54 protein-coding genes and 3 pseudogenes (1 of these 57 cut by a window edge) are annotated in these 56118 nt (G+C 63.3%); 26 read left to right on the top strand and 31 right to left on the bottom strand.

Annotated elements, in window-relative coordinates; genetic code table 11:
- Positions 1-283: the beginning of an IS200/IS605 family accessory protein TnpB-related protein gene (locus CD04_RS0118265; protein WP_051849407.1), read on the bottom strand. 1181 nt of this gene lie to the left of the window's left edge; 283 of the gene's 1464 nt are visible here — the first part of the coding sequence; the start codon lies at positions 281-283; its stop codon lies beyond the left edge, outside the window.
- Between the two features lie 41 nt (positions 284-324).
- On the opposite strand from CD04_RS0118265, the gene tnpA reads away from it, so the two are divergent.
- Positions 325-771 carry an IS200/IS605 family transposase gene (tnpA, locus tag CD04_RS0118270; protein ID WP_197033161.1) on the top strand — a complete coding sequence of 149 codons (447 nt, stop codon included), beginning with the start codon at positions 325-327 and terminating at the stop codon, positions 769-771.
- Positions 772-1578: 807 nt separating this feature from the next.
- Here the strand turns inward: tnpA and CD04_RS0118275 are convergent.
- Positions 1579-3612 (bottom strand): EAL domain-containing protein, encoded by a 2034-nt coding sequence (locus CD04_RS0118275; protein WP_051849408.1) that lies wholly within the window; start codon positions 3610-3612, stop codon positions 1579-1581.
- A 676-nt stretch (positions 3613-4288) separates the two neighbouring features.
- Between CD04_RS0118275 and CD04_RS25365 the strand changes: the two genes are divergently transcribed.
- Positions 4289-4678, top strand: a complete 390-nt coding sequence (locus tag CD04_RS25365) for a BON domain-containing protein (RefSeq protein ID WP_369792868.1) — start codon at positions 4289-4291, stop codon at positions 4676-4678.
- A 169-nt stretch (positions 4679-4847) separates the two neighbouring features.
- Here the strand turns inward: CD04_RS25365 and CD04_RS0118285 are convergent, their stop codons facing one another.
- The 3 genes and pseudogenes from CD04_RS0118285 to CD04_RS22220 form a co-directional block, all read right to left on the bottom strand.
- The gene (locus tag CD04_RS0118285; RefSeq protein ID WP_031409410.1) at positions 4848-6080 is read right to left on the bottom strand and encodes a GGDEF domain-containing protein; all 1233 of its coding nucleotides are present in this window, start codon (positions 6078-6080) and stop codon (positions 4848-4850) included.
- A 357-nt stretch (positions 6081-6437) separates the two neighbouring features.
- Positions 6438-6836 (bottom strand): alternative ribosome rescue aminoacyl-tRNA hydrolase ArfB, encoded by a 399-nt coding sequence (gene arfB, locus CD04_RS0118290; RefSeq protein ID WP_031409412.1) that lies wholly within the window; start codon positions 6834-6836, stop codon positions 6438-6440.
- A 261-nt stretch (positions 6837-7097) separates the two neighbouring features.
- Positions 7098-8002, bottom strand: a pseudogene (locus tag CD04_RS22220) (LysR family transcriptional regulator).
- On the opposite strand from CD04_RS22220, the gene CD04_RS25075 reads away from it, so the two are divergent.
- From CD04_RS25075 to CD04_RS0118310, 4 genes are all read left to right on the top strand, one after another.
- Positions 7940-8071 carry a hypothetical protein gene (locus tag CD04_RS25075; RefSeq protein WP_255333854.1) on the top strand — a complete coding sequence of 44 codons (132 nt, stop codon included), beginning with the start codon at positions 7940-7942 and terminating at the stop codon, positions 8069-8071. The pseudogene CD04_RS22220 and the gene CD04_RS25075 sit on opposite strands and share 63 nt — an antisense overlap.
- Positions 8072-8128: 57 nt before the next feature.
- Positions 8129-9724: an NADH-quinone oxidoreductase subunit L gene (locus CD04_RS0118300; protein WP_038168863.1), complete on the top strand. Its 1596-nt coding sequence runs from the start codon at positions 8129-8131 to the stop codon at positions 9722-9724.
- 109 nt (positions 9725-9833) lie between these two features.
- On the top strand, positions 9834-12326 hold the full coding sequence (locus CD04_RS0118305; RefSeq protein WP_156030368.1) for a YbcC family protein: 2493 nt from the start codon (positions 9834-9836) through the stop codon (positions 12324-12326).
- 121 nt (positions 12327-12447) lie between these two features.
- The gene (locus CD04_RS0118310) at positions 12448-13131 is read left to right on the top strand and encodes a histidine phosphatase family protein (RefSeq protein WP_031409418.1); all 684 of its coding nucleotides are present in this window, start codon (positions 12448-12450) and stop codon (positions 13129-13131) included.
- Between the two features lie 325 nt (positions 13132-13456).
- Here CD04_RS0118310 and CD04_RS24900 read toward each other — a convergent pair.
- The 10 genes and pseudogenes from CD04_RS24900 to CD04_RS0118360 all read right to left on the bottom strand — a co-directional run bounded on the left by CD04_RS24900 (position 13457) and on the right by CD04_RS0118360 (position 21555).
- Positions 13457-13873, bottom strand: a pseudogene (locus tag CD04_RS24900) (class I SAM-dependent methyltransferase).
- Positions 13874-13885: 12 nt separating this feature from the next.
- Positions 13886-14326 (bottom strand): TlpA disulfide reductase family protein, encoded by a 441-nt coding sequence (locus CD04_RS0118320; RefSeq protein WP_081858140.1) that lies wholly within the window; start codon positions 14324-14326, stop codon positions 13886-13888.
- Between the two features lie 79 nt (positions 14327-14405).
- Complete coding sequence (locus CD04_RS0118325) at positions 14406-14975, bottom strand: hypothetical protein (protein ID WP_031409422.1); 570 nt, start codon at positions 14973-14975, stop codon at positions 14406-14408.
- Positions 14976-14979: 4 nt separating this feature from the next.
- Positions 14980-16107, bottom strand: coding sequence for a YeeE/YedE family protein (locus tag CD04_RS0118330; RefSeq protein ID WP_031409424.1), 1128 nt, complete (start codon positions 16105-16107; stop codon positions 14980-14982).
- Positions 16104-17429 (bottom strand): MFS transporter, encoded by a 1326-nt coding sequence (locus CD04_RS0118335; protein ID WP_038168552.1) that lies wholly within the window; start codon positions 17427-17429, stop codon positions 16104-16106. Before CD04_RS0118335 ends, CD04_RS0118330 begins: the two co-directional genes overlap by 4 nt.
- On the bottom strand, positions 17429-18160 hold the full coding sequence (locus CD04_RS0118340; RefSeq protein WP_031409428.1) for an MBL fold metallo-hydrolase: 732 nt from the start codon (positions 18158-18160) through the stop codon (positions 17429-17431). Before CD04_RS0118340 ends, CD04_RS0118335 begins: the two co-directional genes overlap by 1 nt.
- 34 nt (positions 18161-18194) lie before the next feature.
- A complete protein-coding gene (locus CD04_RS0118345; protein WP_031409430.1) occupies positions 18195-18545 on the bottom strand; it encodes a DsrE/DsrF/TusD sulfur relay family protein in 351 nt (116 codons plus the stop codon).
- A gap of 15 nt (positions 18546-18560) precedes the next feature.
- Entirely contained in the window at positions 18561-19229 is a 669-nt protein-coding gene (locus tag CD04_RS0118350; protein ID WP_031409432.1) for a metalloregulator ArsR/SmtB family transcription factor, read from the bottom strand.
- A gap of 216 nt (positions 19230-19445) precedes the next feature.
- On the bottom strand, positions 19446-20660 hold the full coding sequence (locus CD04_RS0118355; protein ID WP_051849411.1) for a PLP-dependent aminotransferase family protein: 1215 nt from the start codon (positions 20658-20660) through the stop codon (positions 19446-19448).
- Between the two features lie 4 nt (positions 20661-20664).
- On the bottom strand, positions 20665-21555 hold the full coding sequence (locus CD04_RS0118360; protein ID WP_051849412.1) for a DMT family transporter: 891 nt from the start codon (positions 21553-21555) through the stop codon (positions 20665-20667).
- Positions 21556-21621: 66 nt separating this feature from the next.
- Between CD04_RS0118360 and CD04_RS0118365 the strand changes: the two genes are divergently transcribed.
- The gene (locus CD04_RS0118365; protein ID WP_038168553.1) at positions 21622-23091 is read left to right on the top strand and encodes a PLP-dependent aminotransferase family protein; all 1470 of its coding nucleotides are present in this window, start codon (positions 21622-21624) and stop codon (positions 23089-23091) included.
- A gap of 98 nt (positions 23092-23189) precedes the next feature.
- Here CD04_RS0118365 and CD04_RS0118370 read toward each other — a convergent pair whose 3' ends face one another.
- The 4 genes from CD04_RS0118370 to CD04_RS0118385 form a co-directional block, all read right to left on the bottom strand.
- On the bottom strand, positions 23190-24410 hold the full coding sequence (locus tag CD04_RS0118370; protein WP_031409440.1) for an MFS transporter: 1221 nt from the start codon (positions 24408-24410) through the stop codon (positions 23190-23192).
- Positions 24411-24705: 295 nt separating this feature from the next.
- Positions 24706-26100: a DHA2 family efflux MFS transporter permease subunit gene (locus CD04_RS0118375; RefSeq protein ID WP_031409442.1), complete on the bottom strand. Its 1395-nt coding sequence runs from the start codon at positions 26098-26100 to the stop codon at positions 24706-24708.
- Between the two features lie 15 nt (positions 26101-26115).
- On the bottom strand, positions 26116-26679 hold the full coding sequence (locus CD04_RS0118380) for an isochorismatase family protein (RefSeq protein ID WP_031409444.1): 564 nt from the start codon (positions 26677-26679) through the stop codon (positions 26116-26118).
- Between the two features lie 467 nt (positions 26680-27146).
- Positions 27147-28205, bottom strand: coding sequence for an AraC family transcriptional regulator (locus CD04_RS0118385; protein WP_051849413.1), 1059 nt, complete (start codon positions 28203-28205; stop codon positions 27147-27149).
- A gap of 262 nt (positions 28206-28467) precedes the next feature.
- Between CD04_RS0118385 and CD04_RS0118390 the strand changes: the two genes are divergently transcribed.
- The gene (locus CD04_RS0118390) at positions 28468-29328 is read left to right on the top strand and encodes a class I SAM-dependent methyltransferase (protein WP_051849414.1); all 861 of its coding nucleotides are present in this window, start codon (positions 28468-28470) and stop codon (positions 29326-29328) included.
- A 407-nt stretch (positions 29329-29735) separates the two neighbouring features.
- Here the strand turns inward: CD04_RS0118390 and CD04_RS23920 are convergent, their stop codons facing one another.
- Entirely contained in the window at positions 29736-29939 is a 204-nt protein-coding gene (locus tag CD04_RS23920; protein WP_156030333.1) for a hypothetical protein, read from the bottom strand.
- Entirely contained in the window at positions 29932-31155 is a 1224-nt protein-coding gene (locus CD04_RS0118400; protein ID WP_031409450.1) for an RNA-guided endonuclease TnpB family protein, read from the bottom strand. Before CD04_RS0118400 ends, CD04_RS23920 begins: the two co-directional genes overlap by 8 nt.
- Positions 31156-31210: 55 nt before the next feature.
- Between CD04_RS0118400 and CD04_RS0118405 the strand changes: the two genes are divergently transcribed.
- The 3 genes from CD04_RS0118405 to CD04_RS0118415 all read left to right on the top strand — a co-directional run bounded on the left by CD04_RS0118405 (position 31211) and on the right by CD04_RS0118415 (position 34009).
- Complete coding sequence (locus CD04_RS0118405) at positions 31211-31882, top strand: hypothetical protein (protein WP_156030334.1); 672 nt, start codon at positions 31211-31213, stop codon at positions 31880-31882.
- Position 31883: 1 nt separating this feature from the next.
- Complete coding sequence (locus CD04_RS0118410) at positions 31884-32300, top strand: hypothetical protein (RefSeq protein WP_031409454.1); 417 nt, start codon at positions 31884-31886, stop codon at positions 32298-32300.
- Positions 32301-32701: 401 nt separating this feature from the next.
- Positions 32702-34009, top strand: coding sequence for a hypothetical protein (locus tag CD04_RS0118415; RefSeq protein ID WP_031409456.1), 1308 nt, complete (start codon positions 32702-32704; stop codon positions 34007-34009).
- Between the two features lie 296 nt (positions 34010-34305).
- On the opposite strand, the gene CD04_RS0118420 is transcribed toward CD04_RS0118415, so the two are convergent.
- The gene (locus CD04_RS0118420) at positions 34306-34620 is read right to left on the bottom strand and encodes a type II toxin-antitoxin system RelE/ParE family toxin (protein WP_031409458.1); all 315 of its coding nucleotides are present in this window, start codon (positions 34618-34620) and stop codon (positions 34306-34308) included.
- Positions 34617-34889, bottom strand: a complete 273-nt coding sequence (locus CD04_RS0118425) for a YlcI/YnfO family protein (protein ID WP_031409460.1) — start codon at positions 34887-34889, stop codon at positions 34617-34619. Before CD04_RS0118425 ends, CD04_RS0118420 begins: the two co-directional genes overlap by 4 nt.
- A 1268-nt stretch (positions 34890-36157) precedes the next feature.
- Between CD04_RS0118425 and CD04_RS0118430 the strand changes: the two genes are divergently transcribed.
- Both CD04_RS0118430 and CD04_RS0118435 read left to right on the top strand, forming a co-directional pair.
- On the top strand, positions 36158-36439 hold the full coding sequence (locus tag CD04_RS0118430; RefSeq protein ID WP_031409462.1) for a UPF0149 family protein: 282 nt from the start codon (positions 36158-36160) through the stop codon (positions 36437-36439).
- Positions 36440-36448: 9 nt separating this feature from the next.
- The gene (locus tag CD04_RS0118435) at positions 36449-39277 is read left to right on the top strand and encodes a beta-propeller fold lactonase family protein (protein WP_081858080.1); all 2829 of its coding nucleotides are present in this window, start codon (positions 36449-36451) and stop codon (positions 39275-39277) included.
- Positions 39278-39526: 249 nt separating this feature from the next.
- Here the strand turns inward: CD04_RS0118435 and CD04_RS22230 are convergent.
- Positions 39527-39791 (bottom strand): annotated as a pseudogene (locus CD04_RS22230) (transposase); the annotation flags it as partial.
- 381 nt (positions 39792-40172) lie between these two features.
- Here CD04_RS22230 and CD04_RS0118445 point away from each other — a divergent pair.
- Complete coding sequence (locus CD04_RS0118445) at positions 40173-40811, top strand: MBL fold metallo-hydrolase (RefSeq protein WP_031409466.1); 639 nt, start codon at positions 40173-40175, stop codon at positions 40809-40811.
- A gap of 45 nt (positions 40812-40856) precedes the next feature.
- On the opposite strand, the gene CD04_RS22785 is transcribed toward CD04_RS0118445, so the two are convergent.
- Positions 40857-41270: a BON domain-containing protein gene (locus CD04_RS22785; RefSeq protein ID WP_081858081.1), complete on the bottom strand. Its 414-nt coding sequence runs from the start codon at positions 41268-41270 to the stop codon at positions 40857-40859.
- Between the two features lie 302 nt (positions 41271-41572).
- Positions 41573-42250, bottom strand: a complete 678-nt coding sequence (gene pyrE / locus CD04_RS0118455; protein WP_031409470.1) for an orotate phosphoribosyltransferase — start codon at positions 42248-42250, stop codon at positions 41573-41575.
- An 89-nt stretch (positions 42251-42339) separates the two neighbouring features.
- Between pyrE and CD04_RS0118460 the strand changes: the two genes are divergently transcribed.
- The 6 genes from CD04_RS0118460 (at position 42340) to CD04_RS0118490 (ending at position 47926) form a co-directional block, all read left to right on the top strand.
- On the top strand, positions 42340-43725 hold the full coding sequence (locus CD04_RS0118460) for an MFS transporter (RefSeq protein WP_051849416.1): 1386 nt from the start codon (positions 42340-42342) through the stop codon (positions 43723-43725).
- A gap of 54 nt (positions 43726-43779) precedes the next feature.
- Complete coding sequence (locus CD04_RS0118465) at positions 43780-44778, top strand: SIS domain-containing protein (protein WP_031409474.1); 999 nt, start codon at positions 43780-43782, stop codon at positions 44776-44778.
- 3 nt (positions 44779-44781) lie between these two features.
- On the top strand, positions 44782-45360 hold the full coding sequence (locus CD04_RS0118470) for an HAD family hydrolase (RefSeq protein ID WP_031409476.1): 579 nt from the start codon (positions 44782-44784) through the stop codon (positions 45358-45360).
- Between the two features lie 5 nt (positions 45361-45365).
- A complete protein-coding gene (gene lptC, locus CD04_RS0118475; protein WP_031409478.1) occupies positions 45366-45962 on the top strand; it encodes an LPS export ABC transporter periplasmic protein LptC in 597 nt (198 codons plus the stop codon).
- A 100-nt stretch (positions 45963-46062) separates the two neighbouring features.
- On the top strand, positions 46063-46848 hold the full coding sequence (locus tag CD04_RS0118480) for an SDR family oxidoreductase (RefSeq protein WP_031409480.1): 786 nt from the start codon (positions 46063-46065) through the stop codon (positions 46846-46848).
- Positions 46849-47044: 196 nt separating this feature from the next.
- The gene (locus CD04_RS0118490) at positions 47045-47926 is read left to right on the top strand and encodes a helical backbone metal receptor (protein WP_051849521.1); all 882 of its coding nucleotides are present in this window, start codon (positions 47045-47047) and stop codon (positions 47924-47926) included.
- Between the two features lie 11 nt (positions 47927-47937).
- Here the strand turns inward: CD04_RS0118490 and CD04_RS22240 are convergent, their stop codons facing one another.
- On the bottom strand, positions 47938-48465 hold the full coding sequence (locus CD04_RS22240) for a DUF6790 family protein (protein ID WP_051849417.1): 528 nt from the start codon (positions 48463-48465) through the stop codon (positions 47938-47940).
- Positions 48466-48643: 178 nt separating this feature from the next.
- Positions 48644-49255 (bottom strand): carboxymuconolactone decarboxylase family protein, encoded by a 612-nt coding sequence (locus tag CD04_RS0118500; RefSeq protein WP_051849418.1) that lies wholly within the window; start codon positions 49253-49255, stop codon positions 48644-48646.
- A 166-nt stretch (positions 49256-49421) separates the two neighbouring features.
- On the opposite strand from CD04_RS0118500, the gene trxC reads away from it, so the two are divergent.
- The 3 genes from trxC (at position 49422) to CD04_RS0118515 (ending at position 52051) form a co-directional block, all read left to right on the top strand.
- Positions 49422-49838 (top strand): thioredoxin TrxC, encoded by a 417-nt coding sequence (gene trxC, locus CD04_RS0118505; RefSeq protein WP_031409487.1) that lies wholly within the window; start codon positions 49422-49424, stop codon positions 49836-49838.
- A gap of 370 nt (positions 49839-50208) precedes the next feature.
- The gene (locus CD04_RS0118510; RefSeq protein WP_231480689.1) at positions 50209-51537 is read left to right on the top strand and encodes a cytochrome c1 protein; all 1329 of its coding nucleotides are present in this window, start codon (positions 50209-50211) and stop codon (positions 51535-51537) included.
- A 238-nt stretch (positions 51538-51775) separates the two neighbouring features.
- Positions 51776-52051 (top strand): hypothetical protein, encoded by a 276-nt coding sequence (locus CD04_RS0118515; RefSeq protein WP_031409491.1) that lies wholly within the window; start codon positions 51776-51778, stop codon positions 52049-52051.
- A 391-nt stretch (positions 52052-52442) separates the two neighbouring features.
- On the opposite strand, the gene CD04_RS23385 is transcribed toward CD04_RS0118515, so the two are convergent.
- A complete protein-coding gene (locus CD04_RS23385; RefSeq protein ID WP_081858082.1) occupies positions 52443-52616 on the bottom strand; it encodes a DUF3149 domain-containing protein in 174 nt (57 codons plus the stop codon).
- 127 nt (positions 52617-52743) lie between these two features.
- Between CD04_RS23385 and CD04_RS0118525 the strand changes: the two genes are divergently transcribed.
- From CD04_RS0118525 to CD04_RS0118535, 3 genes are all read left to right on the top strand, one after another.
- Positions 52744-53088, top strand: a complete 345-nt coding sequence (locus CD04_RS0118525) for a hypothetical protein (protein ID WP_031409493.1) — start codon at positions 52744-52746, stop codon at positions 53086-53088.
- A gap of 53 nt (positions 53089-53141) precedes the next feature.
- The gene (locus CD04_RS0118530; protein WP_031409495.1) at positions 53142-53999 is read left to right on the top strand and encodes a PhzF family phenazine biosynthesis protein; all 858 of its coding nucleotides are present in this window, start codon (positions 53142-53144) and stop codon (positions 53997-53999) included.
- Between the two features lie 448 nt (positions 54000-54447).
- On the top strand, positions 54448-54747 hold the full coding sequence (locus CD04_RS0118535) for an SWIB/MDM2 domain-containing protein (protein ID WP_031409497.1): 300 nt from the start codon (positions 54448-54450) through the stop codon (positions 54745-54747).
- A gap of 331 nt (positions 54748-55078) precedes the next feature.
- Here CD04_RS0118535 and CD04_RS0118545 read toward each other — a convergent pair whose 3' ends face one another.
- Entirely contained in the window at positions 55079-55660 is a 582-nt protein-coding gene (locus tag CD04_RS0118545; RefSeq protein ID WP_031409499.1) for a hypothetical protein, read from the bottom strand.
- Positions 55657-56004 carry a ribbon-helix-helix domain-containing protein gene (locus tag CD04_RS0118550; RefSeq protein ID WP_031409501.1) on the bottom strand — a complete coding sequence of 116 codons (348 nt, stop codon included), beginning with the start codon at positions 56002-56004 and terminating at the stop codon, positions 55657-55659. Before CD04_RS0118550 ends, CD04_RS0118545 begins: the two co-directional genes overlap by 4 nt.
- Positions 56005-56118 lie beyond the last annotated feature (114 nt).

Raw genomic sequence — 56118 nt, forward strand, 5'->3', positions numbered from 1 at the left:
CTTGTTCGATCGCTGCGCGGCGCAGGTAGCTTGGCATCTTGCCGAACATGCGACCCAGCTCCGGGTATTGGACTTGCGGGCGCTGCGCGGTCTTGTGGAACAAGTCTTCGATGCTGGCGCATTTGACCTTGCCGTGCGAGATGTCTGCCCAATGCACCAGCATGACGCCGCACAGTCCACGCACGACACGACGAAACGCGGCGACCGTGCGCTCGACATCCTCGCGCACTGCTGGTGAAACGCCAAGCGCATGACCTTCGGAGCGAAAAATGACTGGAGCCATGCGCTTGATGGTACGATCATCAACTTAACTATTCAAGTGACATGACCATGTCTGACGGATTCAAGACAAGCAATCATGCGGCTTACAGCCTGTACTATCACATCATCCTCACAATTAAATACAGGAACAGGTGCCTGACCGTGGAGATGCTCGACCGACTGCGCGAAATCTTCACCAACGTCAGTGCGTCCTGGCGCTGCCGGCTGATCGAATTCGGCGGCGAGGCGGATCATGTACATCTACTGATCGAGGGGCAGCCCTCGATGGACCTTGCGCGATTCGTCGGAAATTTGAAAACCGTGAGTTCCCGCTACATCCGCAAGGAATTTGCGCAGCACTTGCGCAAGTTTTTCTGGAAGGTTCAGTTCTGGAACAACGCCTACGCAGTGGTCAGCGCGGGCGGACACGCGAGCATCGAACAGTTGCTCGCCTACATCCAGGATCAAGAACAGCCGCCATCGGCGGCTCACCGCTTGACCCGCGACTAAGCGCTTGCGCGCTGTAGTCGGGGGATGCGCGGTGAGTTGCTCAATCGCATGATGTCATCAACCGACCGTTGGATGCGAGCCTCCGGGGGCACCGCTTTTCCAATCCAGCCGGCCAGCGGTTTGGGGTGTTCCCAGACCCCGACGGGCCTTAATCTTTTCGGGAATGAATTAATCAAGGTGAATGTTGTACGGTGGCAAGTCGTTCGCCTCATGGCGAGATTTTAGAGGTGTCAGGCATTTGGGGAAGTCGTCGGCGTTCCCGACTCGCCCGCGCCAGATAGCTGTCGCGTCGAGGGTGCGTCGCCTAACTCAAAGCCGGCGCAATGGCGCCCCCTCTCCACGACACGCGCCGGCTCCTCAATCGCATATCATGAATCAGGACATCCACGGCGTGCGGACGCCTTCGATACGTTGATTGGCATCGCCAGACAGGCGTGTCGCCAATTCGATCCAGGCGGCGAAACTTCATCCGAATTGACCTGGGAGGCATCCTCAGCGTGAGAAAACGGCATTCCACCGTCCACCAAATCCCTGATGGCCAGTGGAGCGCAAGCGCCGCATTTACAGAAACCTTGCCCACGCGAACGTGCACGTGTTGCCTGCAAATGGGCCGCACGCGCCTTCATGAGCTGCCGGGTTTGATGCGGGCAAGCCAACTTGCTGGGCATCTTGCAGACTCAACAGACTGGCCATTCGCTCACAGTTGTGGAGTCGTGGCGCTTCCGCCGCTCCACGGCCAGTGCCAGCCCCGCTCGGATACCCGGGCGAGGCGGCCCGCGCCGGCGCCAAGTCGGCATGACTGGACACCTAGGCCAAGCGGACCCTGTCCACAAGCCACTGTGTCAACAACCGGCTCGCTTCCCGAGGGTCATTGCCGGAATGAATTTGTGCATGCCACTGGTTGACGTCGCGGTCGTCAGGGGCGTGGAGACGAAAGAACTGCGTCAATGGGCACGTGTCCAGGGCCGTCGCGGGCTTGGGTGGATCCCCAGAGTGCATGAACGCCCAGTGATACGCCAAGGCCCCGAGTGGGGTGCGGATCTGACCGGACCGCATGCGCAGCTTGAATTGCCGCACCCACCCCGCAATGGCGTCTAGCGGCATGGGCTTCGCAAGTGCATAGCCTTGGCCAAAGGTCGCCCCTAGAACGGTTACGGCTTCGATCAGTCCATCGTCCTCCAACCCCTCCACAACCAATTCGCGCTCCAGGTCGCGCGCAATTTGGATGAGTGCGCCCACAAGGCTCAGCACCCGCATGGGACTCGTGCGCATCGTCGCGAGGAGGCCCTGGTCGATCTTGATGACATCAAACGGCAAGATGGACAGGCGCTCCAGGCTGCTATAGCCCGACCCCAGGTCATCCATGGACAGCCGCACCCCCAGCCGGGTGAGCTGTTGAATGGCTTCACTCTGGGCCGCGGAGTCGATCTCTTGCGTCTCCAACAGCTCGACACTCAGGCGATGGGGCGCAACGCCATGGCGACGCAAGGCATGGCTGATCCAAATTGGGCTGTCGGGATTGAGCAAGGCTGATGGGGGAAGATTGATCGCAACCGTCAATTGCAACGACTCCGCGTCCCACGTTATCAAGCCATGCAGCGCCTGGTCCAGACCGTTCTTGAAAAGTTGCTCCAACTCCGCATTACCCAGCAGAGGCAGGAATTTAGCGGGGGCGACGATCGTTCCGTCCTGGAGCCGCAGACGGGCAAGGGCTTCCACTGAATGCACGGCTCCCGTGCGCAGGTTGACCACGGGTTGGCCATACATCACCAAGCCGCCCGAAAAGACCTGCTGCCTGTAGCTTTTGGCGATGGATTCCGGCAATGCAAAGACATTTTTTGCGCGGCAGCGTTGCCACGCCTGCTCCCATCGGCGTTGCAGCCCGCGCCCGAATTCCCGGATCCAGTCCGACTCAAACTGGTTCGGGAACGCGCCATACAGGTACACGCACGCGACGGCATGGCCGGCCTCATCGAGAATGGGAAGCGCCAGGGTCGACTGAATGTTCAGGCGCCGTGCGGGCTCCGCCCAGAACTGCAGGCGCGGATCGCTCGCATAGGCCGGCGTGCTCTGCGCCTGCAGTGTTCGCCATGCGACCGCGATCAGCCCCTGGCCCCTCGGCGAGTCCGGGTCAATCAGTACACTCGTCTGGGGATTTTGCAGAACGTCCATGATGCCTTGGGCCTTCGGGCCCGCGCTGCGCTCGACCGTCAACACGCCCTCTTGATTCAGGCGCATCAGCAAGGCCCCATGGATCCCAGGCAAAGCGCCCAATGCATTGAGCTCGAATGCCGATACATCGGGCCATGGCATGCCAAGAGCGGGGAACGGACGCGAAAGCGTCCCGAAATACGCGGCGACCGTACGCTCCGCCGCTTCGAGTTGACCCTGAATGTCGTCCTGCAGTCGGGCCTCGATGATCAGAGCCAACGAATAGCGGCGCTTCGTGGCCATCGGGACGCCATTCAAATGCAAGCCAAGCAAGCGTCGATAAATCGACAGCGATTGCACCAGCAACGAATTGGTCACACCCACCAAGGCATGGATTGCCCCCAGTGCCTGAGCCCGTTGGATGATTTGCTCGCGCATCGTGTCCGGCGAAAGCAGAAATTGCAGATGGCCCGTCTGATGGGATTTCAGCGTTTGCATGGCCTCGCCGCCCAGCGTTGCAAGGATCGCACGTGCTGCGGGACGCTCCGCGAGTCTGCCGTAGAACTCATCGGCGAATCGGGTCGCCAGCAGCTGAACGTGCCGCTGCGCTGCGCGCAGCAATACGGCGGCTTGCGGCCCGTAAGGCTCAATCGTTTGATCGGCCTCTTCAACTTTCGTGGGTTGCAGCATCGCGATCGACCCTCATCAGCCAGCCCTCTGGATTGGCAACAGAGCAGGCGCCCAATTCCAGGCGCATGCCAACCGCCCCCCGAAACCGCCGAGGAAAGTACGCGGCATGTCAATCAATGGCGGATGCCGCCGCGCGCCGTGCTGCCAAACTCTTTTTCCGGACCATTGCTTGTTGAGGAAATATCGCATAAGTGCGATATGTTTGTCCATCGCTTCTTTTATCACAGGGCCTTTCGCACTGTGCAGCCCGCGCACGCCCAAGGGTTTGCAAGACCCATTGCGACATCGCCTTGTGGTTAACCCTGTTGCTGCCCAGGTCATGCCGCGCCGATCCAAACGGATGGCTCATACTTCAAAAGGCGCTGGCGTCGTTTCCTGAAGGCCTCACGATAATCTGGCCTTCTGGCCAAGCGGCGTCCAATGGAGGCTGAAGTAGCCAGACCTCCGAGTCTGGCCATCCGTGGGGGGGGGCCTTGCGATGGCAATTGCAACGGTTGCGTTTTTGCGCTTTGCGCTTGCGGTCTTGCTCGCAGGTGCGGGCTGCCTGGGATCTGGGCCATTGAACGCCGCGGAGCCCGAAGTGCGGGTCAATCCTTTCCACGATCCATTCAAGCAGGTCACGCATGGGTTACCAGGCTGCCCCGTGCCGAGTCCGCCCACCTATAGCCAACACGACATGCATTTGGCGGAGCATCATCGCGTCGAACAGGGCAACAGCTGTTTCCTCGCCGGACGGTGTCGGCTTTCAAACAGCTTTCTTTACGACAAGGGCATTGCCAGCGCTCTGTTTCCACGGTTGGCTGCTGACCGGGCATTGGAGGGATCTTCCGTATGGGTTTTGGTGCAGGGCCGATTCGTGCAGTTTTTCGGGTGCGTTAGTCATAAAGGCCAAATAGACCACCTGGAAGCCATTGCGAGGCAAACGCCAGATGTGCAGGCGGTCCTTGCCAATGTGATGGTGGGCATTGACTCCAAACCGCCCTATTTGACGGCCTCCCCATCCCTGACCTGTGGCCAAAGCTTGCGTGGAAAGGGCGAAAAGCCCTGCCGCACGTCGCACGAATGACACTTGCGTGCGGCGCTTTCAGTCGACTCCTGCGTTGCGGGTCACCCCACCGCGCCGATTCGCCACGATTGGCCCGCCGCGCGAGCCGCGATGCACGAGTTGGGCGCGTCATGGCAGGGATCAAACAACGCGGATGCCTCTCCGGCAGAATCGCTGCAGCCTCGTCGCGCTATGGATCACGCGGCAACTCCTGCCGTGGTGCTTGGGTCTCCTTGACGCCAAGCTGCCACCAACGGGTGCGGGTCGCTTTCTGACGCTTCAACTGATACATGGCCTCATCGGCTTGCCGCAGGAGCATGTCGGCGTCGGTCCCATCAATCGGATAGCGCGCCACCCCCATCGTCATGCCAATTTCCACGAATTGATTCAGTGCAACGGAGATCGGTGTGCCCACGGCTTGGTGGACACGATCGAAAACGGCAGTGAGCTGCCCCAGCGCGCTGTCTGGATCAATGTTCTCGATGACGATGGCAAATTCATCTCCGCCGAGCCGGGCGATCAATTCCGTTTCGCGCAACGCGTCGCGCCAACGCCGTGCGACCTCGCGCAGCAATGCATCCCCCGCGTCGTGTCCATGCGTGTCGTTCACACGCTTGAAGTCGTCCAGGTCAACGTAGCCAACAGCAATCTCGGTGCCTTCACGCTTTGCGCGCGCGAGTGCATCATTCAGCCGCAAGCTCAATGCACTGCGGTTGGGCAGCCTCGTCAACGGGTCGTAGAGCGATTGCCGTTCTGCGTTGGCGCGCAGCCGCGACAGCTCCAGGAAGGACGCGTAGATGCGCCGGGTTGCCAGGGCAAGATAGGCAAAATACAGGACCGCGAGATAGCCTGCCGCCTGGAGCACGGGCTCGGGCGATAGCAACAGGCGAGGCCCCATCGTGATGGCCGAGGGCAACATGTAGAGCAGCGCCGAGGGCGCGTCGGACGACTGCTGCGCCACCCCTGCGCCACAGACCGCAGCGATCACGGTCGCCATGAATAGCTCGTCGAGCGGGCTCGTCGGAAACATGAACAGGGGCAGCACAGCCCACGAGGCGCCAAGGATCAATACGCTCACCCGAGCTCGGAGGAGCCAGAGGCCGGCATGCTCCTGGAGCTTGGCTTCGGGCCGCGAAGCGAACCAAATTGCGAGGCGCGCGGAGTGCGCCAGGACCATCCACGCGAACCACAGCAAAAGCGCGGGCGCAGGCACCTGCCCGCGCAACACCCATGCCAAGACTGCCGCCGGGATCACACCGCCGGCGAAGCCGACGGGGATCGAATTCAGCGACACCCTGGCCAGATCGGCGGCAACGTCCTCATTGAGGAGCATCCGCCGTTTCGCGGCGGCAATTCGCGACTCTGCTTTCGCGGTCGCGTGCGTGACCGTGAACGATCCGCTGGCTTGAATTTGATCAGTCATGGGGATGTTGGCAACCTAATCTTCGAGGACCACCGCTTGCTCATTCGACATCTTTGGACCGCTCCAGTGCGGTGACAGCGCCGCAAATCACCCGACTTTGACCTCTGCGTATCAGCCGTGGTGGCGTTGCAATCCATGGCGGCAACTGAGGCGCGCTCGCTGACTGCCGTGCAGCGTCCCGCCATGATTGCTCCCTGCACTGGCTGAGAACCCCGTGGACAAGGCAAGGAGTCGGAATCACCTTGGGCGTGAAGCCATACCTGAACGATAGAGGGTGAGACCCCCCCGTGCCAGCCCCGATGGACCAACGTTTCTGCTGGAACGTGAACAAAATCACGTTTCCTGCAGAATCAACATTTAATCCCGAACCTTTCCACGCGAAGCCTTGACGCCCGATCGAAGGGCCTTCGAAACCAAGCGACGCTGCCTTGAGCCAAAGGTTGGCTTGGTGGGCCGGCGAATGCGTGGCTTGTGCGAAGCCTCGGCAACCAGGGCCTGAAGGCGCTCCAGGGCCGCTGCCTTGTTTTTCTCGTGGCTTCGGGAGGCTTGCGCCTTGATGACGATGACGCCGTCCTTGTTGATGCGCTGGTCGGACAGGGCGAGGAACCTGTCCTTGACGTCCGGCGGAAGAGACGACGCCCGGATATCGAAGCGCAAGTGCACGGCGCTCGAGACCTTGTGAACGTTCTGCCCGCCCGGCCCCTGCGCTCGCACCGCGCTGAATTCGACTTCGGCTTCCGATACCACGTGCGGCATGGTGACCTCGCGCTCGCTAACCTGCGACCGATGATGCCATGGTGTCGCCACCCATGCGAAGTGTCGGCGCATCAGCCACGCCTGCAGCGTCTCCACGTTGCTGACCCAGTTCTGCTTTCGCCGTCTCGGGCGCATGCCCATCCGGTGCCCAGTTTGCCGCGAAGGGCAGCAATCGGGGTCCCTGCTCCAGCCTGCATCCGGTTTTGCCAAGGGAAGACGCCGCACATGGTGGTGCCGGATCGTCGATGCACGCTGCCGCCTCTAAGCGCATGGCGTTGTGGCGGGGGAATGCCCCGTGCTCTTGCGCGAACGATCCTGTGAGCCCGTCAGGAGATGCTCCAGCCTCTCGACGCGGTGGCGGTGGGGGGTGGTGATGGCGTAGAAATTTTCTCGCAACTGTTCGGATTGGCCCACCCGCACGAGGCTTCCCGAGCGCAGTTCATCCTGCACCACCACCTCAGGCAGCACCGTCAACCATCCGCTGTCTCGTGCGATAAGGCGAAGCATGGCCATGTCGTCCACTTCAGCACGCAGGCGCGGTTTGACGCCGGCGGAAATGCACAGGGCATCGAACTGCGCTCGCAGCGTGTGTCGGGGGCCGGGCAAAGCAAGCTCCTCACCATCCAAATCCTCCGGAACGCGCAAGGTGCGCCCTTTCCACACGCTGGCTGGGCCGACCAGTGAGATCGCCTGGCTGCCCAGGAATCGGCAATGCAAGGGGCGATCTGTTTCCGACGGGACGGTCTCGTTGGCCAAGACGATGTCGAGCCGATGCTGCACGAGGCGCTCCAGAAGGTCTTCCAGCATGCCGGACTCCAGGGTCAGCATCACCGAGGGGTCAGCCAGCAAAGGACGAATCCAGTTTTCCTGGTAGTTGCGCGACAGGGTGGCCACGCTGCCCACGCGCAACCGGATCATCCCTTCGCTGCGACCTTGCAGTCGACCCAGCATCTCCTGGCCTAGACCGAAGATGTTCTCCGCATAAGACAGCACCAACTGCCCCGCGCCGGTGAGCACAAGTCGCCGCCCTCGCGTTCAAACAGGGCCTCGCCCAGACGGTCTTCGAGTTGCCGGATCTGCGTCGACAGCGCGGATTGCGAGGTATGCAACTCCTGCGCGGCGCGCGTGAGATGGCCAACCTTGGCGACGCGCCAGAAGTAGTGCAGATGGTGAAAGTTGAGCTGCCCGATATCCATTGTTCTCTTTTAACTATCGATTCATTCCAAACAATGTAATTTACAGAATCTTTCGAGGCAAGCACCATGTCGGCAGTTCATTCAAAGAAGCTCACCATGGATCGATCCGTTCTTTTGCATTTGGCCACGGCCTTGGCGCCTGCCACCTTGATGGCGACGGTCACGCTGTCGTCCCGGTTGCGCTGGTTGCACGAAGCGTCGCTCTGGAGACGATTCAACGTCCTGTCGGGAGCGGCACTGCTGTGTGCGCTGACGTCCCTCGCCCTGCAATGGGTCCAGCCGGCGCCGCCCTGGGGCGCAACGGCGCTGCCGCAACTCCCTTGGCTGGCCCTGAGCCGGCTGAGCGCCTTGCTCGCCGTGCTGGTCCAACTGCTTGGAACCGTCATCGGCGTCTTTTCGTCCCGTTATCTGCAAGGCGAGCCGGGCCGAGCACGCTATGTCGCCGCGCTCGGCGGCGTATTGGCCGCGGTGCACCTGCTCTTGCTGGCGAATCACTGGCTGGTATTGACTGCCGCGTGGGCCGCAGTCGGCGTGGCTCTGCAGCATCTGCTGTGCTTTTATTCCGACCGCGCGTTCGCGTTGCTCGCAGCACATAAAAAGCGCATTGCAGACCGGCTGGCGGACATCTTTCTTCTCGGTGCGGCCACCTTGGCATGGTGGAACGTGGGCAGCGGATCGTTTACCGATCTTCGGCAACACCTGGCCCATGGCGACGCCTCGATCTGGCTGCAGATGAGTGCCGTGTGCATGGTTGTGGCCGTGATGCTGCGTACGGCGTTGATGCCTGTGCATGGCTGGCTGATCCAGGTCATGGAGGCGCCGACGCCGGTTTCCGCTTTGCTACACGCCGGCGTCGTCAATCTCGGCGGCTTTGTGCTCATCCGCTTCGCCCCCCTGATCGGGGCCTCGCCGGCGGCACGCTGGCTACTGGTCGCATTCGGGCTTGGAACCGCGTTACTGGCAGGACTGGTCATGCTGACCCGCATCAGCATCAAGGTCCGATTGGCATGGTCCACCGTGGCGCAGATGGGCTTCATGGTGCTCGAGTGCGGCTTGGGTCTGTACTCACTGGCAGCGCTGCACCTCATTGGCCATTCGCTCTACAAAGCGCACGCCTTCCTGTCCGCATCCTCGGTCGTGCAGCGCACCAAGCTGCAGATGATGCGCGGCGCGGCTACGCCTTCAGTGTTCAGCCTGGTCGCGGCGCCGGCACTGACCATCCTGATCATCGGGCTGATTCAGTTCCTCGTCACGGAAGCGGCGTGGCCGTGGTGGTGGAGTGGTGTGCTGGCCTTCGCATGGGCCCCCCTGCTGTGGCTGCCCGACCCGCGTGGCGACAACGCGCAGTCGGCCTTGTGGCGCGGGCTGGCGGGCTTGTGCATGGTGTCGGGCCTCACCACGGTTCTCCTGCTGACGCATGCGGCCCCGCTTGGCGTCACGGACCGGCCACAAGGTCAGGCCGGCCTCGTCGCACTGTTTGCAATGGCCGTGATGTACGTGTGCCTCATCCTCCTGCAGCTGCGCCCCCAGACCCTGGCGGGCTGGCGGCGCTGGAGTTACGCAGGCTTCTATTTGGACGAGATCTACACACGCCTGGCACTGCGCCTTTGGGCAACACGGTGGGCCCTGCCGCCTGCGCATCCCCATGGCCACCCGATGAGCGACACCACTGCTGCTCTTGTCTCCCCGTAAACACGCCCCAAACGATCTCATGAACACGATGTCCTTCACCTCGCCAAGCCAAGGCTCTGGCGCCGCGGACCTGCAGCACAACAGCGGCGGATCGTGTCCGTCATCTCCCATGACCGATGAAACCTTGTCAAGGCGAATCGGCGCCGCCTGTGAGCAAGCCTGCCAGGCGATCGCCCCTGTGTGGCCACTGGATCGGGCGATCGCCGTCAATCCACACTGGGCACGAACGAGCAGGCCCGTGCGCCAGGTCGCGGCCCGCATGGCGGTTCTGGCCGGCATTCAGGTGTTTCCTCCGCGCAGCTACCAGCGGCAAGCGTGGCAAGCCGGGCGCATCACGCGAGCCGATCTCGCCGATGCGCTGGCCATGCTGTCGCATGACCATCCCGATGGGCTGAGCGCCGCGCAGTGCATCGCCGCCCTGGACTGCGCACCCCGCTTGCCGCAAATGCCCCTCATGATCGATGTGTTGGATGACGATCCAGGGCGTCAGTCCCGTCTGTCATGGCGGCAGGCCATTACCCATCAGGTCAGCCAGACCTGCGCCGCCTATTTCGATCGGCACCAGGCCGACTGGCAGCCTGAGCGTCCTCAGGGCTTATATGCCTTTTGGAGGCACACGCTCATGCACGACCATGGCATCGGCCTGTTAATGGGCTTGCCCGATCTGCACCGGTGGCTCGACGCACTGCCCGCCACGAGCCAGGATGCCGAGCGATGGGTCATGCGGCGCCTTGAGTTGCCGCACGAGGTCTGGGCGGACTATCTGGAGGCGGTCCTGCTCACCGTCAATGGCTGGGCATCGTGGTGCGCCTACCTGGGCTTGCAGGCCAGCCTGGAAGGGAAGACTGATTCCCATTTGCGAGACTTGCTGGCCATTCGACTTGCCTGGGGCGCACTCTTGCTGGAGAGCAAGAACGATGCTGTCACGCGGCAAGCCTTTGCGGCCCTGCAGGCCGCGTGGAGTCAAGCACCAGCGCATCTTCGGCAGGTGGAAGAGGCGCTGGTGATCGACGAGGTCTGGCAACTGGCACTCGAAGCGGGCTACCAGCGCCAACTGGCGCGCAGGCTCGGCGCGCATACCCATGCCCTGAAGGAAGTCCCGAACGAACCGCACGCGATCGAGGTGCAAGCGGTCTTTTGCATTGATGTGCGCAGCGAGCCCCTTCGGCGCGCCCTCGAGGCGACCTGGCCTGCCGTGCAGACCATTGGATTTGCCGGCTTCTTCGGGCTTCCCGTAGCGTATACACCGCTGGCTACGCACGCGCGTTGGCCACAGTTACCAGGACTGTTGGCTCCTGCACTGGAAGTGACCGACCGCATCATGCCCGCAATCTCGTTGAACAGCGCTGATGGCCAGCACCTCAGTCGCGCTGCGGGCAAGGCGCGACACCGGCGCTTCGCCTGGTCGCAGCAGTGGCTCGCCGGCAGCCGCTGGCCCAGTGCGGCGTTCTCCTTTGTGGAAGCGACCGGCGTGGGTTACGTCGGCAAGCTCTTGCAAGGGTTGAGTCCGTCGACCCGCTCACCGGCGCGCGACACCTTGGCAGGATTGCCCTCGCGATACCGGCCCGTCTGCCGGCCAACCCTCATGGATCTCGACCTCCACGCCAAGGTGGCGCTGGCCTCGCGCGTGCTTCACGCCGCGGGCCTTGATCAAGGGCTTGCGCCTCTGGTTTTGCTGGTCGGGCATGGCAGTCAGAGCGTGAACAACGCGCACGCCGCCGCGCTCGATTGCGGAGCCTGCTGCGGCCAGACGGGCGAAGTCAACGCGCGTGTGCTGGCCCAGCTACTCAACGAGTCGCAAGTGCGAGTCGGCTTGCAAAGCTGCGGCATCTCGATTCCCGAGCAAACGGCATTTGTTGCCGTTCTGCACAACACGACCACCGATGAAATGCATGGCTTCGATCTCGATCTCTTGCCGCCTGCCGCCCGAGGCCGCTGGGATCGGATGCAGACGGTGCTCGCCCACGCCTGCGATCAGGTCCGCCGCGAACGCGCCGCGCGCCTCGGCCTGAATCCGCGCGCCGACCACGGCAAACTTCTTACACAGCTGCGCCGCCGGGCCAACGATGGTGCCCAGACCCGGCCTGAATGGGGGCTGGCAGGCAACGCCGCGTTCATCATGGCGCCACGCCGTCGTACCCTCGGCGCCGATCTCGGCGGGCGCTGCTTCTTGCACGATTACGACGCCGGGAACGATCCGGATGGAAGCGTGCTGGAGTTGTTGATGACGGCGCCCATGCTGGTGACCCATTGGATCAACTGGCAATACCACGCGTCAACCTGCGATCCGCTGAGACTGGGGGGCGGAAACAAGGTACTCCACAACGTGGTGGGTGGCCACATCGGCGTGTTCGAAGGCAATGGCGGCGATCTGCGCATTGGCCTGTCCCATCAGGCTTTGCATGACGGCGAGCGCTGGATTCACGAGCCCCTGCGCTTGAGCGTCTTCATCGAAGCGCCAGAGCGTCGAATCGAGGACATCCTCGCACGCCACGCATCGGTTCGACAGCTGGTCGACAACCGTTGGCTTCATCTGTATCGCATTGCGAGCGACGGAAGCATGACCCGGCGGGCCGCACCACAAATTTGGGCGGCGGCGTGACCGGGGCACACTGCGATGTCCTCAATTTTGCGATGAACCATGCGGGCGCAGAGCCCATCTCGATCACATTCTCAGGGGCCGTTTCCCGCGGCACGGCCTCGCACATCTCCAGGAGCACAACATGCCCACGCGCATTTTGCTTGTTCGTCACGGCTCGACAAGGTTGACCCTTGAAGACCGCTTTGCCGGATCGAATGATGAGCCACTATCAAACGAAGGGCGCGACCAGGCGTCGCGCCTGGGTGTTCGCCTCTCCAGTGTGCCAATTGTGGCGGTCTATGCGAGTCCGATGGCACGCACCATGGACACGGCGCGCATCATCGCGAGCCCGCATGGGCTCAAGGTGCAACCCGAGGCGGCATTTCGCGAGATCGACTTCGGCCAATGGGAAGGCTTGACACGGGATGAGGTCCGCGAGCGCTATGCGCAGGACTTCGGCCTGTGGGAAGAGGATCCCCTGTTGGTCGCGCCGGCGCAAGGTGAGTCTGGCCTGTCGGTAATCCATCGCGCGTTGCCGCTGATGCGCGAGATCATTGACCGGCATCGCCACCAGACGGTACTGGTGGTGTCCCACAAAGGAACAAACCGCCTGCTGGTCAGCAGTTTGTTAGGGCTCGATGCGCGAGGCTATCGCGAGCGTCTGGATCAGAGTCCGGCTTCTTTAACCATTTTGGATTTCATGAACGAGGTCCGCCCCCGGTTGAAACTGTTCAACGATGTCTCTCACTACGAAAGTTTTCCAGAGCGCGAAATCAATGACCGGATCTCAAAATGGTGGCGCCCGACGCAAGCCGCAACGAGATAGAGCGGCGAGCCAATGACACCGAGAAGAGGTTTGGTGAGTTGCCACCGGCTTGCGCGTCGCGCTGTTCGATGGGGTGTGATGCCATTGCAAAGTCCCGCCGCATATCCGCGCGACGATGAAGCCGCGGCGATGTGGGACGACGCCCGTGGATCGACTGCTGGGGGGCAATGGCAACGGCCGATCGAGTACCAGGAGGCAGGACACCTGCTGATCACACCTGGAGATCACGCACCTTGAGTCCTTTAAGCATCAAGCGCAGTTCCTCCGCCGTGTGCCAACGCGCTCCGCGGTATGCACCGCTGCCGCCATCGCGCCCCTTTTGCAGCTATACCAGGCTGCGACGGTTCAGCCAGCCAATGGCAAAATTGCGTCGTGTCACGCGCACTGCCTCTGCAACGGCCTTACGCTCGTCGGCAATGAAACAGAGCGCCGCGATGGACATGACGTGCTCGAAGGTCCCATCTGCAAAAGGCAGGGCTCGCGCGTCGCCTTCCACCTAGGTCATCGAGAGATCATCGTGGTCCCGCGCATAGCCAACCCACTGCGGGTCCGGGTCGAGACCGCAAACGCACAGCCCCTGCGCAGCGAAGCGCCAGGTGAACCAACCCGTTCCGCAGCCCACATCCAAAAGATTGGCGCCGGATTTGGCGACGAGCAAGGTGCTGGCAGCCGCGAACTCGGTCTCGCCGATCCACCGACCGCGTGGCAAGCCGTACCAGGCGCCATACGCGGCCGCATCCATGACGGCAGCCAGTCAACGCATCAACCGTTCTACAAGGCTGCGCATGGCGGCGGAGTCATAGTCGCGCCCACCGATGGCCTTGGCAACGATGCGGCCCTGCTCGTCGATCAGAAAGGTGGACGGAATGCCCATGACGTCAAAGGCGTGGGCGACCTGACTCTTCCGGTCCAACAGCACCGGGAAAGTGGGCGAGGGGGCGAGTTGGCCCATGAAGGCGAACACGTTGTTGATGCTCTCACCTTGGTCCAGGGCCAGAACCACGAAGGGCTTCCCCTTCATCGACGAATAGAGCCTTTCAATCGAGGGCATTTCCGCACGACAGGGTGGACACCAGGTTGCCCAGAAGTTGACCAGGACCACCTTGCCACGGTAATCGGCAAGCCGGTGGGGTTTGCCGTCGATGTCGCGCAGCGTAAAGTCCGGTGCCGGGCGGGCCGGCGCGATGGCGGTCATGGCCGGTGCGGCGGCCCATGCGGGGGCGATCGTGCAAGCCGCCGCAATCAGCAGGCCCCCAATCGTGGTGCGCAAGCCCTCAAGGGCTCGACCTGCGCGCCGCGCACTGGACGGCGTGCACGGTGGCGTGGTGCATGGTTGCATGTTCTCTCCAGGAATAAAGAAGCCGGAAATGCGTTCCCGGTGGCAAGTCAACGGTGGTGAAACCTTGCCCCCAGTCGCCAGACTGCAACGTCTGCTGCGGCGGCAGGATGGACCAGTCGGCATTCACCCCGAACGGTCTCCACCGGGCCAGCCACTGCGTCTTGGTGATCAATCGGTGGCGCACACCGTCGGCGGTTAACGCGCGCCACTGGGCCACGTCATAACTGACGGGGCCGCGCGTCGCATTTCGGATCGTCGTGCCGAACACGCATACGCTGGCCACGGCATTCACCGCCCCGGCCGGGTAGCCCATGTTCTCAAAAAACGCTCGCACGTGATCGCCATCCAGGGACGTCAGCTGCACGCTGAATGCCTGGCCGCTGCTCGACCACACCGGCTGCGCAGCTATGGAAGCTCCGCCGGTCGGGCTGCTCGCCGCTTGGGCGCAGCCGGCCGCAGCAAAGCCTGCGAGCACCAGATGCATGATGATTTGGCGTGCATGCATGGCGTCAGACCTCCGCACCGACAGCCGCCGGCTGAATCGGCGTGCTGGCGAAACGCGAGGTGATGAGGATCGTTACCCATGCCCCCGCGAAAATGCAAGCCAGTCCCAGCGCCGATCCCAGCGACAACACCGACAAGCCGCTGAGCCCGTGCCCGACAGTGCAACCGAGCCCGAGAACAGCCCCGGCGCCGGTCATCAGGGCGCCAGCGAGTTGGACCATCAATGGCCGCGCTTCCTGTGGCCATTGAAGGCGAAATTCATCGCGTACCAGCGCCGCGAAGACTGCGCCGAGGAGTGCGCCCAAAAGCAGCGCAACGCCGAGGGTGAACGTCTGCGTCTGCGGGTGCATGGCAAAGCGTGCGGCATCGCTCAAGGGCCCGGCGAAACTGAGGGACTGGACCCCCAGGCCGTCGGGTGGCTGGCTCATGAACGCTGCGTCGTCAACTGCGCGCATACCCAAGGAGCCGGCGGTCAGGGCGTAGCCTGCGGCGACCATCAGACCGATCAAAGCCGAGCCAACCCATTGCACCCGGTGTCGGCGTCCACGCAGACCGCCGGCAGCGAGCACCAGCAAGGCGGCACCAACCGCGGCGCCCAGCAGCGATCTCGCCACATGGCCGTGCAGGCCCATGACGGCGTCAAGGCCCTGGCTGCGCCAACCCAAGCGGCCCAGGTCGAACGACAGGCGACCGATCCATGGCGCGACCCAGTCGTTGAACGCGAAGGTGCTGATCATCGCAAACGCAGCCACGCCCATCGCGAACAGCGACACCATCGCTTGCAGGCTGCCCTGCGCACTGCGCACCAGGGTGCGCAGTGGACAGCCGCGCGCCAGCACCATGCCAGCACCGAACAGAAGACCGCCGAGAACGTACCGGCCCCAAGCCAGCTGGACGGCACGGTACGGCGGGTGGGAAGGCTCCACCGCATGCCGGAGTACCAACTGGAGGGCCGCGACGCCCAGCAGCGCGACGCCGATGGCCACGAAGTATGCGGCCAGACGCGCTGGCCTGGATTCCAGCATCGCCTCACGCAGGCCACCTTGCGGGCAGAACTGCGAAGCCTGAGCAGCGGCGCCGAACACGACCGACACGGCGATCCCACCCCACAGCAGTTGATTGATGGAAGTCATGAGCGTTTCGATTTTGAAGGGTGGCCGGGATGGGTTTCCTGCGCGCGCAACAGCACCCAGGCGCCGGAGGCCACGAGCCATGCCGCCGTGAACCAGAAGGCCGGCACGACATCACCGCGCGCCTGGGCGATGAGACCCAACACCAATGCGCCGATGGCGTAACCGGTATCGCGCCAGTAGCGGTAGGTGCCCAGCGCCGAGCTGCGCCAGGTCGGATAGGCGATGTCAGCAACCGAGGCGATCAGGTTGGGATACAACAAGGCCATGCCTACACCCATCACCACGGCCGTGATGGTCCACGCCACGAATCCGTCCACCAGAACCACTGCGGCAACGCCGGCAGCGAGCAACCACAATCCGGTCACCACCGGTGTGCGCCTGCCGATGCGGTCGGAGAGCGGCCCGGTCCACAGCTGCGACACACCCCAGCTCAGCCCGTAGACCCCGGTGACCCAGCCCACCCGCACCAGGCTCAGGCCCTGCGCATGCAGGTACAGCGGAAACAGCACCCACAGCAAGGTGTCGGCCACCTTGTTCGCCACGCCAGCCTGACACAGCGCCGAGAAGGTCGGGTTCCGGAACGACACGTAGCCAAAGACCTGCATTGAGGTTGGATGTTCGGGCAGCCCCTCGGCAAAGCGGGGGCGCAGCCCGGTGTGCGTTCCGCTGGCGTGACGGTGGCGCTCGGCGTGCGCCCACGGCAGGGTTTCGCGCACGAACAAGAGCGCCGTCAGCAGGGCGAGCACGATGACCACGGTGGCAAAGCCCAGCAGGGCCAGGCGCGGTCCATAGAGCTCCGCCAGATAGGCGGTGGCCAGGCCGGCCAGGCCGACTGCAGCGTAGCCGGCGAACTCGTTGATCCCGGTGGCCAGGCCGCGCTGCTCGGGCCGGGTGATGTCGACCTTGCTGGTGACCGTCATGCTCCAGGCAAAGCCTTGGTTGATGCCGAGGAAGCCATTCGCCGCGACGATCCACCACCAAGACTGCGCGAAATAAATCAGAAGCGGAATCGGGATGGCTGCGACCCAGCCCAGCACGAGCACTGTCTTGCGCCCGATGCGCTCGGAAAGCCGCCCGGCGACGAAGTTCAGCGCGCCCTTGACCAGGCCGAACGAAATGACGAAAGCCAGCAGGTACAGGAAAGAGGACTTGGGAACACCAAAGTCACGGCCGGCGACCACTGGCAACACGGTACGTTCCATGCCGATGACCAGACCGACGAAGGACACCTGCACCGCCTGCCACACGAACTGGTGCAGGTTGGCGCGAATGCCCTGGGTATAGCGCGCGTGGCTGGCACCGTCCATGGCGGATGCTTGCATCACGCCGCGATGTTCTGGGCGACGATGCGATCCATCGCGTGCGGGCGGGGTGGAATCTGCGCCAGCAAGGCGTCGACGAACGCTTCACGCGGCTGGCTCAGGGCCGCGTTCCAGCGCTTCTCGAACGCCAGGGTCGACGAAGGCTTGCCCGACAAACCGGCCCCGCACACGCTGCCGGCCTGATGGCCTGGATAGATCTCGATCGCGTCGGGAAGGGTCAGCAGCTTGTCATGCAAGGTGTCGTACAGGATGTTCGCCATCTCGCGCTCGCGTCCGGCCAGGTCCGGACGCCCGATGGCGCCGACGAACAGGGTGTCGCCGGTGAGCACGAACCAGGGCGCCTCGCCGCGGCGCCTGTCGGTGACCAGCAGGCACATGCTGTCCACGGTGTGCCCGGGGGTATGCAGGACTTCAACGGTCACGTTGCCAGCCACGATGACCTGGCGGTCGCGCAGCGCCTCGAAGTCGAACCGCACGAATCCGCGTGCCGACTCGTGCAGGCAGTAGCGGGCACCGCTCATCTGCGCCAGGCTGCGGCCGCCGCTGAGGTGATCGGCATGCACATGGGTGTCGATGACGTGGGTGATGGTCACGCCGGCCTGGGCCGCCTGCTCAATGAACCAGGTTTCGTCGCCAGCGACCACATCCACGGCCACGGCCTTGCCAAGGCCGCCACAGCCGAAGAAATAGGACAGGCTCGAGTCTGTGGTTGCAAGTTGCTTGAAGAACATGATCTCGGTCTCCTCGTGGTGGATGCCTCGGGCGTCAGAACACGAGCACCTTGTCTGCTGCGGCCGTCCATTGGCCGAGCTGCGCCATGGTCGAGCGCCTGCAGCCGGCGAGCAGTTCTTCGTCGCGCAGGGCACGTGCATCCATGCAGGTACCGCACAAGGCGACCTCGCCACGACTGACGACCTTGCCCAGCATCGTTTCCACGTTGTAATAGCCGGCAGGGACCTTCTGTCCCGCCTTGGCTGCGAGCACCGCGTCCGCCATGAGGAACAGGCGGACCCCTTGTTCGGGCTGGGCAGCCAGGGTCACGGCGAGCCGCAACGCGTTGTAGGTGCGCTCGCTGCCGTAGGGCGCCTCGTTGAGTATGAACAGAATGTCGCTCATGGACGGTCTCCTCGATCAGACTGTGGCAAATTCCACGGGCAACCCGGCAGCGCGCCACTCGGGCACGCCTTCGGCCGCCTTGCGCGCACGCAGACCGTGCCGCGCCAGCAGCGTGACGGCCGCGTCGGACATGATGCAAAACGGACCGCGGCAATAGGCGACCACTTCGCGGTCCCGCGGCAGCTCCTCGATCCGCGCCTCAAGTTCGTCCAGCGGCACCGAGCGCGCGCCGGGAATGTGCGCAGTGCGGAACTCACTCTCGGGGCGCACGTCCAGCAGCACGACATCGCCGGCACGCACCTTCTCCAGCAGCGAGTGGCCGCTCTCCAGCGTGAGCCGCTCGGGCCCCGCGAACAGCCGGTTCATGACGACCTGCAGTTCGGCCAGATGCGATTCGGCCAAACCGCGCAGTGTGACCCACAGGGCCGACACGTCCGCACCGCTGAGCCGGTAAATGCGGCTTTTGCCGTCTCGCCGCACGGCGACAAGCTGCGCTGTGCGCAGCACCCGAAGGTGGGCGCTGGCAAGCTTGACATCAATGGACGCTGCCTGCGCCAGCGCCTCCACGGACTTCTCTCCCTGCGCGAGCAGTTCGAGCAGTTCAAGCCGCTTGGGGCTGGCCAACGCCGCACCGATGCGCGCGACTTGGCCATACAGGTGGTCTTTTAATTCGCGGGACTTCATACGCACATCCTAACGATTACACGAATGTTTGTCTCGTAAGACTGTAAGGATTTTCCCGGAGCAGCAGACGCGCGCTTCGGGACACGGCAAAACCCATGCCGAGCGGGGAGCGCCCCTATGGCGCACGGTGCGGATCTGCCGGAAAGGCATCTTGGGCAGCTCCACGCGCACCAGTCGGTGCCTTGATGCAATCGACCGCTTTCTGGGGCGGCCGCGTCAGCCGGCAAAGACGGGGGTGTCGCCGCGGGGCGCGCTCACGCGGCTTGTCGTGGAGAAGACTTTGCCCAGATGCGCAATGGCCGTCTCGATCTGCGCGGGTGTGGCTGTTGCATACGACAGGCGCAAGGTGTTGCGCGGCGCAACGCCTGCCGCGTAAAACGCTGTCCCCGGCACATAGGCCACTTTGCGCGCAAGCGCCAACGGCAGCAGCGCTGTGGCGTCCGCGCCTTGCGGCAGGCGCAGCCAGAGGAACATGCCGCCTTGGGGAACATCCCAAAGCACGGTGTCGGGCATGTGACGGGACAGCGCAGCGAGCATGGCATCGCGCTGAGCACGATACAGGGCGCGGATGCGGGGAAGTTGCGCATCCAGCAGGCCGTCTTCCAGCACCCTGAGCACCAGCCTTTGCGTGAGGCTGGACGTCTGCAAGTCGGCGGCCTGGCGCGCTAGGGTCATCTGGGCGATGACATCCTGCGGCGCGTGCACATAGCCGAGACGCAGTCCGGGCGAGAGCACTTTGGAGAACGTCCCAAGCAAAATGCTCTGGCCGGGCAGCTGGGCGGCCAGCGGCTTGGGCGGCGGGCCATCGAACCAGAGCTCGCCGTACGGGGCGTCTTCCACCAAGGCGATCTTGCTGTCCCGCAGCGCCAGCGCCCATTGCGCGCGCCGCGCAGCGGTCATGGTTTGCCCTGTCGGATTGCGGAAGTCCGGTTGCAGGTAGACCATGCGCGCATCGCGGCGCGCCGGCGCCTGCAGCGCGGGCAGCGCGCCGTCGCCATCGTCATCCAGGTCGACGAACTGCGGGGCATACGGCGCGAAGGCCTGCAGCGCGCCGAGGTAGGTCGGGCGCTCCACCAGGACCGTGCTGCCCGGGTCGATCAACACGCGGCCCACCAGATCGAGCCCTTGCTGCGAGCCATTGGTGATGAGCACTTCGTCGGCCGTGGCGGTCACGCCCTGCGCGCTCAGGTGCGCGGCCACCCACTGGCGCAAGGGCGCGATGCCTTCGCTCGGCCCGTACTGCAAGGCTGCATGCGCCTGGGTATCGAGCACCTCGGCACAGGCAGCGCGAAGAGCGTTCACCGGGAAGCTGTCGGCCGCAGGCAAGCCGCCCGCCAACGAAATCATGCCCGGCTGCTCGGTGAGCTTGAGCAGTTCGCGGATGGGTGAGGTGGTGTAGCGCGCGCTGCGCTGGGACAGGATGATGGACATCGCGTCAGCTCCTTTTCGGGGTGGGGTTACGCGCGGCATGCACCGGCATGCGTCGCGCGAGGAAGACGACGCCGAGCACGCCGCTGGCGAACAGCAGCGTGATGACATCGAGCGGTTCGTGCAGCAGCGCGGCCGCAGCGAGCATCGACAGAAAGGGCTGCAGCAGCTGCAGTTGCGATATGCGCACGGTGCCGCCCACCGCCAGGGCGCGATACCAGGCAAGAAAGCCCAGCCACATCGAGACCACGGCGACATAGGCGAACCCACCCCAGGCCGATGCCTGCACCGCCACCACTGGCCTGAGCCAGTAGGCTGCGGGCAAGGTGAACGGCAAGCTCAGCACCAGCGCCCAGCTGATGACCTGGCCGGCCGGGCGCGATTGGGTCAGGTGTGCGCCCAGGGCGTAGCCCAGCGCCGCCGCGAGCATGGCGCCAACCAGCAGCGCGTCGGCCACGTGCACATGCAACGGCACGCCTGGAGCGCCGTGCAGCAGCGTATAGGCCATGACGAGTGCACTGCCCAAAACCGCGCATGCCCAGAAGCCCAGCGAGGGTCGCTGCCTGGCTAGCACGGCGCCCATGGCAGCGGTGAACAAGGGCAGCAAGGCCAGGATGAGCGATGCGTGGACCGCGTCCACCTGCCGCAAGGCCATTGCCGTCAGCAGCGGAAAGCCGAACACCACGCCGCCTGCCATCGCAGCAAGCACCCCGGCCACGGCAGCACGCCCCAGCGCCACGAATTCGGGCGAGAGCTGCGGTTGTTGTGCTGACCCGACGGCCAGGCGCGTCATGGGGAGAGAAAACGCGAACAGCCCCACACCAAGCAGGCCCAGAGACAACGCCTCCCACCCGGTGGGCACAGGGAGGCGCGCAGCGCGTGGAGGGGACGTGGCCATGCGCCGCAGCTTAGAATCAAAATCACTACAGTATCAATACAGAAGAGAACTACAAAACCAAACTGTATGCATGATTCGACCAACACAGAAGGCCTCGAGGGCGTGGCAGGCCCTCTCCAGCGCAAGGCCGCCACCACCTTGGCGGAGCAGCTCAGTGCGCAATTTGCCGCACGCATCCACAACCGTCTGCTACCTCCAGGCAGCCGTCTGCCCTCGGTACGCGACTGCGCGCGCCACCACAGCCTGAGCACGCAAACCGTGGTGGCAGCCTATGACCGCTTGCAGGCGCACGGTTTGGTCGAGGCGCGCCCGCAGCGCGGCTACTTCGTGCGCAGCGTGGACGCGGATCTGGTGACGAAAGCCGGACGCGGCGGCGCACAGGATGCCGTGGCGCCACCCGCTGCGCCCACCCACGCCACCGCGCTGGTGCGCGGCATGTTTCATCAGATGGGCACCGGCTCTGGCGTGAGCCTGCATGGGGCGCCGGGTTCCGGCGTGCTGCCTGCGCAGTGGCTGGAAGGCGCGGCGCTGGGCGCGGCGCTGCGGCGCATTGCGCGCGGCGGTGAACTGGAGCAGGCTTCGCTGCACTACGGTCATCCGATGGGCGATGCGGTGCTGCGCGAGGCCTTGTCGCGCCAATTGGCGAGCTTGTCGCTGCGTGCGTCGCCGCAGCAGATTCTCACAACGAGCGGCGCCTCTCAGGCGCTCGATCTCGTGCTGCGCGCGCTCACCCGGCCCGGTGATGCGGTGCTGGTGGAAAGCCCCGGCTGGGCGATGCAGTTCGCGCAGATGGCGTATCACGGCCTCAAGCTGCTGCCGGTGCCGCGCGGCCCCGAGGGGCCCGATCTGGACACCCTGGAGCAGCTCGCGCGCGCCCATGGGCCGCGACTGTTCATCTGCGTGAGCGTGCTGCACAACCCGACCGGGCAGAGCCTGAGTGCGGCCAGCGCCCACCGCGTGCTGCAACTGGCACAGCGTTACGACTTCCAGGTGGTCGAAGACGATGTGTACGCCTCGCTGGCCGAAACCAACAGCCCGCGCATGTGCGTGCTCGACCAGCTGGAGCGCACCATCTACCTCAGCGGCTTTTCGAAGATCCTCGCCCCCGGCTGGCGGGTCGGGTTCGTCGCTGCGGCGCCGCGCATCATCGACCGCCTGATCGACCAAAAGCTGCTGGCCGTGCTCACTACGCCCGCCTTGACCGAGCGCGCAGTGGCGCGCACGTTGGAGCAGGGGCAGTTGCGCCGCGCGGCCGCGCAGGTTCGCGGCCGGCTGGACGCTGCGCGCGCGCGGACGGTGCTGCTGGCGGAAAAGGCCGGCTGCCGCTTCGTGACGCCACCGCGCGGCCTGCTGGGCTGGGTGGACACGGGCGTGGACACCGCCATGCTGGCGCAGCGCCTGCTCGATGCCGGCTATCTGCTCGCTCCCGGCCATCTCTTTGATCCGCTCCAGCAGCCCTCGACCCGCATGCGCATCAACTTCACCCAGGCGCAGGATGAAGCGTTCTGGCAGGCCTACGCTGCGGCGCGGCGCTGAACCTGTGCTGACCCCAATTTCGTGGCTCGGTATGGCCGAAGCCGTGCGGCACACTTTTTTCCGCGCAGCGGGCGGCGACATCATTTGATGGCGATCCATTAACCGTTCTGGACTGCGGGCTCGATGCGGCGGACCAGGTAAACGGTCGCGACGATTGCAGCGATGAACCCCGACCCAGCCGCAACACCCAGGGCCCAGCGTGGGCCGAATCTGTCGGCGACCCATCCCACCAGGGGTGCGCCCAGTGGCGTGCACCCCAGAAAGATGCCCATGTAGATCGCCATCACGCGCCCGCGCATCGGGGGATCGGTCGAGAGCTGAACCAAGCTGTTCGTCGAAGTTGTGAAGGTCTGCGCCACTGCGCCAAGCGCTGCCAGCATCGCACCGAACAGCCAGGCGCTGGGCATCACTGCGGCAAGCGCGCAGGCCAAGCCAAAGGCGAACGCACTGGCCGCGAGGACGACCAGGCTTGGCCGCCCGCGCCCCGCGGCAAGCAAGGCGCCGAGGACGGAACCGACTGCCATCGTCGAGGACAGGCCGCCGTAAAGGCCGGCGCTGCCGTGAAACGCCGTGACCGACATGGTCGAAATGAAGATCGGGAAATTGAGCCCGTAGGTTCCCACGAGGAACAGCATGATCAGGGCGATCACAAGGTTGGGTCTGCTGCGGACGTAACGAAGACCGTCGGCAATGCCCGTGCTGGGCTCGTCACCCCTGTGCAGGGGCCGGAGTTCGCCGACGCGCATCTTCATCAGCGATGCGAGCACTGCGACGAACGACAGCGCGTTGACCATGAAGACCCATCCGGTGCCGATGGCTGCAATCATCAGGCCGGCAATCGCCGGGCCGATCAGTTGCGCGCTGTTGAAGAGCGACGCGTTCAAGGCAACCGCGTTCGGAAGATCGTCATCGCCGACAAGTTCGGCGATGAAAGTCTGGCGCGCCGGCGAATCAAAGGCACTGATGCAGCCCATGATGCCGGCCATCAGATAGACCTGCCACAGCGTGACGAGGCGTGCCATCACGAGCACGCCCAGGGCCAGGGCCGTGAGCGCCATCGCCGCTTGGGTTACGAGCAAGAGCTTGCGCAGGTTGCATCGATCGACGGCCATGCCCGCCAAGGGCATCAGCAGAATCGGAGGTCCGAACTGAAGCGACATCACCACCCCGACTGCCGTTCCGCTATGCCTCGTCAGTTCAGTCAGCACCAGCCAGTCCTGCGCGATGCGCTGCATCCACGTGCCCACGTTGGAGACCGTGGTACCGGCAGCCCAGATGCGGTAGTTATACCCGTGCAGTGACCGGAACGTGCTCTTCAATCGCGAGCGGAACCTGGAGGCAGCGCGCGAGGCGATTGGGGGTGAATTCATTTTGCGCAACGCACCTCGCGATGGGCCGTCGTGGTTTGGCAATGCCAGTACTCTAACCTTCAGTAGCAGTACGAGTGTGCGCCCCAGAATTTGTGCCTTGGCGCAGGCCAGGACCGCGCCGCGTTCAATCGCGCCGGCAGTACGCGCGAAAATGCCCGCCCATGCCACATGGATGCGTTTCGCCGCGTGGCTGACGCCTGGCCCCAATGCCCAGCCCCACACAGACCTGCGCTTGCCCACCGCCTCAAATGCGATGACCGCTGACAATGGCGCCATCGGTGCGGCGCAAGCGTGCAAAACCAGGCAGGGCGAGCAGCGGCAGGCCAGCCAGAGTGAAGAACACCGCGTGGAACGTGGACAAGGCAGGAGCTAACCGGTTCGGCGCGAACAGCCCAAGCAGCGCGGCGCCGAAGGAGACACCGAAGCTCACCGTCAGCTGCTGCAAAAGCCCGCCCAGGCTCGTGGCACGGCTGAGGCGCCAGGGCTCCACGTCGGCGTAGGCCAGTGTGTTCGAGGTCATGAACTGGGTCGACCGCACCAGGCCGAACAACACGATGACAGCGGCAATCCGGAGGTGCGACGTCTGCGGCCCAATCAAGGCAAAGCTGGCGAGCATGGCGGAGCAGGCCAGCGCGCTGCCGATCAGCAGGCTCCTGAACCCGAGGTGGCGCAGCGCGGGGCCGACGACGACCCGGATCAGCGGCGCGCCGAATGCGGATAGAAAGGTGAGCGAACCCGACGCCACCGGACTCATGCCCAAGCCCAGCTGCAGCAAAAGCGGCAAGAGATAGACGGGAGCATTCATGGCGACCCGGCACAATCCGCCGGCCATCGTCGCAATGGCGAACGCCCGCTCGCGCAACAGACCCAGGTCAACGGCGGGGTGCTCTTGCGCGCGGCCCCGCCATGCAAAGCCCAGGACCAGCCCTACGGCAATTGCGGCAAGCGTCGTCAATGCGACCCAGGGCAAGTGTCCGACCCCTTCCATGCTGAGCTGCAGCAGTCCGACACCCACGCCAAAGAGTGTGAAACCTGCCAGGTCGAATGGCGGCACGTCCTTGGCTGGCAAGGGTGTGACGAAGCGGTAGGCCAACAGCATGCCGATCAGCCCGAAGGGCAGGTTGATGTAAAAAATCCAACGCCACGAGAGATAGGTCGTCAAGTACCCGCCGAGCAGAGGGCCAATGACCGGGCCGACGATGGCAGGCAAAGTCGTATACGTCATGGCCCTGACGAGCTGGGTGCGCGGAAAGCTGCGCAGCAGGATGAGGCGGCCGACCGGGGTCATCATGGCCCCGCCGAGCCCTTGCAAGACGCGTGTGGCCACGAGCATGGCAAGGCTGTCGGCCATGCCGCATAAGGCCGAACCGAAGGTGAACACTGCAAGCGCTGCCGTGAACACCCGACGCGTGCCGAAGCGGTCGGCGCACCATCCGCTGAGCGGAATGAACACGGCGAGGGTGAGGATGTAGGCGCTCACCGCAAGGCTCATGTGCACGGCGGTCGTGTGTAACGCACGCGCCATGTCGGGAATCGCGGTGGTCACGATGGTGACGTCGAGCTGCTCCATCAGGAACGCGATTGCCACGATGAGCGGAATCAGCATCCGCGGCGCTTGCAGCGGGTCGTCGTCGGCCATGTCGTGCCGCGTGGCTCAGCCGCGGGGTGAATCAAGGAGCGTGATGATCTCCTGCGTCGAGCCGACCTCTCCAAGCCGGGGGAAGATCGCTTCGAGGCTGTTGGCGTGCGCACGCGGGTTCATGTCGGTCATCGCGTCCGCGGCCAAAGTGACATGGAAACCGAGTTCGTACGCCTGGCGGGCTGTCGATTCGACGCCGATACTGGTGGCCACCCCTGCAATCACCACCTGCGTGACGCCGAGTGCTTTCAGCAGCTGATCAAGACCGGTGTGCGAGAAGGCGCCCCATGTCCGCTTGGTCACCATGAGATCCTCCAGGTGGCGGTCCAATTCAGGCAGGAGATCCGTCCAATCCGACGGAAGCCCGTCGAGGCGACGACCCTGCTCGGTTCGCCCGGGCGCGCCACCGGCGACATTGACCAGGACCACCGGAAGGCTGTGCCGCCGGAACGCGGCGGCCAGTGCACCGGCGCGCTGGGCGACCTCTGAAACCGGGATCTGGGTGGGAAGCGTCGCGATGCCTTTTTGCAGGTCGATCACGATCAATGCAGTCGTTGGGTCAAGGGCGGAGACGGCCATAAAGAAGTTGTGTTGTGTGTCGTGCTTTGGAAATGCGTGCGCGGCAGGAAGGGTCCTGCGGAAAAAAGTCTTCCAGTCAGCTGCCGCCGAGGCGACTGATTAGCGGTATTGCCCAAGCCAGCGCCTGCTGTTCCTCAGGGCTCAGCCTGGACAGTGCCGCTTCCACCCACCGAAGATCCCGAGGGGCTGCAACCACGCGTCGTTTGGTCGCCGGAGAATCGGGCAGTTTAGTCCGGCGTTTTTGCTGCTGCATCGACTTGCCGACGGCTTCGATCTGATCGACCGGTGGCGGTCTCGCTGCCCGAAGGGAAATGCTGGGTCGCTGTGGAACGCTTTCCATGCCGATCCTATGTGTGGATGTCAACCCGGAGTCGTTGTGGTGGCATGCTGGAGCAGCGCCACGCTCGGGTCGCCGAAGTGGGAAGGCCCCACCTTAACGCCGTGCATTGAGCAGCACGAGAGTTCGCTCACCGTGTGGCCGGTGGCTGCGGTGCGATCCGGGCAGCATCGGCCCTTTGCGTCGGGCGAGCCCGCTCGCGCCGCCATTGCCCGGGCGGCAGGCCAGTCATCTTTTTGAATGCCCGCACAAATGCGGCCTCCGATTCATACCCGACTTCGAGGGCAACGGATACGACACTGGCATCGGTGTGCACGAGCAGGCCGGCAGCAAGCTGCATGCGCCAGCTCGTCAGATATTGCATTGGTGGTTGCCCGATCAACAGGACAAAGCGGTCATAGAGCGCGGAGCGCGAGATGCCAACGCGATCGGCCAGCACGTCGACAGTCCAACGGCTGGCGGGACGCTCGTGGAGCAAGGTGAGTGCCCGACCGACGAATCGATCGCGCAAGCCAGCGAGCCAGCCGGTCTGACCGCTTGGCAGCCCGTCGAGATAGCTGCGCACGAGCTCGACAAACATCATCTCGCTGAGCCGTTCGAGCACTGCCTCACCACCCGGTCGCCTTTGGGCCGATTCCAGGACCGCGGTCCGGATAAATTGCGCGACCAGACTCTGATCCTCATCGCCTTGGTAACGGACGTGCAGGAGCCGAGGAAGATTCGCCAGGAGCGGGTTGAACGGCTGGGCGTCGCACCCGAAGAACCCGCAAATCAGCGTTGTGTCGTCAGGCCCGGCGTCACCGTAAGCGTCAGAGGCCGTGACATCGTTTCCCCGCACGCGGAGAAAGAAAGGCGCCCGCTCGGATGGGGACAGGAAGAAGGGGTTGACAGCGTAGTCAGCACGCATCCCCGGGGCGCTGGAGAGCGCATGAGCGTCACCCCGCGCGTAGACCAACACATCCCCGCGCTGCGCCCGCACCGGTGGCTCGCCGACGACCGCCCCCCAGCACGATCCCGAGGTCACGACGTGGTAGGCCATCACGTGCCCCGCGCCTGGCATGACTGCGGCAGCGATCGCCGCCGCCGGAAGTGCCTCCACGACCCATGGAGCCCTTCCAATGACATGGAACAGCAACGTCCCTTGCAAGTGGATGCGCCGAAGTACGTCCGATAAGGTATCCACACCCATGGCTGCAGCCCTCCGCGTCAACGTGCCATGACGCTTGCACGGGATGCAGTATCTCGCCAGATCAACGTCGCGTCGAGTGCGCGCTGTCATCCGGACGCGCGAGCAATCGGGATGGACGATTGATCAGGTAACGCTGTCGCCGGCGACTTACGGTTGGGACGTGCAGATTGGGATCGAACGCTTGATGTGGCCATACGGTCGCTGAGCGGCTGCGTTCAGGAGCCGATGTGCACGTTCCAGTTCAACCGGTGAGGAGAATGACATGAGTCAAACGACACTGCTTGCGCAAATCGGCAGGCGCGACGCGAAGCCGCCATTGCGGCCGGATCTGGAGGCCATGAAAACCCGCCAGAGAGCGGTATGGGCCAGCGGAGACTACGCGATGATTGGCGTCACTCTCCAAATCGTCGGTGAACAGTTGTGTGAGGCCATCGACCTTCGCGCTGCTGAGTGCGTCCTTGACGTGGCAGCCGGCAACGGCAACGCGTCGCTCGCGGCCGCAAGGCGATTCGCCCGCGTGACGGCAACGGACTATGTGGAGAGCCTGCTTGAAAGCGGTCGCAGGCGGGCCCTTGCGGAAGGTCTCCCGATGGAGTGTCGCGTGGCCGACGCGGAAGCACTGCCCTTTGATGACGCATGCTTTGATGTCGTCTTGTCGACCTTCGGGGTCATGTTCACGCCGAACCAGGAGCAGGCTGCCCGGGAGATGTTGCGGGTCACCCGTCCAGGCGGCCGAATCGGACTCGCGAACTGGACTCCCGACGGGTTCGTTGGCGCGATCTTCAAGACGATTGGCCGCCACGTACCCCCTCCGGTCGGCCAGCAGTCACCAGCTCTCTGGGGCACGGAGCCGCGCATCGTCGAACTGTTCGGCCCCGCAGCCGCGGATATCCGCGTCACCCGCAGGCAGTTCATGTTCCGATACGCATCTCCGGATCACTGGATCGCCCAGTTCGAGACCTATTACGGACCCATGCTCAAGGCCTTTGAGGCGCTGAACGCGCCGGGCCGAGCGGCACTGCGGGCAGACATTGCTGAGTTGCTTGCGCGATCCAACCGTGGAGGCGCCGACTCGCTGGTGATTCCCGGGGATTATCTGGAGGTCGTGATCGAAAAGCACTGAGCGCCACTCCAGATCCCCAGCACAGGGCGTCGTACCCACGGTCTCTGCGTTTGGTCCGCCAGGCAAGTCTTCCGGACGCCGAATCGCGCGTGCCGTCCGTTTCCGCTTCGCGCTCGGAAGCAATTGCCTCGGCGCTCCGGCCCAACCAGCCCGTGGCCCGGGATTTTTCTCTGCAGACGAACGTCTTGCCATCGCGCCTTGCCGTTGGGCAACGACCAATAGGCGCATGGTTTGGAGCACGTCTCTGCCGCCCCGTCACGCAGAGCCCAGCCGCTTGTCACTCCTGATGGCAGCGACGGCGCGTCAAACTGATGTTCCCTGGAAACACGGGTGGCGGCGCGGGAATCGATATGCCCTTCCCCGGGCGAGCTGTGACCGGAAGCCAGCAACGTTGAGGATGCCGAGACTCAGGCCGTGACCACGTGCACTGCGCGACTGCGAATGCGCAGGACCAGCACGGCAGCAACCAATCCGAGGATGCCGGAGAGGGTCGTGGCCAAGGTGTAGTTGCCGTAACTGCTGCGCAGGATCCCTCCCTTGACATCCTCCCCGCCCTTGGCTTTCGCCACCGCTTGCGCGGGAAGGACGGGGATTCCTGCGGCGCTACGCATGAGTGACCTCGTGCGCAGTCGCTTCGGTGGGTTCCTGCTTCATCGAGGGGCCCGAATGCACCACCTCTCCACAGGCTGCAACGCGGTGTCCCCGCGCCAGAATATTCATCGCGCCGACCACATCGGCGTGATGCGCGTAGCCACACGCCACGCACTTGAACTGCGACTGCATGCGGCGATTCTCAGCCGCCACATGGCCGCAGTCCGGGCAGGTCTGACTGGTGTGGTGCGGCGGCACCGCCACGAGCCATCCGCCGCTCCACTGGAGCTTGTAGTCCAGTTGCCTGCGAAACTCGGCCCAGCCCTGGTCCAGGATCGACCGATTCAGGCCGCTCTTGGCCCGAACGTTCCTGCCCGGTCGCTCGGCCGTGCCCGCAGCGCTGCGCGACATGTTCTTCACCTGCAAGTCCTCGATACACACCATCGCGTGGTTTTGGCTGATGGATGTCGTGGCCTTGTGCAGGGCGTCGCGCCGGGCATTGCCAATTCTCTGGTGGAGTTTTGTGACTTTGGCCTTCGCCTTCCTCCAGTTCTTGCTGAACTTCACCTTGCGGCTCATCGCCCGCTGGTACCGCGCAAGCCGCACCGCGTGCGTCCTGAAACTGTTGAGTGGTGCCAGGAACGTGCCATCGCTGAACGTGGCAAATCGGGCAATGCCCACGTCGATCCCGATGGCGCGGGTGGCGCTCGGGATGGGCTGCTCGACCTCACGCTCGGTCTGGATCGAGATGAACCACGTGCCGCCGCTGCTGGACACCGTGACGTTGCGCACCGCGCCGAGCACATCGCGGCTGTTGCGGTAGCGCAGCCACCCCAGCTTGGGCAAGAAGATGCGGCTGTTGGCCGCATCGAGCTTGATCTGTTTCGGATCCGGGTAGCGCAAGCTCGCGCCCTGGCCTTTCCTCTTGAAGTGCGGGAAATCGGCGCGTTTGGCGAAGACGTTGGTGTAGGCGCGGTCCAGATCCTTGAGTGCGTGTTGCAACGGGTGGATCGGCGCATCCTTGAGCCACGGCGTCTCTGCGCCGTTGCGCCAGGCCGTCAGATGCCTGGCCATGTCGACGTAGCGGATGAATCGTCCGCCCGCCTCGTGGTTCGTCTTCTGCAACGCCAGCGCCTTGTTGAACACGAACCGGCACGAACCCGCGAAGCGTCGCATCTGGCGCTGCTGCTGGCCGTTTGGCCGAAGCTCGAACTTGAACGCCTGGAGTCGCTTCATGACTGGGTTAATGTACAGCGCATCGGGCGCCACTTCAAGACCAACAAGGATGCCTGTGGCATCCACGCTGTCCTTCCTCCCCGAGTTGGTGACCAGCTACGATCCATCGGAATACGATGGCCGTTATCTTCTGCTCGATGAATTCACCAGCAAGATCAACGCCGAATTCCGCTGTGTGGGCCGCGACCCGATTAAAAACGTGTCCGATCTTATCGGCATGCCGATTATGGTCATGGACCCCGAACAGGAAACCATGGACTGGATCGTCTACCAGGATGGCGTCGTGATTCAGGACGCCAGCGGAGCCGAGGGTGGTCATGGCCGCATGCACATTATCCAGCATGTCGCCGAGCGCATGGAACGCGAGACAGGCATCACCATCAAAAGGGGCTCGCGGGTCGATATGAATATGGCCCTGCTCCAGAAGAAGCCGATTTACGTGGCCGGCACGCGCATCGATACCGTCGATTACGTCAAGGACGCCAAGGACGCCAAGGCGGCCGCCGATGATTCCGTCGACCTCGTGTTAACCCGGGTCGGCAATATGCTCGATCGCGTCCAGATGATCGTCGTCGCCGGAGGCCACCCGGAGTATGATGTCGAGTATCTCCGAGGCAAATTGCCGAATGTCCCGGTGATCGATTCAGGACTCGGCATTTTCGGGAATGTCACGGGCTTCCTCCTCTCCGGAGAGGAAACCATGCGCCGGGCGCAGGAAGGGGCTTGAGGTGAGCAAACGCGATAAAGTCAGGTATATCAAGATCCAGACGGCGCTCTATGTCAGCGAATTATCCAGACCCGAACTTTACCGTTACCTGGAACGCTTCAAAATTGCCGGTAACCAGGACTCACTACCCCCGAAGCTATTATCGAAGATGCTTATCGAAAGGGTCCTCGATCTGGCTGAAACCGGGCTGAGCATGGGGGAGCCTGAGGGGTCTCCGGAGCCCATGCCAACCCCCGGGGAAGCGCCCTTGATCGAGCCAGGCCAGCAGCCCGCGGCAGCCAATCCCGCTCAGCACCAACATGGTGCGCAGGAGGCTCCAGAAGCCGCGGAGGGGCCCGATGCCGGACTCGGACAGGACGGCGGCATCATCACACTCAGCCAAAGTGGTGGAAGTGGGCTCAGCCGATTCATGCGCTGATGCGTGTGGATGCGCGGTCGCCCTTTATGGCGTCCTTGGTTAGTCTAACCAAGGACGCGCCAATCGCTTTTTCATGTTGTTGGGAAGCAACTTGCGGCGCTCCAGGCGACCTCTATGCTATTTTTATCACACCTTTTTGTTGTCCTTGGTTAGACTAACCAAGTACACTTGAACCGACTATAGAGGCGCTCTTGATGTCCTTGGTTAATTTAACCAAGGACGCTTTGGCCAGCTCAAAAATGAGGCCAGACACGTGCCAGACAGCTCGGGAAGGGGCAAATCAGGCTGGTTGTCCTTGGTTAATCTAACCAAGGACTGCTCAAAGCGTCGCTGGTTAGATTAACCAAGGACATTGTGTTGTCTCCCACCTTTTACCAGGGAACCGATGGAGGGTCGAAATCATGAAAAAGAATAGCACCGAGGAAACTGCGGTTTTGACGGGCAACGTCGCGGAAACGGACGAAATCGCGCTCAAGCCAGCCCAGCAAAGAATCGACCCGCAACCCCAGCCGAGCGCCCAGGAATCCGACCTGATCGACACCCAGGACTCGAGCCCTGATGGGACCGCCACCCGAAAACTCTCCCGGTACCGAAGAAGCGTGAAGCTGCTCCAGGAGAATTGGGAAAACCATAATACGATCCGCTCCACGACGCGGGCCACGAATATCGAGGCCTTCAATACAATCCGGCGACGTGCCATTAAAGACATCGGGCGAGGCGACCCCGAGGTCGAAACAACCATCACAATGCCGCAAATCATCGACCATTTTCTATCAAGAGTCATGGCTGGTGATTATTCACGAGCGGGCTATACCCGCTATCGAACCTCCATTCTCTCCGAGATGAGCATTCAGCTCAAAGCACTTGGCGATGCGAGCGAGATGAGTGAATACGTCGACGCCATTGATAAGCTTTCTCAGCGAGTCAACAGCCCGAAAGCGCTGTTTACAGCAAATCAACTCCTGGGCGACTCGAACGCAAAGCGCAAAAGCTCAGAAAAGAAAATTGGGCGGGCGGATCTCAAAACGATTCTGCGTGAACTCGAGGAGCGCGGAGAAAAAGGAAACGGGACTTTGCTCTGGGTCCAGGCCACAATGGCCACAGGATTAAGACCTGTTGAGTGGAACCAGTCCGAACTGGACGGGGAAGGCAAGCTTCATACGCGACGCGCAAAAACGCACCGGCATATCGCCGCATTCGAGCGCATGGCTATGGCGAAGCGAATCGTCGGGCACGACGTCAAGAATGTCTACGAGGCCGACGACATTATCATTAAGGCGATGGGCGAAATGCCGATCGCACACATCATCGAGCACAGAACACTGGAACTCGAAGGCGATGAGTTGGACATCGTGAAGCGGCACCTGGCGAATGTCGAGCGCGAAGACGCCAAGGGCGAGGACGGTTTCGATAAATACCAGCAGGCATGCACCAAATATCTGCACCGCGTCTGCAAGTCCATCTGGAAGGACGAGAAGCTGTACTCACTCTACTCATTCCGCCACCAGTTTGCCGCCAACGCCAAGCGCGTCATGTCCCTCGATGAGGTGAAGCTCTCACTTGGGAGCAACTCCGCGAAGAAGTACGCGCGGCGATCGCAATCCTGGAGGGGCCTGGAAGGTGCCGGGAACTACCACCGGCATCTCGATACGCAAGCGCAACAGGACGCGGTTGAGACGGGGGCCGAGCCGACGCCGAAGCCGGAATAGCCGACGGTAGGTCGGGGGCGTGGGCGAAAGCGAAGGTCAAGACTGAGGCTTACCCCGGCGGCTTTCAGAGTTGAGCAGCCACTCGACAGGCAGCTATGGCGGGTCGGTGTCGGACCGCTCCTGGCGGGGAGATGTATTTCGATTTGGGCGCGTAGACCAGCCGTTGGAACACGCGGTGGTCAGGCCGAAGGTCCGCTGCCAGGCGGCGTCGCAAACTCGCGATCCCGGCCAAGTCCGGCCGTTTGCCAAGGACAGCTTCCGAGCGTCAAGCGCCGGAGGGGCTGGCCACTGACGACTCAGTGATAGTCCCCTTCGCGCTGATGGCGCACCGCCAGTACCGCGACTTTCGACGGACTGGCGATCTCGTACAGCGCGACGTAACCGGTACTTCCGAACGGGATGATCAGTTCCCGCCGAGCGGGACTCTGGGCTGCCTTGCGAAAGCTGTAGGGCGTAAGCGCAAGTTGCTGCTGCATTACCGCCCTGATAGGGTCGATCGTCGCTTGTGCGCGGTCAAGATCTTCGGTGGTCTCCGCCCGGTCGAGCAGACAATCAACGAGACGTTCCAGGTCCGATTCGGCCGTCGGCGTCAGCTGAACGTCAAAGCTCATCGACCGAGCTTTTTCCGCTTCGCATCGAGCTTGGCTTGCAGCCGGTCGAGGACCGCCTCGACCGGCGCCGCGACGCCAGAGCGGTGGTACTCCTCCGACGCAGCCTGCGCCCGCTCATGGAAGGCGGTTTGAACACGCCTGAACGCGATTGCACTTCGCACTGTCGCTTCAACGAAGTCGGTCAGGGTCTCACCTTTTTTGAGCACAGACTCAAGCTCGGCTCGGAGCTCGGGCTCGACTCGGATCTGGGGGATGACGGCAGACTTCATGCCGGTAGTGTATTGCGTTTGAGTTACGGGCGCAACGCATCGAATTTCCCCACCGGTCGTGCGGCCGGCTCGTCGACGGTCGATGGGATGGTGGACAGCTTTCGGGCCGCCGATATCGTCCCCGCGGCCGGCTGTAACGGGTCGTTATGCAAAGCTATGCATAGGGCTCAACTATGCACAGTTCGGAATCCCGTCGATTCGCTCCACGAGCGACCGTCGGCGCGACAAAGCGATCACTGCTTTGCATAGTTCACTCTCGTCGGCGGCGAGCCAAATAGTCAGCCCATACCGCTGCTCGCCGCGGGGTGCGCGCCCGAGATCCAAAACTATGCGTAGCTCTCGCGTGGAGACTGCGAGGTGCTCAGGGATCGAACTACGCATAGTTGAAAACTACGCATAGGGGTCGAGAGCGCAAGTTCGATGGCGCGGAATGCTACCGCTCACAAGCCCGACGCTGCCGGCGACCGCTAACCGCACCATTGCTGTCGTCACCACAGGCCGTGCCCAACGCCCGCTCCGGTCGATGACCCGTCTCTCAAGGCCCGGCCGGGTGTAAGGCAAGTGCACGGAGGCGGTAACGGGCACGCCCCTCCGCAAAGCTCAGTCCCAGCCCGGAGCGACCGATGCCCGTCGCGCGGAACGCCCAACATCGGCCGTCCCCGTCGCCGTCATACCCGCTTCCATGCACAATGTCCTTTCCGAGCAAGGCGTTTTTAAACTTTGTTCCCGAAAAGGCCGCGCGCCGCCGGGCGGGCTTTGACACTTTGTTACGCCGAACCTTGCAGGACCCGCATAACAAAGTGTCAAAACGGCTTCAGAGGGGGTGTGGGTGCCGGGATCCGGCCGAAGGCCTGGCAGAGTGTGGAAATTCGGCCCCCGGACGCTGGTCCGGGTCGCGGACGCCACGGAACATAGTGTCGAAGGGCCTTGCCGTCACTCGGTTTTCTTGGGCTCGGCAGCAGGTGGCGCGGGACGCGTTCCGGATCGGTCATTCAGGCCTCGATGACGACGGACATGGCGCGTTCCGGGCTCCTTTCCACGGCCGCCCGCCCGCCGGATCGCCCGGATTGCAGCTTCGTTCAACGCCAAGCCGCTTCCTCGGGCGAAACATAGTGTCAAAACCAAAGGCAGGTGCGCGGATTTTCGGCTTTCGGCGAGCGTCGATGGCCGCACGGCGATCGTGGCGGACCCTGCCGCGACAGGGGCGCGCGTCGGCGCAAAGGAGGCGAGGCGCAGCCCACTGAGGGGGATGCACTACAGTCCCCGCCATGGACCCCGCCATCTTCAACGCCCCGCTCACCGACGCCGAGATCGACAAGCTCGACCACTTCCTGCTCTACGAAGCCGACGTCGACGACAGCATGACCCTGGACATGCTCGACGGCTACCTGCACGCGCTGGCCATCAGCCCGACCACGGTCCATCCGACGCGCTGGATGCCCCGCATCTGGGGTGAGGACTTCACTGAGCTGTGGACCTACACCACGTCGCGGGACGCGCCCCGTGCGCGCTTGGCTTCGTCTCGTTTTCACCCCCGTCACCTGACCTGACTGCTAGCTATGAATCTTCGCGCTGCGCTGAGTTTTGCCGCCACGGCTCTTTTGACGCTATCGCTGACAGCCTGCGGCGGAGGGGGGGATAGCACAACGCTGATGGGGCCCAATACCAGCTACCAAGTCACCGGCACGGTGGCCTATGGCCATCCCGTGGCAGGGCAAACGGTCGAGGCCATCGACTCGACAGGCACGGTCTGCGCCAAGGCCACCACGGCCAGCGATGGCACGTATGCCATGAACACCACGAGCTGTGCGCCTGGATCGGCCGCACTCACGGTGGTGGGCTACACCACGCCCAATGGCGCGCCCTTGATGGCCGTCGCAGTCCCTCCGCAGGGCGCTCCCGTCATCAACGGTGTGGTCAACGTGGATCCGATGAGCACCTTGCTGTCCTATGACGCAGCGGGCCTGGTGACATCGGCAACCCTTCCGGCCACGGCGGGTCAAGTGCTGGCGTTATTGCCGCAGGTGACTACCACACAGTACCTCCAGGCGAAGGCCAGCATCCTGACGGCACCGCTGCTACAAGCCTTGGCTACTTACGGCGTGAGCACCACGGGATTTGATCCCACGACAACACCCTTCGTCGCCAATAGCCAGGGGCTGGACGGATTCTTTGATGGCAACCCATTCTCCGCTCCCACCCCATCGAGCGTGCAGGTTGCAGCGCCCGCATCGGCTGGGCCCTTGGTTCAGGTCACCTTGCCCACGACGGTGCGCAGCCAGTCGTCGGTCATTTCGGTCTCGTCCTACACGCTCGGTGGACGCGTCTCCGGACTGTCTGGCGGCTCAGTGACCTTGCTGCTCAATGGGGGCAACGCCTTCACGCTCACCGCCAACGGCACGTTTACGTTCCCGACGCAGATCAGCAGCACCTACACCGTGACCGTGGGCACGCAGCCCACCGGGCAGACCTGCACCGTCTCCAACGGCTCCGGTGCAGGCGTCACGGCCAATGTGAGCAACGTGAGCGTCACCTGCTCGACCAACACCTACACCATCGGCGGCACGGTCTCGGGTCTGGCCAGCGGCACCCAGGTCACGCTGGACAACAACGGCGCCGACCCCACCACGGTGACGGCCAACGGCGGCTTCACTTTCTCCACCCCGGTGGCTTACAACGGTAGCTATGCGGTGACCGTGGGCACGCAGCCCACCGGGCAGACGTGCACCGTCTCCAACGGCTCGGGCTCGGGCGTCACGGCCAATGTCAGCAACGTGAGCGTCACCTGCTCGACCAACACCTACACCATCGGCGGCACGGTCTCGGGTCTGGCCAGCGGCACCCAGGTCACGCTGGACAACAACGGCGCCGACCCCACCACGGTGACGGCCAACGGCGGCTTCACTTTCTCCACCCCGGTGGCTTACAACGGTAGCTATGCGGTGACCGTGGGCACGCAGCCCACCGGGCAGACGTGCACCGTCTCCAACGGCTCGGGCTCGGGCGTCACGGCCAATGTCAGCAACGTGAGCGTCACCTGCTCAACCAACACCTACACCATCGGCGGCACGGTCTCGGGTCTGGCCAGCGGCACCCAAGTCACGCTCGACAACAACGGCGCCGACCCCACCACGGTGACGGCCAACGGCGGCTTCACTTTCTCCACCCCGGTGGCTTACAACGGTACCTATGCGGTGACCGTGGGCACGCAGCCCACCGGGCAGACGTGCACGGTCTCCAACGGCTCCGGCGCAGGAGTCACGGCGAACACAAGCAATGTGGCGGTGACATGTGCTGACTACCAATTCGTCTACGTGACGAACAAGAACGGCCACTCCGTGTCGGCCTATAAGATTGATAACACCACGGGCGCACTCACCCCCGTCGCAGGGAGCCCGTTTCTCACAGGGAACGCACCCACCTCTGTCACGGTCAATCCGACGAGCACCTTTGCCTATGTGACAAACTATAGTGACGACACCATCTCGGCCTACAGCATCAATGCCACCACGGGCGCACTCACCCCGGTCGCAGGGAGCCCGTTTCCCAACCCAGGAGGCGGTGGGCCCCAATCCATTGCGATACTCCCCACGGGCACTTTCGCTTATGTAGGGAACTCTGGCACCTTCAACATTACGGGCTATAGCATCAATGCCACCACGGGTGCGCTCACGCCGGCCGCAGGGAGCCCGTTTCTCACAGGGGCCACAGCGGGATCATCGCAGGTAGACGTTACCTCCCTCGCATTTTCCCCAGCAAACGCTGGGGGGCAATTCTTCCTCTTCGCGGTGGGCTATTCAAGCAACGTCGTCGCGAACTACAACGTTGATAGCACGACGGGCGCGCTCACGCTAGGTAGTCCACTCAATCTTCCAAATGGAGACAACCCCCTCTCTGTCGCGGTCTATCCCATTTCACTTCCATGCACCGCCAATTATTGCCCCTCCTATGGCTATTTATATGCGGCCAACCAAAACGGCTACAACGTCACGGAACTCAATTACAACGTTTTTACTGGCGCGATCACTGGTGGGAATGGCCCAACTTCGATACAAGGTTTCCCCGAAGCCGTCACGATCAGCCGCGCTGGCACTTTTGCCTATGTGACGAACATTACCAACAACCCCGATGGCCAGGTTTTGGCGTATAGCATCGATCCACCAACGGGCGGTCTTACGGAGATCGCAGGTAGTCCGTTTGCCGCCGGAAATACGCCCGGCGCCATCGCGCTCAACCCTGCTGGCACCTTCGCTTATGTGGTAAACATGGGCGACAACACCCTATCAGCCTACAGTATCAATCCGACCACGGGCGCGCTCACGCCGGTTCCAGGGAGCCCATTTCCCACAGGCGCCTCGCCTTCCTCTGTCGTCGTGGCGCAGCCTTGAAGTGGCGCGTGCCGATCTTCTTATTAACAACCGTTTTCAAGACGCGAAGCAATCGAGAACGCCAAGCCCGTGAATCAACGGCTTGGCAATCTCAAAATTCAGTCTAGATTTCTAGTGCCTACTTGGTGCAATGCCAGGTGAGTTTCGAGAAGGACACGGCTTCGAGAACACTGTTTTGGGACGCGCCGGGCAAGCGGCGGGGGAGCTTACGGATCCACGACGCAACCTCCTTCCTGCGCGCTGGCGTCAGATCTTTTTTCTGATGACCTCCTGCAAGATCTGCTTGTGCAGCGTGAGGTCCGCCACGATGCGCTTGAGGCGCGCATTTTCCTCGGTCAGTTGGCGCAACTGACGCAGCTCCGCAACGCCGAGATCAGCGTACTTCTTCCTCCAGACGTAGAAGGTCGCCTCGCTGATGCCCATTTGCCGCCACACATCGCCCACGGCGCGTACCCGATTCCGCCAGTCGCAGTGCGTAGGCAACCTGCTCTTCGGTGAACTTGCTCTTCTTCATCGCTTGTGCTCCTGGGCCGCTGCGCGGCCTGGTCACAAACGACCGTACTCTAGTTTTGACCTGTAGCGAAATTCCGGTGCAACGTCACGCGCACAGGTCGCGCACAATCTGTGCACATCCTAGTCCAGCGTCGGAGGTTGAGGGCGCTGCGGCAGTAGGTGTATGCAGCCGAATTTCGAGGCGGTATGCAGCCTGACCCCCTTGCGTCCCATGCGCCGGCAGCGAGACGTCATGCACTCCCTGACGCTTGGCAGGCAGAATGCCGTGGCAGAACAACGTCTTTCGACACTCTGTTCTCCACCGGGAGGCGGAGCGACCGGCGTCGTTTGACACTTTGTTCTGCTTTTTCACACTTTGTTCTGCCGAACCTCTTGCGCCTCCATGCTGAACTACCGCATTATTCCGGTCACGCCCTTTGAGCAAAATTGTTGCCTGTTGTGGGATGACGAGACGGGGCACGCCGTGTTGACCGATCCAGGCGGCGATCTCGAGCGCGTGTTCGCCATCGTCGCGCGCGAAGGTGTGGAGTTGCAGGCCGTGTGGTTGACCCACGCCCATATCGACCACGCCGGCGCCGCGGCCCCTGCAGCGCGACGCGCTGGCGTGCCCATCATGGGTCCCCATCCGGACGACAAGTTCTGGATCGACATGCTGCCGCAGCAGGCCCAAATGTTCGGCTTTTCGCAAGCCGAACCCTTTACACCCGATCGTTGGCTTCACGATGGCGACACCCTTACGCTGGGAAGCCTGCGCTTTGACGTTCGCCACTGCCCAGGCCACACACCGGGGCACGTGGTCTTTCACCAGCCGCAGGCGCAACGCTGCTGGGTCGGCGATGTCCTGTTCGCCGGATCCATCGGTCGAACCGACTTTCCGCGCGGCAACCAGAAGCAATTGATCGATAGCATCGTGCAAAAGCTCTGGCCCATGGGTGACGACACCGTGTTCATCCCCGGGCACGGGCCGGAATCGACCTTCGGCGATGAACGCCGCCATAACCCTTATGTTGGGGGCACCTGAGCGAATGGCCCGCGGCGTCCAGGCTTGGGTGGGGGTTGGCGCGCGTCAGCCGTAGACGTGCAGGTCACTCATGACGAGCCGCACGCCCTGCGTGGCGCGTGCCACGTGGACCGCTCGCGCCGCCTCTTTCGCACTCGCTGCGGCACCGCTCAGACGCGCCACGCCCTTGCGCGCCTCCACACGGATATCCAGGCGGCTCAGGGTCTCATCCCTCAAAAGCGCCTCCTTCACGCTGGCGGCAATGCTCGCATCATCGACATGGGTTTGGAACCCGCGCTGCGGCCACCATGGCCCGGCAGACTCATCGCGCGGATGCGCAAACTGCGCAAGGCTCGTCCGCTGCACGGCCTTATCCTGCGTGACTTCGACAGCCTGACTGCGAACGCTGCCCAAGGCCAACAAAAACACGGTTGCGCCGGTGGCCGGAATCACCCTGCCAAGACGGGAGTTTGTAGTCATGCGAGGCTCCTTTGTTTGAAGTTGCGGACAGCAACAACAGCGCCGCCCAGCCTCGACTTAGCAACCTGCGTGCCCGCATGTTCATCGGCCTTTGAAATCATGACCTTACGCAAGCTGCGCCCTTGCTCCAAGCCTCACCCGAGATCCAGACTGGGCGATTCTGAAGGCATGATGTCGCCATGACCCGACCACTTGCCAGCCTGCGGCGCCATCTGCTTGATTGCAAAGCACTTTGTGCGTCGCCTGATAGCGACAAAGCGTCTCGAGAGTGCCCGTGATCGGAAATCCGCCCCCGATAACGGTCAAGTCGCCGAAACACCGTAACGCTCACGGTACTCCCGGACCTTCGGCAACCATTGCGCGAGCTCGCCGTTGGGCATCGAGGCGAGCGCTTCGAGCAAGGCGTCGAGATTGGCGATGGCCACCACCGGTAGTCCGTGCACAGCCTGCACGTGCTGCACGGCGGATTCCTCCAGAGTCTGGCCGGCCATCGCGGCCTTTTCCTGGCGATCCAATGCAATCAGCACCGCGACCGGCGTCGCCCCGGCGCCACGGATCAGACGCACGGACTCACCAATCGCTGTACCGGCGGAAATGACGTCATCCACGATCACCACCCGGCCCGTCATGGGTGCGCCCACAAGCGCACCGCCTTCGCCGTGGTCCTTGGCCTCCTTGCGGTTGTAGGCGAAGCCCACGTTGCGTCCGCGCCGGGCCAATTCAACAGCAAGCACAGCAGCCAGCCCAATGCCCTTGTACGCTGGACCGAACAGCATGTCGAACTCGATGCCGCTGGCGAGCAGCGCATCGGCATAGAACGCCGCCAACCGACCAAGCTTGGCGCCGTCGTCGAACAGCCCGGCATTGAAGAAATAGGGCGTGTCGCGCCCGGCCTTCGTAACAAAGGCGCCAAAGCGGATGACGCCGCTGTCAACAGCGAAGCGGACGAAGTCTCGGGCGATGGGGTGAGATGGCATCATGGTTCGAACGAAGTTGGCGAGTGATTCGGCATGCGGAGTGAAGCCTCCGGACCGGAGGCTATGCTACGGCCTGTCCCTGCTCGCACCGCATGTCCGCCGCCGCCCCAAACCGCACCGAAAGGCTTCCGCCCTGGGTCTTGCTTCGCCAGGTTTTCGCGAACCGGCGCATGGCCGCGCTGCTTCTTCTCGGCTTTTCCTCGGGTCTGCCGCTGGCCCTCACGGCGGGCACGCTCCAGGCTTGGCTGACGGTCGAAGGCGTGAGTCTGAAGGCCATCGGTTTCGCCACGTTGATCGGCCAGGCCTACGTGTTCAAGTTCGCCTGGGCACCAGGCATGGACCGCATCCAGCCACCATCGCTCGTGCGCGCGCTGGGACGCAGGCGCGGATGGCTCCTGTTGATGCAGGCGCTTCTCGCAGCCAGCTTGGCGGCCATTGCGATTGTCGGCATTCCGGCGCCCACCGCCACCAGCGCCTGGCCCGGACTGGACCGTCTGGCCGGGGCGCTGGGGATTCCCGCAGGAGATATGCGCTTGTTGCCGGTCGGGATACTGGCCGTCGCCGTGGCCTTTTTTTCCGCCTCCCAGGATATCGTGATCGACGCCTATCGCACCGACTTGCTTCCGCCTGAAGAACGTGGCGCGGGCGCGGCCGTGGCGGTCCTCGGGTATCGGCTCGCGATGCTGGTCTCGGGAGGCCTGGCGCTATGGCTGGCGGCCGAGTATCTGGGTTGGCGCGGGATGTACGCGCTGATGGCTGGCCTCATGGCTGTGCTGATGCTGGCCACGCTCTTCGCCCCCCCGACTCCGGGCAACATCAAGGCGCCGCGCAGCCTGACCGAGGCCGTGGTCGAGCCAGCGCGCGAGTTCTTCGCCCGTCGCGGAGCCGTGGCGCTGCTCGTCGCCATCGTCTTGTACAAGTTAGGCGACGCCTTCGCCGGCGCGCTTTCCACCACTTTTCTCATTCGCGGCGCCGGCTACAGTCCGGCCGAGGTCGGCCTGGTTTACAAGACCATGGGCATCGCGACCACCATCGTCGGCGCCCTGTTGGGCGGAGCGTGGCTCGCACGGCTCGGGCTTTGGCGTTCGCTGGTGTGGTTCGGCGTTGGCCAAGGCTTGTCCAACCTGGCCTATTGGGCGCTAGCCGTGCTGCCCTCGAACCTGGCACTGATGGCCGCGGCCGTGGGCATCGAAAATTTCACCGGCGGCATGGGCACGGCTGCCTTTGTCGCCTTTCTTTCCGCGCTTTGCGACGCGCGCTTCTCGGCCACGCAATTTGCGTTGCTGTCGGCACTGTCGGCAGTGGGTCGTGTCTACGTGGGTCCGGCCACGGGTTTTCTTGTCGAGGCCTGGGGTTGGCCGCATTTCTATCTCCTGACCGTGGTGGCGTCGGCGCCCGGCGTGCTGATGGTGGTGTGGCTGCGCCGCGTGATCGAGACGCAGGACCGCATTCACGCCCCGCGCCAAGCCGCCGTGTAAGGCCAAGCGCGACAAAGGCCCGCATTGCCCTCCCGCTGCCTATACTGCGGGCCGATGAACCCTGCATTTAACCCCGAACAGGCCCTCGAACTGGGTCGCAACACCCTGGAAATCGAGGCGGCTGCGCTCCAGGCACTGGCTGCGCGCATCACTCAGCCACCGCTGGCCACGGCGTTCAAGGACACGGTGCGCTGCATCCTGGGCTGCCGCGGGCGGGTCGTGGTATCGGGCATGGGAAAAAGCGGGCACATCGCGCGCAAGCTGGCCGCAACGCTTGCATCGACCGGAACCCCTGCCTACTTTGTCCACCCTGCCGAGGCGAGCCACGGCGACCTGGGCATGGTGACCGATACCGACGTGTTCATCGCATTGTCGAACTCGGGAGAAAGCGAGGAGCTCGTGCGCATCGTGCCGCTGGTCAAGCGCTTGGGCGCCAGGCTCGTCGCCATCACCGGCCGCGCCGACTCGACGCTGGCGCAGCATGCCGACATTCATCTTGACTGCGCTGTCGAGCAAGAGGCCTGCCCCCTCAATCTTGCTCCCACGGCCAGCACCACGGCCCAGCTTGCGCTGGGCGACGCACTGGCCGTGGCGCTACTGGACGCACGCGGATTCGGCCCGGACGACTTCGCCCGCACCCACCCGGGGGGCAGCCTCGGGCGCAAGCTGCTCACGCATGTGGCCGACGTGATGCGCACGGGCGACGCCGTGCCCAGCGTGCCTCAATCCGCACCCTTCTCGGCTGCGCTGCTGGAGATGACGCGCAAGGGTCTGGGCATGACGGCTGTCGTCGACGACGCTGGGCAGTTGTTGGGGGTGATCACCGATGGTGATTTGCGCCGGCTGCTCGAGCGTGGGGCAGACTTGCGCCAGCTCTCGGTCGGCCAGGCCATGCACCCGAATCCGCGCACCATCGCCGCGGGGGCGCTTGCCGTGGAGGCGGTGCAAATGATGGAGCAGCATCGCATCAACCAGATGGTCGTCGTCGACGCACAGCGACACCCGATCGGCGCGCTCAATATGCACGACCTTTTCGCGGCCAAGGTGGTGTGACGCATGACCGACCTGCCCGTTTTCGATACGCGCCCGCGTCTTCAATTCGACACGGAGATTCTTTTGCGGGCGCAGGATATCCGCGTGCTTTTGCTGGACGTGGACGGAGTTCTGACCCCTGGTGACCTGCTGGTGGGCGAGTCCGGCGAGACACACAAGCGCTTTTCCACCCTTGACGGTCACGGCCTGAAACTTCTCGCGGCCTGCGGCGTTGCGCCGGTTGTGGTTTCGGGCCGCGACAGCCCTGCGCTGCGTACCCGGCTGCGAGAACTTGGCTTGCTGGAGCGCTCCGTGCTCGGGCGAGCACACAAGCTGCCAGGCGCCGCCCGCCTGTTGCAGGACCTGGACGTGAGCTGGGAGCAGGCCGCTGTCATGGGGGATGACTGGCCCGACTTGCCCCTGTTGGTGCGTGCTCGTCTGGCCGCCTGCCCTGCCGTGGCCCATCCCGAAGTGCGCGCGCGGTCACATTACCGCACGCAGGCCGCAGCGGGTTTCGGCGCCGTGCGCGAACTGTGCGACCTGCTGCTGGTTGCGCAGGGCCAGTACCGCCGTCTGCTCGAGCAGGCCATAGCCGGAGACTGATTGCCATGCAGCGCCTTGTCCGGCTGTGGCGCCGCTTGTCTCTTCTTCTTCCGCCCTTGCTCATGGTGTTGCTGGCCGCCTTGAGCTGGTGGGTGGCGCAGGAGGCGGGGCGGGGCGCGGGTGGTCCCGGCGGCCCGCGCGAACCCCCACAAAAACCCGACTATTTCCTGCACGACTTTCACACCCGTACGTTCGACGCGCAAGGCCGTATCACGGCTCAGCTCAGTGGCCAGGCCATGCAACACATCCCTGGCAACGATACGGTGCGCATCACGCAGCCGACACTGCGCGCCCAAACCGCGCAAGGCGTGCTCACCACCGCGCAGGCACAGATCGGCATCAGCAACTCCGACGGCAGCAACGTGCAGTTGCTCGGCGACGCCGTGGTGCATCGGATCGCCCCCAATATGCCCGAACTGACCGTACGCAGTGACTTTCTCAATATCTTTCCAAATGCTCAGCGCATCAGTTCGAACAAACCCAGCACGGTGCAACGCGGTGACTCGTTGTTCTCCGGTGGCAACCTCGAGATGAACGGGCTGGACGGCACCTTCGCGATGCGGGGCCAGGTCAGCGGAACCGTGGTGCGTCCAAGGCGCTAAAGTTTCAACCATGCGCTGTGCTGCGAGGCGCAGCTAGCGCGAAGCGAGACCTTGCGTGAATTCGTCTATACAACACCCTGCCCTCCAGGAGCATGCGCCCGTGGCGGTGATCACCGGCGCTTCAAGCGGCATCGGATCGGCACTGGCCGAGGCTTATGCCGCGCGCGGCTGGCGCGTGGTTCTCGTCGGGCGCCGAGCGTCGGCACTCGACGCCACAGCATTGGCGTGTGCCCAGCGTCAGGGCCTTGCGGCAGTGGATCCGGCTCGACTGCGCATCCTGGCTGCCGACGTACGCCATACGAAAGCGTGGTGCGAACAGGCTTCGACTCTGGTGGCCGAGTGGGGCTGCCCTCAGGTGGTCGTGGCCAATGCCGGAATCAGTCACGGCGTGGATCTCTCCCACCTGCATGATCTGGACGTTGCACGCGATGTGATGGACACCAACTGGCTCGGCGCCCTGGCCACGCTTGCGCCTTTTGTCGCCCCCATGCGTGCACGCGGTAGTGGATCGCTTGTGGGGATCGCCAGCGTGGCCGGGGTACGCGGCCTACCCGGACACGCAGCCTACAGCGCGAGCAAGGCAGCACTGATTCATTCGTTGGAGAGTCTGCGCGTGGAACTGCGCGGCTCAGGCGTGCGGGTGGTGACCATCAGCCCCGGCTATATCGCCACGCCGATGACCTCAGGCAACCCGTTCCCGATGCCGTTTCTCATCGCTCCGGACGTGTTTGCCCGCCGTGCGCTGCGCGCCATCGACGCCGGCCGTGCCTACGCAACCATTCCTTGGCCGATGGCGCTGGTGGGCAAGCTGCTGCACATCTTTCCGCGCGTTTGGTACGACCGCCTCATGGCCCGCCAGCGGCGCAAGCCGCGCAAGGGCCGGTAAGCTTGCAAAGCGCTCGAGCCGCGTTCCATCATTGCACCTTGGCGCATGGGAAAGGCGGCCATGGCGACATCTGGCGCACCGGACCGCCCGGTCGCGGACCACTCCGGCGCAAGGCTTTCATGAACGCACGCCTCGGCAAGGCCCATGGGTTCGCGCCGCCTGCGGGATGGCGCATCCGCGGATAATGGGCCGACGCATGCCTGTAACCCCATCCCCAATCCACGGCGCGGCCGACATCATCGACTTTATTGGCCAGCGCTTTGAGAGCGCGCCCGCGCATGCGCGCATCGCAAGCCTTGTGCCCAGTCTCACCGAAACCCTTGTCGATCTGGGGCTGGACGCGCAGCTGGTGGCGCGTACCGGGTTTTGCATCCACCCCGCTGCAGCCGTGCGCGCCATACCCAAGGTGGGGGGCACGAAGGACGTCAACTTCGCCCGTCTGCGCGATCTTGCGCCGACCCATGTGCTGGTGAACGTTGATGAAAACACGCGTGAAACGGTGGCGCAATTGCAGGAGTTCGTACCCCATGTGGTCGTGACGCACCCCCAACAGCCCGCCGACAACCTGGCGCTCTTCGACTTGCTCGGCGCCCTGTTCAGCGCCACGGCCGGGGTGCAGGAAAGGGCACAGGGCCTGCACGACGAGTTCGGCAATACGTTGCGCGCCATCCGCGCCCGTTCCTGGCCCCTGCGGCGCGTGCTGTATGTGATCTGGCGCGAACCATGGATGACGGTGGCACGAGATACCTACATCGCCCGCACGCTAGCCCAGGTCGGCTGGCGCACGCTTCCCGACGTGGCCGGAGGTGACGGTTTGCGCTGCGCGGGCGCCACGCGCTACCCGGTCTTCGATTGGGACGCGCCTTGGTTGCATGACGTGGATCTTGTGCTGCTGGCCAGCGAACCCTTCCGATTCGGCGCGGCTCACGTCGAAGTCACGCGCGCCCTGCTTGAGACGCGCGGTTTGAAAGCGGCGGTCCGGTTGATCGACGGCGAATGGGCGTCGTGGTACGGCAGCCGCGCCCTGCGCAGCCTGCCGCGGTTGGCTCAATGTGCCGCCGCGCTGCTCCGGCCTTGAGCGGGACCGCCCTAGAGCCGGGATCGGGCGAACACGCTGCGCCGGCTTTGGGCCTTGGCCTGCCACGCCAGCAATCCGAAGCCAATGAGTGGCACGAGAAGATCGGCGTAGCGCATGGTCTCAACCGGTTGGAATGCGCCCGCTGGCTGCGTGCTCAGCATCAGACCAAGCGCGCCCCCCCAAAGGAATGCCGCGGAGCCGACGACGGCGGCTAGACGCAGGCCCAGTCCACCGAATACCCCGAGGAAGCCGATTAGTGAAAATCCAAGGTAGGCCGCGGTGACCTGGTGCTGGAGGCCATCAGGCGATGCCCCGTGCAGATGGGGGGTGGCATCCCCGAACCAGGCAAGCAGCACGAACCGCACGAGAAAGGTCAAACCAACCGCGTAGAGGAGGTACCAACGCAGCAGCGTGGACGCCACACGCTCGGCTGTGCGCTCTCGGTGCGTCGCGGCAAGAGAAACGGCCGCTGTCAGCAGCCCGAGCAACAGAAGCGTGATCGGAAAATCGTCAAATGCAAGCTGGATCAAGGTGATCATTGCGAAACGCCGAGAAGGAAGAGCCTATCGAGCGTGAAGCGCCAACGACAAGCACGGGCCGCAGGAAATCCTGCGATGTTGGCTTCACAACCCCAAAGCTTAAGCCCTGCACGGGACAATCCGGATGATTTTGTCCCCTGCTGCGGCCCGCGATCCCAAGTCCAACAAGCGCCCAAGGTCACGCACTCCCAGCTGTGGGGAGGTGCGTGAGGTCCTCAGGCTCTGGCCCCGCAGTGTCTGCAGGCCCCGGCTGCAACACAGGCTCGATGTCCACTCCCAGAGCGACGAGGAAACGCGAGACCATGTTGTACGTGGCGATCACACCCACCAGCTCCACAACCTGCTGCGGTGGCATGGCCGCGCGGGCAGCGGCAAAATAGGCCTCGTTGACCTTGACGCGCCGCGTCATTTCATAGGCGATCGCCAGCGTCACGCGCTGGGCGGGAGAAAACAGCGCCGAATCATCCACGGCGGCGGGAATGTCCGCCAGCGCGGCCAGTTGCGTCGCGCTGCCACCGGCTGCGAGAAATTCCGGAGCATGATGCGCGAACTCATACTGCGCGTGGTTGAGCAACGCCACGGCGCAGATTGCAAGCTCGCGCAGCAGCGGATCAAGATCCAATTCGGTCCTCACGGCGCCGAGAAAGCCATTCCAGCCTCGCGCAAACGCCGGACTGTGCAACAGCATGCGGTCCAGATTCAGAAGCTGGCCTCCTCGCCGAAGGCGAATCGCGTCCACCAGATCGGCCGGCTCGTCAAGGTCGGCCGGCGTATAGGCAATGCGTGGCATGGGAAAGGCGCTCCTCAGTGAGCTGACAATGTAACTATGGGGGCAGCGCGCATCGCCGAACGCTCGACGATGCGCAACCAACCTTGAACTGGGCCACGGGCGGCCTCAGATACTTTAAGAGATTTTCAGCCCCGTTCCGCTTCTTCATCATTAATCGAGAGTCATCATGCTTATCGTCTGCCCTCATTGCGCGAGTATCAATCGGGTCCCACCCGAGCGCGTGCAGCAGGATCCGCAATGCGGAAGCTGCCATAAAGCCCTTCTGACCGGGCACCCCGTGGAGCTGACGGACGCCACCTTCGAGCGGTTCGTGTCGAAGAATGAGTTGCCGGTCATCGTCGATTTCTGGGCTCCGTGGTGCGGTCCCTGCCGCATGATGGCGCCTCAGTTCGAACAAGCAGCGTCGTTGCTCAAGGGGCGCGCAGTGCTCGCCAAGGTGAATTCAGACGACAGCCCCCAGGCTTCCGTGCGAAACCGCATCCGCAGCATCCCGACGTTGCTGCTGTTCCAGTCAGGGCACGAAGCCAAGCGCCAGTCGGGAGTGATGCCGGCACAGGAGCTTGTGCGCTGGGCAGGCGTCTAGACAGGAGAGGGTTGGCCCTCGCGTGCACGATTGCACGCGAGGCGGATGTCATTTGGTTGTGTTGCACGGACGACACGACGCGCACTTGATGCGTATCAAATTGTGTTTTCATGCAACCGCAGCCCCTCGGATGCGGCAATGGCCCAAAGTTTCGGGGGCGCCAAGGCAGCCCTCAGGGGAGCACCCGGGCAGAGCAATGCTTCGACATGCCAGTGGCCCTCTTCTGGCGTGTTGCGTGAGCAACACATCGACATACTTCTCCATGCATGTAAACCCGCCCTTCCTTGATCCCAGTCAAATAAAGGTGGCTTGAGGGAACGAGAATGGTTCCAGGGAAAAGTTCCCTACTTCCAAAAAAGGAACCACCGTCATGGAATCCTCTGCACCTCTCCGCACCCCCATTCAACCCATCGCATTCGAACGGGAAGGGCCTGGCCTTTGGCGAAGGCTGATCCTGGCCCTGTTGGGCTTGCTGGGCTTGGGACTGCTCAGCACACCGGCGCAGGCTGTGCCAGCCTTCGCCCGCCAGACCGGCCAAGCCTGTATTGCCTGCCACGTTGGCGGCTTTGGCCCGCAGCTCACGCCATTCGGGCGCGCGTTCAAGCTGGGTGGTTATACGCTGACGGACGGCAAGAGCGGCCATATTCCCCTGTCTGCGATGCTCGTTTCGTCCTATACGCACACGACCGAAGATCAAACGCCTTTCTACAACGGCATGCACGGCAATGACAATTTTGTCGCTTTGCAGCAAGCGTCCATATTCCTCGCCGGGCGGCTGACCGACCACATCGGGATGATGGGGCAGGCCACCTATTCGGAGACTGCGGAACCTGCCAACCTGGCGTGGGACAACACAGACGTGCGCTTCGCACACGACTACACGGTGGGCAACACGTCGGGCATCTTTGGCGTGTCGGTCAACAACAACCCCACGGTCTCCGATGTCTGGAACACCGTGCCTGCGTGGCAATACGGATTCATGACCAGCCCGATCAGTGGGGGCGTGCCTTTCGCGCCGCTCATGGCGAGCCTGGGTGGAAGCGTGCTGGGAACGACCGCCTATACGCTGATTGACAACCACTGGTACATCGAGGGCGGCGCCTACCACGGGCTCTCCAACTATTGGGGCAACTTGCTGCATGCCGGCACCTGGGGTGTCACCGGGTACGCACCTTATTTCCGGGCGAACTATTCGACCACCGTGGGCTCGAGCACCTATGAAGGCGGCATCCTCGGCATGAATATGAAGCCCGCGACCATAACTGGCGGTTCCGGCACGGATAGCGTGAAGGACATCGGCATCGATGGCACTTACCAGTACATCGACGGCGACAATCACAGCGTGACGGTCAATGGCTTGTACATGCAGGAAAAGGCCAGCTATGACCAGTCCGCTGGCGCCTATCCCGGCGACACGGCGAAAACCCTGAACCTGAATGCGGCGTACTGGATTCACAACACCTACGGCGCCACCATTCAATATTTCAACATCAACGGCACCGCGGCGCTGGGATCGAACGTGCAAAGCAACGGCGTCGTCTGGGAACTCGACTGGAATCCGTTCGGCCAAAGCTGGGTCGACCCGGAAAAGAACCTCCGACTGGGTCTTCAGTACACGACGTACAACAAGCTCAACGGAACCAGCCAAGGGGCGAGCGGCAACAACAGCCTGTTCCTCTACATGTGGCTTGCCATTTGACACCGCTGCAGACGTGCCTGGGGCGTCCTCGTGAAGATCAACCAACGACTTTCTGATCGAATGTTCAACAGGATTCGTTGTAAAAAGAGGACGCCCTTGGTGACAAAAACGCTGGTGCGGCGCACCATTTCGTTGGCAGCAGTCCCGCGGCCAGCGACATGCGCGCCCTCTTGGGGCCTTTCTGGACCGCGATCTGACTGCCGATGACCGTTCACACCATCGACCAAGGAAAGCAACCATGTCAGCACCCACCAGCGGCCTGTATTTTGCGCAGGCCTTTCACCACGGAGAACCCGATCACCGCAGCTACGTCATTTCCATTGGCAGCAGGGAGCGCGTCGAGGCGCTTGCACGCGCCGAACACGCCAAGCACGGAGGGGAATACGGGGTAGCGATCTATCAGGTGGTGCCTGATGCTGCAGTGCAAGAGCATCCGCGCCTGGTGGCGTATTTCGGATCAGCCATGGGCGAACGGTGGACTGCGGGACAACAGGCACAAAGCATCACCGCCTGATCGTCGCACAGCGCTGCGCGCACACCGACCAGCCTCTCGGGCGCTGGTCGTTTTTTTTTGCCCCCGAGGGCTCGGCCCCGACGCAACCGCTCCGGCATCGACGTCGTTGACCGCCCGCTGGGCCGATTCAGGCATGCTGGAGCGTCGTACGGCGTTGCGGTACCGCGTTAAGGCCATGCTGCATCATGCCCGCGGGATGCCGCTCCATGGCGTCAGGTCGCAACGCCACGCATGGGCTGGCACCAGGACACCGACAGACCCTACGCGCCGCCAACCGGCAATGACCCCGGTTTTCGGCCCTGCGCACGGGTCGCGCAACGGTCAGGCGCAGCCCTCCAAGTCCGAATGTGAGCTCCATTCCCGAGACGCCAAAGTACTCGGGACCAATCACTCACCGCCGAGGCGTTTTATTCAAGATATCGGCGTCGTGCGCAGCGTCGTCCGCGCGAATTTTGCGAATGAAGAACACGACGAAAAACACCCCCATGCCAAGCATGAAAATGATGACAGCCAAGCTCATCAGGCCCGAATCGGTGCCCATCAAACTGCTCCAGACTGATTGCATCGAGCATCTCCTCCCCAGGTTCGTAGAGACAAAGCTTAGAAAGCCTGCCGTCGTTGCGTTTTGATACAACGCAAAAAAGAGCTCCATCACGATATCCTGTGAACCCCAGCGTGCCCAATGCATCCCGATGCCCACGACAACCCTTAAAAGTGCCGCGACTCTCGGTTGGGCCGGAGTCGTGCCGTTTGTCGTCCTGGCCTCTTTGGGGTGGTCCAGCCCGCAGGACGCCCTGATGCGCCCCTTTGCGCTCGGCCTGCTCAGTGCTAACGCCGCACTGATGCTTCTGGCGCGCGCGATGGATGGACTGCTGTGGCCTGGCTACGCCCGCGCCGCGCATGCCGCCGGATGGCCCGACGCCGAGCAGTGGAGCAGGCTTGCCGCAACGTGGCTGCATCTGCGCACGCGGCTCACGGCCGCGGCCGTGCTGTGTCTGGCGGCGGCCTGGGCCTCACCCCACTTCGGCACGGCGTGAGGCGATCACCAGATGCTGCGACGTTCCCTCACTCTCGACACATCTCCAGCACGATGCGCCTGCCCTTTGCTCAGCTTGACGTTTTCGCCCCCGAACCCTTCAGCGGCAACCCGCTGGCCGTCGTGTTCGATGCCGACAGCCTTCCCGCGTCGCGCATGCAGGCCATCGCCGCGTGGCTGGGCCTTTCGGAGACGACCTTCGTGCTGCAGCCCTTGCAGAGCAGCGCTGATTATCGGTTGCGCATTTTCACCCCTGGCGGCGAATTGCCCTTCGCGGGACACCCGACCTTGGGTACTTGCGCGGCTTGGTTGCTCGCGGGCGGCAAACCGAAGCAACCGGACATGGTGATGCAGGAGTCGGGCGTCGGTCTGGTCGCCGTGCGTCGCCTTGAGACCGCGGCCCACCGCACCCAACGCTTGGCGTTCGCTGCACCGAACGTCACGATCGGCGCGGTCGAGCCCGATTTGCTTCACGCCATTTGCGCGGCGCTCGGCCTTTCACTGCAGCAAGTGCGAGCCAGCGCATGGCTGGACAACGGCCCGCGTTGGCTTGCGCTTTGGCTGGACTCTGCCAGCACGGTACTGGCTCTTGACCCAGACCATGCAACGCTCAAGGCCTTGGGCGTGAAAGTCGGCGTCTGCGGCCCACACCTCGAAGGCCATGAGGCTGCGATCGAGGTGCGCGCGTTCGCTGCAGCCACTGGCGTGCCGGAGGACCCCGTCACTGGAAGTCTCAATGCAAGCCTGGCGCAGTGGCTGATCGGCCTGCGCGCTCTACCGACCTGCTACACGGCGGCACAGGGCACGCGCCTTGCACGAACGGGAAGGGTCGCCATCGAGCAGGACACACAAGGGCAGGTCTGGATTGGCGGCCAGGTCCAGGAAGTGATGCGCGGCGAAATCGCCGTCTGACACGGCAAGGTCAATGCGATGCGCATGTGCAGACACTGCCATGGAGGACGGCCGGCGACCGTACTCGCCAGGAAGGCCCGTTGGAACGCGCCCGCCAGTCGCGAAGAAGAATGACCATTCGAAGGACGCGATTTACTGGCCTCGCCAGCGACGTGGGTTGGCACCTTGCACCGCGCTCGATGCCTGACAAGGCCCGTACATTGAACGGGTCGCTGCCTCCTCAGCGAGCAGCCTTTGGCCATGGCCCGAACGCGCGCCTGCGGACCCGGTTTGCGCGGGGCCTTAACATGTGGACACGGAGCCCTCAAGGCCCGCCCGTGCCGAACGGCACATAGAGCTTTGCAGGGCTATGGGATTGCAGCCGCATCCCGTGGTCCCGTGGGCTATACCACGCACGCGCGGCCCCAAGCCGTGTGCGCCCCTTCAAGCAATCGATGGAGTTCGAAACATGGCAACTGCAAAACCGGCCGCAGCCAAGAAGGCACCCGCCAAACCCGCGCGCGCGCCCAATCCGGCCTTCATGAAACCGCTGACGCCCAGCCCCCAGTTGGCAGCCGTCGTCGGCGCAGCCCCACTGCCGCGCACCGAGGTGGTGAAGAAGGTTTGGGCGCACATCAAGGCCGCGAATCTTCAGGACGCGACCAACAAGCGCATGATCAACGCGGACGACAAGCTCAAAGCTGTGTTCGGCAAGCCCCAGGTCACCATGTTCGAAATGACCAAGCTGCTCAACGCGCATTTGAAATAACCCCGGAGCGGTGGCGCCAAGACCGCCCCACGCTCAACGAGCCTTGCACCGGCGACGCCGGACCCTTCAGAAGTTGGGGGTGGCGCGCGGCACCGAGCCCTTCGATGCCGCGCGTGCGATGCTCACGCGCGGCATCGAAGGGCTGCGCCGGATGCGATTGGATTGACCGCACGGCGAACTTTCTTCGCATGCGGCCGCTCAAAGACGTCAAGCGCAGCGACAAAACTGTTCTCGCCCGATAAAGTCGCAAACATTGCTCAAGCCTTTATGCGGTTCGGCGGCAGCTCGATTTGGACGGCCCTCCACAGAAAGTCGAAAACAGCTGCGGCGATCAGAACCACTTCACGCTTGGATCATTTCTTGGAGGAGCCGCATGTTCTTTCTTCCGAGAAAGCAGCTTCCGTTCATCGCAGGCGGCAAGTGAAGCCATTTCAGCTGCCTTTAGCACGTCTTCCGCGGACGCAATGATTTTCCTTCGTTCCAACTCTTGAAGGAATGGACGTGTCGTCAACAAAGACACGTTCTCTGGCAACACAAAGGTCTTCTTTGCGATACCGTTATCCTCAAAAAGCAAGAGTGCGTAATCGTTCGGGTGTGTACTGTAGTAATCCTCTAGAACGATCTTCAAAGATTGCTCACCTGGATCAACACGCAACGATCGCAAGGTCTCGGCGTTTTGCGGAACCCCTGTATCGATCTTTTTAAGCAACCCGCCGCTAACACCGACTTGATCCTTGATGAAATCAAGCGCAAGCTGGTTCCCGAGATATTGGGAACCAGCTCGAAGCTCTTCAATCACCATATCAGTGATATAAACAGGAAGCCCAGGCTTCAGGAAAAGGTCGAGCCGTCTTGCGTAAGCCAGTGTTTTCAGCGGTCCGGTGTCCGTGACAATGATTGCGCAAGTGGTCATGCCGTATGACCGAACCGATCGACCATGTCACCAAAGTTTTTCTGCATCGCCGCCGTCTCTGGCAAAGAAAGCCGAGGCAGCGGGAATCCCGCTTGAATGGTCATCAGAGCCAAGGTCTCGACATCGTCGAGATGGAGTTCCTTCATGGCATTGTGTTCTGAAATTTGCCCAAGACTGTACTTGAACAGGATTTCGTAATTACCGGATAACGGGCTGCTTTCGTTGCGAACGTAGCCTTCCAGCAATTGCCGAATGATGGCATTCACCGAAGTATCGGTTCGAGCGGCCACAACTTTGGCCTGAGACAAAAGCTCATCAGGAATCGCCACCGTGAAATTTGCCATCTTCGCACCTCGATGCATGTTTACGCATTACACCCAAACAAGTATAGTGGATTGGTTGGCTCCTCGCAGCCAACTATCATTGGTGTTTGCGACTTTGATGTACTGTTCGTGACT

This window comes from Thiomonas sp. FB-Cd, assembly GCF_000733775.1.
In the GTDB taxonomy this organism is placed as follows: Bacteria; Pseudomonadota; Gammaproteobacteria; order Burkholderiales; family Burkholderiaceae_C; genus Thiomonas_A.

Bases quoted from the DNA above. Each gene is read 5' to 3' on its own strand.
- tnpA (WP_197033161.1), top strand. From the start codon at position 325: ATGACCATGTCTGACGGATTCAAGACAAGCAATCATGCGGCTTACAGC.
- CD04_RS0118275 (WP_051849408.1), bottom strand. From the start codon at position 3,612: ATGCTGCAACCCACGAAAGTTGAAGAGGCCGATCAAACGATTGAGCCT.
- CD04_RS25365 (WP_369792868.1), top strand. From the start codon at position 4,289: ATGCATTTGGCGGAGCATCATCGCGTCGAACAGGGCAACAGCTGTTTC.
- CD04_RS0118285 (WP_031409410.1), bottom strand. From the start codon at position 6,080: ATGACTGATCAAATTCAAGCCAGCGGATCGTTCACGGTCACGCACGCG.
- arfB (WP_031409412.1), bottom strand. From the start codon at position 6,836: ATGCCGCACGTGGTATCGGAAGCCGAAGTCGAATTCAGCGCGGTGCGA.
- CD04_RS25075 (WP_255333854.1), top strand. From the start codon at position 7,940: ATGCAACTCCTGCGCGGCGCGCGTGAGATGGCCAACCTTGGCGACGCG.
- CD04_RS0118300 (WP_038168863.1), top strand. From the start codon at position 8,129: ATGGATCGATCCGTTCTTTTGCATTTGGCCACGGCCTTGGCGCCTGCC.
- CD04_RS0118305 (WP_156030368.1), top strand. From the start codon at position 9,834: ATGACCGATGAAACCTTGTCAAGGCGAATCGGCGCCGCCTGTGAGCAA.
- CD04_RS0118310 (WP_031409418.1), top strand. From the start codon at position 12,448: ATGCCCACGCGCATTTTGCTTGTTCGTCACGGCTCGACAAGGTTGACC.
- CD04_RS0118320 (WP_081858140.1), bottom strand. From the start codon at position 14,326: ATGACCGCCATCGCGCCGGCCCGCCCGGCACCGGACTTTACGCTGCGC.
- CD04_RS0118325 (WP_031409422.1), bottom strand. From the start codon at position 14,975: ATGCATGCACGCCAAATCATCATGCATCTGGTGCTCGCAGGCTTTGCT.
- CD04_RS0118330 (WP_031409424.1), bottom strand. From the start codon at position 16,107: ATGACTTCCATCAATCAACTGCTGTGGGGTGGGATCGCCGTGTCGGTC.
- CD04_RS0118335 (WP_038168552.1), bottom strand. From the start codon at position 17,429: ATGCAAGCATCCGCCATGGACGGTGCCAGCCACGCGCGCTATACCCAG.
- CD04_RS0118340 (WP_031409428.1), bottom strand. From the start codon at position 18,160: ATGTTCTTCAAGCAACTTGCAACCACAGACTCGAGCCTGTCCTATTTC.
- CD04_RS0118345 (WP_031409430.1), bottom strand. From the start codon at position 18,545: ATGAGCGACATTCTGTTCATACTCAACGAGGCGCCCTACGGCAGCGAG.
- CD04_RS0118350 (WP_031409432.1), bottom strand. From the start codon at position 19,229: ATGAAGTCCCGCGAATTAAAAGACCACCTGTATGGCCAAGTCGCGCGC.
- CD04_RS0118355 (WP_051849411.1), bottom strand. From the start codon at position 20,660: ATGTCCATCATCCTGTCCCAGCGCAGCGCGCGCTACACCACCTCACCC.
- CD04_RS0118360 (WP_051849412.1), bottom strand. From the start codon at position 21,555: ATGGCCACGTCCCCTCCACGCGCTGCGCGCCTCCCTGTGCCCACCGGG.
- CD04_RS0118365 (WP_038168553.1), top strand. From the start codon at position 21,622: ATGCATGATTCGACCAACACAGAAGGCCTCGAGGGCGTGGCAGGCCCT.
- CD04_RS0118375 (WP_031409442.1), bottom strand. From the start codon at position 26,100: ATGGCCGACGACGACCCGCTGCAAGCGCCGCGGATGCTGATTCCGCTC.
- CD04_RS0118380 (WP_031409444.1), bottom strand. From the start codon at position 26,679: ATGGCCGTCTCCGCCCTTGACCCAACGACTGCATTGATCGTGATCGAC.
- CD04_RS0118385 (WP_051849413.1), bottom strand. From the start codon at position 28,205: ATGGGTGTGGATACCTTATCGGACGTACTTCGGCGCATCCACTTGCAA.
- CD04_RS0118390 (WP_051849414.1), top strand. From the start codon at position 28,468: ATGAGTCAAACGACACTGCTTGCGCAAATCGGCAGGCGCGACGCGAAG.
- CD04_RS23920 (WP_156030333.1), bottom strand. From the start codon at position 29,939: ATGCGTAGCGCCGCAGGAATCCCCGTCCTTCCCGCGCAAGCGGTGGCG.
- CD04_RS0118400 (WP_031409450.1), bottom strand. From the start codon at position 31,155: ATGAAGCGACTCCAGGCGTTCAAGTTCGAGCTTCGGCCAAACGGCCAG.
- CD04_RS0118415 (WP_031409456.1), top strand. From the start codon at position 32,702: ATGAAAAAGAATAGCACCGAGGAAACTGCGGTTTTGACGGGCAACGTC.
- CD04_RS0118420 (WP_031409458.1), bottom strand. From the start codon at position 34,620: ATGAGCTTTGACGTTCAGCTGACGCCGACGGCCGAATCGGACCTGGAA.
- CD04_RS0118425 (WP_031409460.1), bottom strand. From the start codon at position 34,889: ATGAAGTCTGCCGTCATCCCCCAGATCCGAGTCGAGCCCGAGCTCCGA.
- CD04_RS0118430 (WP_031409462.1), top strand. From the start codon at position 36,158: ATGGACCCCGCCATCTTCAACGCCCCGCTCACCGACGCCGAGATCGAC.
- CD04_RS0118435 (WP_081858080.1), top strand. From the start codon at position 36,449: ATGAATCTTCGCGCTGCGCTGAGTTTTGCCGCCACGGCTCTTTTGACG.
- CD04_RS0118445 (WP_031409466.1), top strand. From the start codon at position 40,173: ATGCTGAACTACCGCATTATTCCGGTCACGCCCTTTGAGCAAAATTGT.
- CD04_RS22785 (WP_081858081.1), bottom strand. From the start codon at position 41,270: ATGACTACAAACTCCCGTCTTGGCAGGGTGATTCCGGCCACCGGCGCA.
- pyrE (WP_031409470.1), bottom strand. From the start codon at position 42,250: ATGATGCCATCTCACCCCATCGCCCGAGACTTCGTCCGCTTCGCTGTT.
- CD04_RS0118460 (WP_051849416.1), top strand. From the start codon at position 42,340: ATGTCCGCCGCCGCCCCAAACCGCACCGAAAGGCTTCCGCCCTGGGTC.
- CD04_RS0118465 (WP_031409474.1), top strand. From the start codon at position 43,780: ATGAACCCTGCATTTAACCCCGAACAGGCCCTCGAACTGGGTCGCAAC.
- CD04_RS0118470 (WP_031409476.1), top strand. From the start codon at position 44,782: ATGACCGACCTGCCCGTTTTCGATACGCGCCCGCGTCTTCAATTCGAC.
- lptC (WP_031409478.1), top strand. From the start codon at position 45,366: ATGCAGCGCCTTGTCCGGCTGTGGCGCCGCTTGTCTCTTCTTCTTCCG.
- CD04_RS0118490 (WP_051849521.1), top strand. From the start codon at position 47,045: ATGCCTGTAACCCCATCCCCAATCCACGGCGCGGCCGACATCATCGAC.
- CD04_RS22240 (WP_051849417.1), bottom strand. From the start codon at position 48,465: ATGATCACCTTGATCCAGCTTGCATTTGACGATTTTCCGATCACGCTT.
- CD04_RS0118500 (WP_051849418.1), bottom strand. From the start codon at position 49,255: ATGCCACGCATTGCCTATACGCCGGCCGACCTTGACGAGCCGGCCGAT.
- trxC (WP_031409487.1), top strand. From the start codon at position 49,422: ATGCTTATCGTCTGCCCTCATTGCGCGAGTATCAATCGGGTCCCACCC.
- CD04_RS0118510 (WP_231480689.1), top strand. From the start codon at position 50,209: ATGGAATCCTCTGCACCTCTCCGCACCCCCATTCAACCCATCGCATTC.
- CD04_RS0118515 (WP_031409491.1), top strand. From the start codon at position 51,776: ATGTCAGCACCCACCAGCGGCCTGTATTTTGCGCAGGCCTTTCACCAC.
- CD04_RS23385 (WP_081858082.1), bottom strand. From the start codon at position 52,616: ATGCAATCAGTCTGGAGCAGTTTGATGGGCACCGATTCGGGCCTGATG.
- CD04_RS0118525 (WP_031409493.1), top strand. From the start codon at position 52,744: ATGCCCACGACAACCCTTAAAAGTGCCGCGACTCTCGGTTGGGCCGGA.
- CD04_RS0118530 (WP_031409495.1), top strand. From the start codon at position 53,142: ATGCGCCTGCCCTTTGCTCAGCTTGACGTTTTCGCCCCCGAACCCTTC.
- CD04_RS0118535 (WP_031409497.1), top strand. From the start codon at position 54,448: ATGGCAACTGCAAAACCGGCCGCAGCCAAGAAGGCACCCGCCAAACCC.
- CD04_RS0118545 (WP_031409499.1), bottom strand. From the start codon at position 55,660: ATGACCACTTGCGCAATCATTGTCACGGACACCGGACCGCTGAAAACA.
- CD04_RS0118550 (WP_031409501.1), bottom strand. From the start codon at position 56,004: ATGGCAAATTTCACGGTGGCGATTCCTGATGAGCTTTTGTCTCAGGCC.